Here is a 49,840-nt window from a genome sequence, read left to right on the forward strand (position 1 = left end):
GGTTCCACGCGTACCCATCCCGAACACGACCGTTAAGCCCTCCAGCGCCGATGGTACTTGGACCGAAGGGTCCTGGGAGAGTAGGACGTTGCCAAGCACATGAAGCCATTGTTGAGTCATCAACAATGGCTTTTTTGTGTACTCCTTTGCATAAATAAGATATTAGTGCTTGAAGTGTTAGTATATGGAATTTGCAGGAGGATTGTCCACCGTACACGGACTTTAGTCCAAGAATTCGCTTACCGGGGGCTAGATCGCTGAATCCCTTCATAGAGCAGTGTAATATTCTTGACAGGCCAAATGCCCTTTGCTAAGATAGCTCTAATATATTTTTGGACAAGCATCTCAAACCTTAACTGAAGACACTATTTATGTATAACTCCCAGGTCTTTACCGCTGTCTTTCGGGTATGGACTTGATGCCGGAGTTTCTTTATTCATAAGTTGGCGGGCGGGTAGAGAAAAGAATATTTTGAGGAGGAATGACCCAGGTGTGGGAAGATAAGTTTGGTAAAGAGGGATTCACTTTTGATGATGTGCTGCTGGTTCCGCGTAAATCCGAGGTACTGCCCAAGGAAGTGGATCTGACCACTGTACTTAGCAAGAATGTGAAGCTGAACATCCCTTTGATGAGTGCAGGTATGGACACAGTCACGGAAGCTGCTATGGCGATTGCGATTGCCCGTGAGGGCGGGATCGGCATTATTCATAAGAATATGCCCGTAGAGCAGCAGGCGGAAGAGGTGGACCGTGTGAAGCGCTCCGAGAGCGGGGTTATTACCAATCCATTCTCACTTACGCCAGACCACTGGGTATCCGATGCAGAAGTTCTGATGGGCAAATACCGCATTTCCGGTGTGCCGATCGTAGATGAAGGCGGTAAGCTGGTAGGGATTTTGACGAACCGCGATTTGCGTTTCATCCACAATTTCAATATCCAGATCAAAGATGTAATGACGCATGAGAATCTGGTTACTGCTGCTGTAGGAACGACTCTTCAAGAAGCGAAGGGCATTCTTCAGCGCCACAAGATTGAGAAGCTGCCGCTGGTAGACGATCATAATATCCTCAAAGGCCTCATTACCATTAAAGATATAGAGAAAGCCATCCAGTTCCCTAACGGCGCCAAGGATGCTCAAGGACGTCTGCTGGTTGGAGCGGCGATCGGTATCTCCAAGGATACTTTTGAACGTACAGAAGCGTTGGTAAAAGCCGGTGTGGACCTTATCACGGTGGACTCTGCACACGGGCACCATATCAATATTATTGATGCTGTCCGCAAGCTGCGCGAATTGTACCCGGATCTTACCATTGTGGCCGGTAATGTGGCTACTGGTGAAGCTACCCGCGAATTGATTGAAGCCGGAGCTTCCGTAATCAAGGTTGGTATTGGTCCTGGCTCGATCTGTACAACCCGTGTTATTGCCGGGATCGGCGTTCCACAGGTGACAGCCATCTACGATTGTGCGACAGTCGCACGTGAATACGGTATTCCAGTTATTGCGGACGGAGGAATTAAGTACTCCGGTGAGATTACCAAGGCTATTGCCGCTGGTGCCTCGGCAGTTATGATGGGCAGCCTGTTTGCCGGTACGGATGAGAGCCCCGGAGAGTCGGAAATCTATCAGGGCCGTAAATACAAAGTATACAGAGGCATGGGCAGCATGAGCGCGATGAAGCAGGGAAGCAAAGACCGTTACTTCCAGGATGATGACAAGAAGCTCGTTCCTGAGGGGATTGAGGGGCGTGTTGCTTTTAAAGGACTCTTGTCGGATACTGTGCATCAGCTGATCGGCGGTTTGCGTTCCGGGATGGGATACTGCGGCACGAAGACCTTAGAAGAACTGCGCAATGATACCTCATTTATCCGTATTACCGGTGCGGGACTGCGTGAGAGCCATCCGCATGATGTGCAGATCACCAAAGAAGCGCCGAACTATTCTCTGTAAGCTGGATAGAATCGTTTATTTTGCGGACAGACGGGACGAATTCGTCCTGTCTGTCTTTTTTTGCAGATACCCCTGTGTTAGAATAGAACAAGCACTGATCTGAGGATTAAAGGAGAGTCGTAATCATTGAAGTACAAGCGAAAACTAAGCGGTAAACAAATGGTGATCAAGACAGCGACAGTAGGTCTGCTTTTAAATATGTTAGCATTTCCAGCGGCTTCTGCGATGGCAGAGGCGGTAAATAAACCGGCAACCACTGAGGCCGGGACTAAAGCGCCAGCGAAGACTCCCGCCAAAACGGAAGTAGCCAAGATTCCAACCGTAGATTCACTAGGACTGAAGTTGAAATCCGCAGTATTGATAGAGCCGACTACGGGGGAAATCCTATTATCTTTGAATGCGGACGAGCCCTTGCCTCCGGCAAGTATGACGAAGATGATGACGGAATACCTTGTGTCCGATGCAGTGAAGAACGGAAAGATCTCCTGGGATCAGAAGGTTGTTATTCAGGAGAATGCGTCGAAGCAGATCGGATCGCGGATCTTCCTGGCCGCAGGCGATGAACATACAGTTAAAGAACTCTACATAGCCATGGCCGTTGGCTCAGCCAATGACGCTACAGTAGCTTTGGCGGAGCTGGTCGCAGGTTCTGAGCAGGAATTCGTCACCATGATGAACGAAACTGCGAAGAAAATGGGAATGAAGACTGCTCATTTCATCAACTCCACAGGTCTTGACCGTGCGGATATGCCGGAGAAATTCCGCCCGGAAGCCGAAGGCGAGACCTTAATGTCTGCTATGGATGCAGCTCTGCTCGCTAAGTTCATTGTAACCGACCACCCGGATTTCACGGAGTTCACAACGATTCAGTCTTATAAATTCCGTGAACGTGACTCGAAGCCGATGGTTAACTATAACTGGATGCTGGAAGCGAACAAGAATATCCCTAACTTCAAGGCTTACGCTTACCCGGGTCTTGACGGGTTGAAGACCGGTCATACCTCCAGCGCCGGGAACTGCTTCACGGGGACGGCGGTACGGGACGGCATGCGTCTGATCAGCGTTGTGATGGGCGCCAACTCGGAAGCACACCGCTTCACCGAGACGAAGAAGGTGCTTGATTTCGGGTTCAACAACTTCGAGATTAAGCAGGTAGTTGCACCTAAGGCAGTGATTGAGGGAACGGAAACCGTGCCTGTGCTGAAGGGCAAGAACAAAGAAGTGCCCGTGGTTACCGATGCCGGAGTAACGTTCATGGTACCGAAGGGTACAGTATCGCCGAAGATCAAAACTACAGTGGTAACGAATGATCCGGCTACTCTGGTCGCTCCGATTGCTGGAGCCAGCAAAGTAGGTAAGGTCACTTACACGTACCAGATCGAGGGAATGTCTCAGGCCCAAGAGAAGACGGTTAATCTGATTACCGCCGAGGAAGCAGAGAAGGCGGGCTGGTTCAAGCTGCTGCTGAGAGCAATCGGGAATTTTTTCGGCGACTTGTTTAAAGGAATTAAGAACTTGTTCTAACCGATTTGGAGGCCAGGACTGCTTGAGCGGCAAAATCCCAGTAAATAGGTTGTATATATTACCGCCTTGCGGTAGAATTACATGTTAGATTAGGACAGATCTTTCGGGAGGCTAAGATATGGAAACAGGAACTTCGCGAGTCAAAAGAGGTATGGCAGAAATGCAAAAAGGCGGCGTCATTATGGACGTCATGAATGCGGAGCAGGCAAAAATTGCCGAGGCCGCAGGCGCAGTAGCCGTTATGGCCCTGGAGCGTGTACCTTCCGATATCCGCGCAGCAGGCGGTGTAGCACGTATGGCTGATCCTACTATTGTAGAAGAGGTTATCAAGGTAGTGAGCATTCCTGTGATGGCTAAAGCCCGCATTGGCCACTATGTGGAAGCCAAGGTACTGGAATCCCTGGGTGTGGATTACCTCGATGAGAGCGAAGTTCTTACTCCTGCCGATGAAGTGTTCCATATCAACAAACGTGAATTCACAGTTCCTTTCGTATGCGGAGCCAAAGACCTTGGAGAAGCTCTGCGCCGGATTAACGAAGGAGCCTCCATGATCCGTACCAAGGGCGAGCCGGGAACGGGTAACATCGTCGAAGCCGTCCGCCATATGCGCCACATTAACAGCCAGATCCGCAAGGTGACAGGCCTCTCGCTGGATGAGCTATATAATGAAGCTAAGACGCTGGGTGTTCCGTATGAGCTGCTGCTGGAAGTTCATCAGCTTGGCAAATTGCCTGTCGTTAACTTCGCTGCTGGTGGTGTAGCTACGCCTGCGGATGCCGCGCTTATGATGCACCTGGGTGCTGACGGCGTGTTTGTCGGCTCGGGTATTTTTAAATCGGACAATCCTGAGAAGTTCGCCCGTGCCATCGTAGAAGCGACCACCCACTTTACCGATTATAAGCTGATCGCTGAAGTGTCCAAGAATCTGGGCGCTCCGATGAAGGGGATTGATATCGCCACGCTGACCCCGGCTGAACGTATGTCGGAACGCGGCCGTTAATAGAGAGAAGGCTTCGGATGAGAATTGGAGTGTTGGCGCTTCAGGGCGCTGTAACCGAGCATATTGTCAGTATAGAGAAGACCGGCGCGCAGGGCATGCCTATTAAGCGTATAGAGGAGCTTAACGAGGTAGAGGGCCTGATCATTCCCGGAGGCGAGAGTACCACCATCGGCAAGCTGATGCGCAAATATGGCTTCATAGAAGCTATCCGCGAGTTTGCGGGGCAAGGCAAGCCGGTTTTTGGCACCTGCGCCGGTATGATTGTTCTTGCGAAGCAGATTGCCGGAGGGGAACCCGGTCATCTGGAGCTGATGGATATTACCGTGGCCAGGAATGCCTTTGGCCGCCAGCGGGAAAGCTTTGAATGTGACCTGGAGGTTAAAGGGATCGCTGAACCGGTGCGGGCGGTATTCATCCGCGCTCCGCTCATTCAGGGAGTGGGCCCGGACGTAGAGGTCCTTACCCTCTATAACGATGAGATTGTAACGGCACGCCAGGGCAATCTGCTGGTCTGCTCGTTTCACCCGGAACTGACTGATGATTACAGGCTGCATCAATATTTTGCCGATATGGTAGAGGACAGTATGGCAGCCGATCTATAGAACTGCATATAAGGACATCTTGACTCTTTCAAAGCTGCAAACAAAACAGCATTTTGAAAGAGTTTGGGCTGTTTTCAGGAGGGAAACTTTGTGTTAGATGTTAAAGTATTGCGCAGTGATTATGCCAGAGTAGAAGAAGCGCTGAATAAAAGAGGGAAGTCGCTCGATCTGATTGCCGGCTTCCCGCAGCTTGATCTGCGCCGCCGTGAGCTGCTTCAGGAGACTGAAGGACTCAAAAACCGCCGGAATACCGTATCCGGAGAGGTAGCGAAGAAGAAGAAGAATGGAGAACCGGCTGATGATTTGATCGCAGAGATGCGTACGGTATCTGACCGGATCAAAGAATTGGATGATGAGGTACGTGAGCTTGAGGTCAAGATTGACGAGCTGACGATGAGCATCCCGAACATCCCGCACGAATCGGTGCCGGTTGGCAAGTCCGAGGACGACAATGTTGAAGTTCGCCGCTGGTCGGAGCCCAAGGAGCTTGGATTCACTCCGAAATCACATTGGGAGCTGGCGCAGCAGCTGGATATCATTGATTTTGAAGCGGCAGCGAAGGTTACAGGTTCCCGGTTTGCCTTCTATAAAGGACTGGGTGCTAGACTGGAGCGTGCCCTGATCAATTTCATGATGGACCTGCACAGTGGTGAGCATAACTATGAAGAGATGCTGCCGCCTTACATTGTCAATAAGGACAGCCTGTATGGAACCGGACAGCTGCCGAAGTTCGAAGAGGATCTGTTCAAGCTGCGGGATACAGAGTATTATCTGATTCCTACGGCGGAAGTGCCTGTTACGAACTATTACCGCGAAGAGATTCTGACGGCCGGTGATCTGCCGAAGTATCATGTAGCCTACAGCTCTTGCTTCCGTTCAGAGGCCGGATCTGCGGGACGCGACACCCGGGGTCTGATCCGTCAGCACCAGTTCAACAAGGTGGAGCTTGTGAAGCTTGCCAGCCCGGATACCTCTTATGAGGAGCTGGAGAAGATGACTGCCGACGCTGAACGCGTCCTGCAGCTTCTAGGGCTGCCGTACCGCGTCCTGCTGCTCTGTACGGCCGATATGGGCTTCACCTCTGCCAAGACCTATGACCTTGAGGTGTGGCTGCCTGAGAGCGGAATGTACCGCGAGATCTCCTCATGCTCCAATACCGAGGACTTCCAGGCGCGCCGGGCCAATATCCGTTACCGTAAGGAGCCTAAGGCCAAGCCGGAATTCGTGCATACGCTGAATGGCTCTGCGCTGGCTGTAGGACGTACAGTAGCAGCTATTCTGGAGAACTACCAGCAGGCGGACGGCAGTGTGCTGATTCCGGAATGCCTGCAGCCGTATATGCGCAATGTGAAATCTATCCATCCAAAAACTGCTCAATAATTATAGTTGCATATTATTTGTGGGGCGTGGTATAATTCCTAATGCATGTGAAATTTTGATGCATTGGAGAGGTACCGAAGCGGTCATAACGGGGCGGTCTTGAAAACCGTTAGGGTGCAAGCCCACATGGGTTCGAATCCCATCCTCTCCGCCATTCCTTAACATTCAAATTGTGCAGATAGAAGCCGTCCCCATTGGGGACGGCTTTTTTGTTATACCGGGGCCTCTTTTTAATGGAAGGCATTCCAGCGGGAATAAAAAGTCTGCTTTCTCCGCAATGTATTAGAGAAGGAGGCTGATCATAAAGATGGACCGACAATTACAAGTAGACCAGCAAAGTCTGGTGTCTGCCTGGCAGGAGCGCCTGCCGTCACTGATGGAGAGCGGCGACAGCTTCAGCGTACAAGGGGATGCCGCGAACCAGAACAGTCTGCTCATTCATTTCAATGCAGCAGGACGGCAGGGGTATTCGCTGGATTTCCGCTGCACCTATGTGGATAGCCGCGAGGTTGCCGTGGATCTGCTTGATGCCGAGCAGGCCGGGGTACATGCGGACGAGCATGTGGATGCTGTACAGCTTCTGGCACAGCAGTATACGAGACAGATTCATGAATGCGCGCAAGCCCTTCAGGGCTTGACCAATCCATAGGAGGCTAACCAATGAGCAAACCCAAGAGCATGGCTGTACCCGGTGTACAGCAGGACAACCAGGGACCCCGTAAGGAGCATCATTCTTCAGGTCCCGCGCCGTTATCCGGGTCTAAAAAGGTGAAGCAGGCGAACCATGTGGACCATAATAATCCGCAGGGTTAAACACATTTAAAATGAAAATGAAGAGAAATGTTTCTCATAATTGCCAAATGGTTTATCATTAGGGAGGGGAAAGAAACTTTTTACATGGGAGAGGAGAAAAATAATGAACAAAAAATGGGGGTTATCCGCTGCTGCACTGCTGCTTACGGCTGCAGTAATTCTGCCGGGTTGTGCAAAGAAGGAGGAGCCGAAGGAGGCTTTGACTTCAGCCGCAGCCAAAGCTACAGCCATGAAATCTTACGAAATGAAGAGTAAGGTGGTCATTAACGATCTGACGATAGACACCGGTACTAATGAGGCTGACGCTTCGACGGGTCAGATTCTAAGCATGCTTAAGAATGCAGAGCTTACGATTGATGGAGTCTATCAGGCTGAGCCGATGCAGACTGAGCTTACAACGGTTCTGAATCTGAAGGGGGATATGGCGATGTCCTTCACGGTTCCAATGGTTATGTCCGGACAGAAGCTGTACGTCAAAGTCCCTTCGATTCCGTTCCTGCCGATTCCTGAGACGATTGTCAATAAATTCGTAGAGGTGGATCTGAAGAAGCTGGCCGAAGAGCAGGGAACAGAATTCAATCCTGCGCAGATGGATGCACAGAAAGTGCAGAAGCTGTCGAATGAAGTGATGAACACACTGCTGGGCGAGTATGATGAAGCGAAATACTTCAACAATATCAAACCTAAGGATGCCGGCCTGCCTGAAGGCGTAGATGCCAAGCAGGTAGTTCAGTTCCAGGTAACCAATGATAATGTCAAAGAGGCGCTTACGATTCTCGTGAACAACGCATTGCCTAAGATCATGGATATTCTGAGTAAGGATGAATATAAAGATCTGCTGCAGGTTGACCCTGCTGATCTGGCCAAAGCCAAGGAAGAGCTGCAATCCAGCGAGGCACGTGCCGAGTTTGATAAGAGCCTGGCCGATCTGAATAAGTATCTTACCATTAACCAGTTCCACCTGAACACTGCGGTTAATAAAGATGACTATCCGGTATACCAGGATATGCTCATGGACATCAAGGTTAATGATCCTGAGAAGGGTGAGAACGTCACCTTATCCATGAATGCAAGCAACCAGTACAGCAAGATCAATGAGAAGCAGACCTTCAAGATTGGCATTCCGCAAGGCGATGATGTCATTACTCTGGAAGAGCTGCAGCAGCAATTCGGAGGCATGGGTACAAGTACTTATTAATCCAATAGTGCAGTATACACAAATCCCGTATGAGCGACATCCGCTGATACGGGATTTTTACTTTTCCTCAGCTGGTGGTGGCGGCAAGGTGGAACTAGCCGTTACTGGGACTTCTGCTCCTGTGGAAGAAAATCCTCTGCCAGAATGGCGTAGGTGCGATGGTCCTGCCATTCTCCGTTGATTTTGATAAAGCGGCGGGCCAGCCCTTCCGCCTGAAAGCCGTTCTTCTCCAGCACTCTGCGCGAGCCGGTATTATGAGGCAGGATGGCGGCCTGCACCCGGTGGAGTCCCAGCGAGCGGAAGGCATATCCAAGAATCAGCTGCACCGCTGCGCTGGTATATCCCTTACCCTGTCTCTCATGATCAATGAAATAGCCGATATCGGCAAATTGTCCGACTCCCCGTACCACATTGGAAATCGTAATCTGTCCGATCAGCTCGCCGCTTAGCAGGTAGATCCCGAACATATACGCGCTGTCCTGCTGTGCATCCAGGATACGCTGATTAATCAGCTGCCGCTGGCTCTCCAGCGTGAAGTAATCATGATCCCGGAGAGGCTCATACTGCTGATGCTCCTTCCGGTTGCGCAGACGGAGGTCAAGCAGCGCTTCGGCATCCGTAAGCTTCAGCAGAGAGAGGTAGATTCCCTGAGGGGTATTATACAGTTTAAATGACATTAGGCATCCTCCTTGGGGAAATAGTATGTTGGGTGGTTCAAAGCTTAGCTGGTCTCTGACGCAGCTTGCGGAAGAAGGAGGTCAGCAGCTCCGCGCATTCTTCCTGCAGCACGCCCTGGATGACCTCTGTGCGGTGGTTAAAGCGCGTTTCCTCCAGCAGGTTCATCAAGGTGCCTGCACAGCCGGCCTTGGGGTCGGGCGTGCCGTACACCGTAAGCGGCACTCTGGCCTGCACCATGGCCCCTGCGCACATGGGACAGGGCTCCAGGGTCACGTAGAGCCGGCAATCGAGCAGGCGCCATGAACCCAGCGCTGTACTGGCTTCGCGGATCGCCACCATCTCCGCATGGGCAGTGGAATCGAGTGTGGTTTCACGCAGATTGTACCCGCGGCCAATAATGTGATCCTTGTGGACGACCACTGCGCCAATCGGTACTTCGCCCAAGGCTTCGGCCTTACGGGCTTCTCCTATCGCTTCTGTCATCCAATATTCATGAATGGCCCGCTCCTCTGCGGACAACTCTTCAAGCCTGATATTCAAATTCATCTTCCCTTCTATTATGGCCCCTTGTACAACGAACAAATATTCGTTCTTAACAAATTGTGTACAACTCTGTGGATAACAGCCGACTTATACACAATTTTGTACACACCGTAATTTAGCAAAATGTTTATATGTGCATAACCTGTGGATGGTTTCCTACTTATTGTAGAGAAACTGTCTCTATAATTCAATATCTGCCAGTGTTTAGCTGCTGGGAAATGTCTTTTCAAATGGAAGGGCAAAAGGTATGATAATTAGGAATGCCCCGCTAGGATTTACCAGCGGATAAGAGGTGAACAATACGGTTGTCCATAAAAACGAAATTATCAGCGATTATATTTGGTTCAGTACTCTTAATCTTGATGCTTAACCTAACACTTAATCTGTATACAGCCCGGAGTAATCTGCGTAATGAGAGTGTCAGCAATATGAAGATTACTGCGAAGCAGGTTGCCGTTTCGGTTGAACAGAGCAGCTACAGCTCCAACTACGTGCAGCACAAAATTGCCCAGAATCTGCGAATGACCGCAATACTGGCGTCCTATGAGCTAGACCCGGACATCAGGAATATTAACAATGAGCAGTTGAAGGATCTGTCCATTAAGCTGGGTGTGTCTAATATCTCGCTGCTGGTGAAGACCGCCGATGATATTATCGTTGCCAGGTCTTCCGATCCCGCAGAGATTGGACTTTCAACCAAGGGTATGGGTTTTTGGTATGTGGCTTTCCTGGAGTTGTTTGCAGGCCAGCAGGTCTCTGTCGATCAGGGACAGGCCCTGCAGAATTTCTGGTCCGGTCCGTTTGAATACTCAACCTCCAATCCCGAGTACATTGATAAATGGGGTTATTATTATGATGGTACCCGCAACTATATCATAGATCCGTATGTCCGTAGTACAGCGGTAAGCGATTATGTCAAAATCATGAATCCCGATGAAATTATCCGGGAGTCCAAAGCCGTAAACCCCGGCATTCTGGAGATCACGGGGATAAATCCGAAGACTTTTGGAGCGCCCAGCATGCTGCCTGACGGCACCGATCCCAAGAATACCAAGCTGCGCAACCGCCCTATCCAATACGGTACTTATACATACGGCAATATGGCAGAGGATAAAGCGGCCATCCGGGAAGCGCTGAACAAGGGCGAGCCGATCACGCTGGATACAGAGGCACTGGGTAAAAGAGTACTCAAGAGCTTCATTCCCATTAAGCAGCCGGGATCTGCCGATTACGTGATCAGTGTGGTAATGGATTACGGGGCTATCTCTTCGGTAATCAAAGAGCAGCTGATCAACAATATCACCACCTCGGTGCTGCTGCTGATTATCTTTTTCTTAGCCAGTTATGTTATGGCTGGTGTTGTGACACGCCCGATTCAGGATATACTGGCTAAGGTAAATGATGTGGCCATGGGTAAATTTGAGCCCGCGCTTACGGTAACAAGCCGTGATGAGCTGGGACAGCTTGCCCAGCGCATCAATGCGATGACAACACATCTGCTGCAGCACACGAACCGGCTGGGGCAGACGCTGGAGGAGAACCGCGCGGTGAAGGAGCATCTGGAGTCGGTGATTAACGGGACCTCGGATGCGATTCACACGGTGGATATGGACGGGCGGATTATCAGTACGAATAGAGCCTTCGAGGAACTCTATGGATGGGGTGCAGAGGATGCTCTGGTCAAGCCGCCTTATCTCGTTCCGGCCACCGTTCAGAAGCAGGAGAGCCTGCGCTTGCAGCAGCTGAAGGACGGGGCGGCGCTGCCGCCTGTTGAGACGGTCAGACTGAAGCGCGATGGCTCGCTGGTCGAAGTCAGCGTCAGCAGCTCGGTCATCCGCGATGAGGAGGGCCAGCCGCAATCGGTTGTACACGTATCCCGTGATATGACCGAGCGCAACCGGATTGAGGAGCTGCTCAGACGCTCGGAGAAGCTCACTACAGTCGGCCAGCTCGCCGCAGGGGTTGCCCATGAGATTCGTAATCCCTTGACTACCCTGAGAGGGTTCCTGCAGCTTCAGCAGGAGAAGAAGGTTCTGGTTCCGCTGCACATTGATCTGATGCTCTCGGAGCTGGACCGGATCAATCTGATTGTAAGCGAGTTCCTGATTCTGGCCAAGCCCCAGGCTGTTCATTTCCAGCAGAGGGATTTGCGGCATATTGTCGGCGATGTAGTCTCCCTGCTTGATAGCCAGGCGCACCTGTTCGGCATCGAGTTCGCAACGCATTTCTCGGGCGTACCCGCTATGGTGCACTGTGAAGAGAATCAGCTGAAGCAGGTATTTATCAATGTGATCAAAAATGCGATTGAAGCGATGCCGGACGGTGGAACGATTACCCTGGAGCAGCATCAGCAGGATGATTCTGTAGTTATAGTGATCACGGATGAAGGCGGAGGTGTGCCTGAGGACATGCTGCCCAAGCTGGGAGAGCCGTTCTTCACGAATAAAGAGTCAGGAACGGGGCTGGGCCTGATGGTCAGCCAGCGGATCATTCAGGCCCACAAAGGCAGCCTGGAGATAAGCAGCGAGTACGGCCGGGGGGCACAGGTGATAATCAAGCTGCCTGAAGCGAAAGAATCGGACCCTCCGGCCGGCATGAATATAGAACGGAGTGAAGACAAACATGAGAATCAATAAGTTCATCAGTGAGACAGGATATTGTTCACGCCGTGAAGCAGACAAGCTGGTCGAGGGGGGGAGAGTCACCATCAACGGTGAGCTTGCTCTGCTGGGCAGCCAGGCCGAAGCGGGGGATACAGTGCTGATTGACGGACAACCCCTTGAGAAGGGCAGCAGGATCGTTTATATTGCGCTTAATAAGCCGGTGGGCATCACTTCAACCACAGAAGCGCATATTCAGGGCAATATTGTCGATTTCATTGGCCATGAGGAGCGCATATTCCCCATTGGCCGGCTCGACAAGGATTCCGAAGGATTAATTCTGCTGACGAATGACGGAGACATCGTTAATAAAATATTGCGTTCGGAAGGCAGACATGAGAAGGAGTACGTGGTGACTGTAGACAGGCCGGTCACTCCATCCTTCCTTACAGGCATGTCAACCGGGGTGAAGATTCTGGGCAGCAAGACGCTTCCCTGTGAGGTTACACGGATCAGTGAGCGGGTATTCCGGATTATTCTTACCGAAGGCAAGAACCGGCAGATCCGCCGCATGTGCAGCGCGTTCGGCTATGAAGTACGGCGTCTGCAACGTATCCGGGTGATGAATATCCGGCTGGGCGCCCTGCAGACCGGGGAATGGCGTGAGCTGTCACCGCAAGAGAAGCAGGAGCTTGGTGTCATGCTGAGCTATGAGCTGCAATAAGCTGTATCTACGATATGAATGGATACAGCAAAGAAAAGAGCTATCCCTATAAGCCGGTAACGGCCTCAGGGACAGCTCTTTTGTATCTTCGGTGTTATTTGCCAGGAGCAGAAACATCCGTAGTCTCTGCTGCAGGATCTTTATATTTGCGGAGAATGGACACTTCTACCCGGCGGTTCTTGGCCCGCCCTATAGCTGTTGCATTGGTATCAATGGGACGATATTCCCCATACCCGATCGGACTGAACTTCACCGGGTCCAGATTGGGATTCAGCAGCAGGATCTTCATGAACTGAAGGGCACGGGCTACACTGAGATCCCAGTTGGAAGAGTAGGTACTGTTAGAGATCGGAACGTTATCTGTGTGCCCCTGTACCAGCACTTCATAATCCGGAAATTGCTGAAGCATGGTGGAGATCGACTTGGCCAATTGGCGGGATTCGTCCTTCACCACTGCCTGTCCTGAAGCGAACAACGCATTGTCGCTGATGGTGATCATCAGCTGCGACTGGTTCAGCTTCGTACTAAGCAAATCGGTCATTCCGTTATTCTTGATATATTGATCGAATTGCTTCTTAAGCTTCTCCAGATCCTCCTGCTCTTTGGTGCGGAGCTTGGACAGCTCGGAGGAGCCGGTATTCTTGTCAATCACACTGTTCATTTTATCTTTTCTGCCCTGATCCAACTGGGTGTTAGTCGGCGAATCCGAACGGAACTCCAGGACGCCTCCGCCGCCGCTAAGCGCTGAATTGAATGCCTGGGCCATTTGTTCGAACTTCTGGGCATCCGTAGCACTCATGGCATACATTACGAGGAACAGGGCCACCAGCAGGGTCATCAGATCGGAATAGGGCAGCAGCCAGGATTCATCGGCATGCTCTTCGTGTTCCTCATGCCTAGTCTTTTTGCTCACTCGAAGCGCCCTCCTTCTCGCTCAGCTTGGCACGCTCGGACGGAGTCAGGAAGACAGACAGCTTCTGGTTAATGGCAATGGTGGATACCCCGGATTGAATGGACAGCAGGCCTTCCACCATCATCAGGCGGACTTCGATCTCCCGTTTGGAGATCCGCTTCAGCTTGTTAGCCATAGGATGCCACATGACATAACCGGTGAATATCCCGAGCAGCGTAGCAATGAAGGCTCCGGCAATCGCATGGGCCAGTATGTCCATGTTGCTCATATCACCCAAGGCGGCAATCAGCCCGATAACAGCTCCGAGTACCCCCAGTGTAGGGGCGTACATTCCTGCTTGGGAGAAAATCAGGGCGCCGGCTTTATGTCTGTCTTCAGTTGCATGAATATCTTCCATTAACACGTCGCGGACAAACTCCTGGTCGTTGCCGTCAATAATCATCCGCATGCCGTTTCTGAGGAAGTTATCTTCAATTTCATCGACATTGGACTCCAGGGCAAGCAGCCCTTCACGGCGGGTAATGGAGGCCCATTCCATGAACATGGTAATCAGCTCGGGCTTGCCGACCATCTTTTTCTTCACAAACAGGATCTTCAGCAGCTTAGGGAAATTCTTGACTTCCGACATGGGAAAGGCCATGAAGATAGAGGCGGCCGTACCAAGAAAAATAATTACATAGGCAGCGGGGTTGTTCAAGCTTGCAAGCGGAGCATGCTTGAGTATCATTCCCCAGACTACTGCGATCAGGCCAAACACCAGGCCTAGAATTGTTGAGATTTCCATTTATGCACCTCGTCCATGAGAATTAAGAAGTGATCGACTAACCGCGTACTTCATCCTTGAACCGCGGGAGAACACTCTGCTTATAACCAAATCACGTATATTCTTATTTATCGACAGCATTCCCTTATTTGTGAAGTGATTTTTTCGGCTATAATAGATAAGGTAGGTTATTATTCATCAGCGAAGAAAACGGAGTGATTGATGTGGGAGTTAAGCATGGTAGAGATTACAGTGAAATTCTTGTTGATTTGACAGGAGCGGTCGGACGAATCTCTGACGGGTATATTTTCTTTGAAATGGAGCCTGAAGAGTGGGTAAGCCTGCCGGAGGAGTCGAAGCAGGAGGTCTGGGAGGCGCTTGCCGAGGACCTGTTCTACGCCCTGGGCAATGAACCGGTGATTCAGGTTGGCAGCGGTGTTGTAATGTACGATAAAGAAACACACCGGATTAATATTCTGCTTGGCGATGAGGATTTGGCTTCGGTAGTTCTAGTGTAAGTTGAGAAATTGCGGGAGCAGGTTTGTCCTCAGGTATCCGCCCATGGTAAAATTGGATGTGGAGTACTAATTGCCGGAAGATACGAATACATTTAATCAAAAAAATCTTTGGCCGGGCACATCCCTTGGACTTTCAGAAGCTGAGGGATGTTTTATTTGAGGGTGAACCGGAACCGTTAACTTAGCAAGGGAGGGAACGAATTGCAATTTACAGAGGAAGAACTGCAGGAGCAGATCGGCAAGCTTGAGGGCTGGAGACTGGATAAGGATAAGCTGGTGCGCAAATATATGTTCAATGAATACATGAAGGGAATTGCTTTTGTGGACGAGGTGGCCGCCATTTCGGAAGCCTTCGATCATCACCCGCATATCACGATTGATTACAAGACCGTTGTTCTGCGGCTGACCGCAGATGTGGAGAAGCTTGATCTCCGCCAGGCCCGTGAATTTAATGAGGCGTTCGAGAAGAATCGTTAAAGGACAAGGTTACTATGGAAATGACAGGCATGCCTGATTAATAAAAATGCCCGTGCAGGGATCGCTTGAGATCCTCTGCAACGGGCATTATACATATGAATGAAGAGCTTGATGTCCTTACAATAAGCGGATTATTTCTTCTCGGCCAGCCATAAGGCTACATTGGCGATTTCTTCAGGGGCCAGCCTGTCTTTGAAGGAAGGCATCTGTCCGCGTCCCTTGGTGACTATACTGTAGATCTGCGGCGCATCATGTGATGCACCTTCCTGCTGCAGGCTCGGTCCTGCACCGCCCTGGAGCTGGTCACCGTGGCAGGAGATACAGTTGGCCTTCACTGTAGCCTCCGCACTGGCAGCGTCCAGTACAACCTCCGGCATTGTCGGTTTGTTCTCTTCAGCTACCTCGGATTTACCGGGTAAGGTGAACATTAAGATCACCGCAAAGGCGCAGGCGGCAAAAAACAAACCGCTCATGATCCATTTCTGCATCTGCAATCCGTCCCTTCATGTAAGCTGCTGTTTCCATTATAGCGGATGGTGAAGCGTTATCATAGTATTTGTGTCAAAAAAATGAACGGAATAATCACTATTCCTCATAGACCATGCAATAAAACGGCTTATTGCCGGTGGGAGTCCGGCGTTCATAGGTATCCGTTATGGTGAACCCGCATTTCTGGTAAGCGCGGATTGCCCGCTGATTCCAGGTCAGTACCTCCAGATCAATCTCACGCTCCGGGTAACGGGCCCGTGCAGCCTGCACGATCGCCGTCATGAACAGATGCCCCATCCCATGACCACAGAGATCCGGACGCATTCCCACTCCGAGCCGGACTACACCCTCCATAGGAAACAACTGGGCAAAGCCGCACAGATCACCTTGCCCGTTCACTACGGACACATATTGCTCCTGTCGCAGCTCCGGGTCACCGAACTCAACGCCGAGCGCCTGCATCTGCTCCCAGGACATCCAGCCGTATATGTTATACGGGGGGCTGTAGCTCCACTCGCAGATCTCGGCGGCATGCAGCGGCTCCATAGGTACAACGTAAAAGGTTAGCGGAGAACTAATCATAAGCGGGCGGCCTCCTTTCCGGGACAATGCTTTTTACTATATTATATATATTTTATGAAAAGGCGGAATGGGTGTTTTACAAATATAGAGCGGGGTAAGTAATTTTATAGACAAAAAAAGCCCTTTCCCAAGATTTCGGCAAAAATCTCGGAAAAGAGCGTATGTTACAACAAATTATTCGACATCATCGTTGTCTTGAGAATCCGTAGCTGCAGTCTTGTAAGCATCTGTGCTCATAATCCGCTTGGCGCCAACGTAGCGGTTGACGTAGTAGCTGTCACTCAGCGAACTGATAGTTACACCACGGGATGAAGACGCATGTGCGAACTCGCCGTCACCGACATAAATACCGACATGGGATACACCTTTGCCATTGGTATTGAAGAATACAAGATCGCCCGCTCTCATCTCGTCACGGGACACGGCAGAACCCATCTGGTATTGGGAGCCGGATTGATGCGGCAGGTTAATGCCCATCTTATCAAAAACATACATTGTAAATCCAGAGCAATCAAATCCGTTTGTGGATACACCGCCGGATACGTATTTGGTTCCAATGGCTTTGTCGATAACTTTATCCATCTTGGAATCGGCGAAAGCGCTTCCTGCTCCAATGGTGAAGATAATGGACAAACTCAGTACTGCGGCTGCTAGCTTCTTCTTCAAAAGTAAATACCCCTTCCAATGCCTACGAGGTTAGCTTAAGGGTTCGGTTGAAGGTCCCCTATGACCCCTCTTAGAATAGGAGGTCAATTCACCCAAAGTGGTTCCCCCGTTTCCCTAACTTCATTAGGGAACTCGGCACGACTGTTGATTAGGATTAGCTGTTCATTCAATACATGACAAAACCTTTGTTAAAAGCGATTCAATAATTACAAAAATGTTACTAAAAACTCACTGCGATAATTGTAACAAAGACTTCGGCACTTGGCAATCACTTATAACATATTAATGCATCTTTTTTGCTGTTTTTAGAGTTATAGCCCGTTAGAAAGACTCATATCTATGTGCAGAGTAGCTTCTATATGTTTTTTTCTTTATTTTTGGAATAAAATGCTGTTTCAAGGGCAGAAAATCTGTGTAAAAGGTAGAATAAGGAAAAGAAAAAGGAAGAACCCGGAAATGATTACGGCAATAATCATCCCGGGCCTGTATAAGTTACAATGGGTTGTTAGAGGTTGAAATGTTCGGGGTATTCTTCAAGGGTTCAATCGTAAGCGACAGCTTGGTAGGCTGTTGTGCTCATTACTCGTTTGGCGCCAACATAGCGGTTGGCCCAGTAGGACTGGCTCATTGAACTGATGGTTACACCGCGTGAACTGGAGGACTGTGCAAATTTCCCGTTTCCGACATAAATACCGACATGGGATACTCCGTTGCCCAAGGTATTGAAGAACACGAGATCGCCGGAACGCAGCTGGCTCTTAGGTACTGCTGTTCCTACTTTGTACTGTGCCTTAGAAGTGCGGGGCAGAGTAAGCCCAACATTCTTGAACACATATTTGGTGAATCCGGAACAGTCGAACCCGTTGGTGGTTGTGCCTCCGGTTTTATATGACGTTCCAATGGTTTTTGAGATCACAGTATCCATTTTGGAATCTGCGAAGGCACTGCCTGCTCCGAGTGTGAATACCATCACAAGACCCAGCGCTGCTGCGGTGCATTTTTTCTTGAAGTTCTGAATAATCAAAAGATGTACTCCTTCCAGGGCCTGCGAGGTTAGCTTAAGGATTCGGTAGAAGGTTCCCCTATGACCCCTCTAAAGCGAGATCAATTCACCCAAAATATGGTTCCCCCACTTCCCGGTGCTGGGAATTCGGCGTTATGTGCACCAGAACAGTGACTTATCGGCAATTAGTTAATTTGCAATGGTTACGGTAAATTATGCTTGAAAGATTACAACTTTGTTACTAGTAGTACAGGCATCATTGTATCAGAGGTTTTACAGTTTTGCAAATGGTTTTGTCTTCGCTTAAGCAAAAAAGAGTCCTGCTCCCTGCTTGAGGGGCTGTGACTCTTTTTAGTATGCCGTTTCGGCCGTGAATTATTGTGGAAATGATTTACTGGACCAGAGATGGTACTGGGCAGCTACTCCCCACATATTGAAGAGCGTGGAGGGCAGCGGAGCTGCCTGACGCAGCAGCAGGGCCGGGAGTCCCGGATACAGCAGCGCAGAAGCACTACAGAGGATCAGTATAATTAGACTTCCCGCCCCCAGTATGACGGATACTCCGATAGAAGGCAGCAGCACCTTCAGGCAGATCAGCAGAGACGAGAACATGCCGGTGCCGGCAGTATAGCCGAATTGCATATAGAGCAGAAGCTTGCGGATCAGGAAGAGGTACAGGAGCCAGCCCAGCACATAAGGCACAAGCTTCAGCAGAAGCGGAACCTCAAGAATGCCGCCAAGCAGCAGCCGGTACATACGCGGAAGCAGCCAATAGAGCGGCAGGAGGGTTAACGCCCATTCCACGAGGCTGAATACCAGCACGGGCAGCCCGTACTTTTTCATTCCGGGAAAAAAGAACAGTCCACGCGCTCCTGCGCGCTCCTGATGGAGCTCATGCAGCAGCCCTGCCCGGATGAAGGGGGTGAGCAGCAGCCGGAGCAAAGTCAGTGCCAGAAGCAGCCATAGCCAATGCTGGACGGCAGGTTCGGTGCGCAGGGAAGACTGGCCCTCGATATAATACAGCAGCCTGCCTATTCCGCTGCCGCCGGCATCCGCATCGGGATAGCGCAGCAGCAGGGGAACAACAGCGCTTTTAATGAATTTGTACAGGAAATAGCCCCAGAACAGCCGGTAAATAAATAGCAGAATCAATATATAGAATTGCTCTTTCATGCTGACCCAACCGCGGGTTATTGAACTTTTCACCATTCCTTCACCTCACCAGACTAGAGTTCCGAGCAGGGTTTCAAGCAGTGTCGTCACGCTTAGCGTCCAGCGGGAGAGAGTACGCGGCTCCAGCTCGGCCATTCTGAAATTGTTAAGATGCCTGCTCTCCAGCAGAATGGTATGCCCCGGATCGATCTCTGCGGAGACCAGAGGCGCTTTATAGGCTAACTCGAAGGAGGTTGATTGTCCCTCGCCATTCCAATATTGCTGAACAGTGTACCCGTCCGAGAAGGTGAATTTCACGGGAACATCCGGGTAGAGGGTGCCTTTATTGCTCACCTCAACAACTGCGCTATATTGCACTCCGTCACCGTCACCGTCGCTGCCGCTGCGTTTTGTGGAGAGCTTAATATCGTCTACTGCGAAATCAGGCGCCCCCCCGCCGTAGACATACCGGTCAAAATAAGTCTGCCAGGATTGCTTGGTCACCTTCTCCACAATCTTCTGGAAATCGGCGGTAGACGGGTGCTTGAAGCGGTATTTGCGGACATAGGCAGCGAGAATAGTATCCATATTCTTGGCCCCCGCTATGCGCTCGATATCCTTAAGCACCAGCTTGCCCCGGATATACACATTGCGGGTATAGGCATCGTCGCCGCTGTATTTCCAGGTCTCCAGCTTAAGCGGCTGTGAGGAGGAGACCAGGCTGGACTGAAGCGGAAGGCTTGAGGCTACACCGTATTCCTGTTCCATCAGGCGGTCTTCTGCGTAGGAGGTGAAGCTCTCATCGAGCCAGGCTTCTTCAAATTCATTACTGCCGACCATGCCATAGAAATACTGGTGGCCGATCTCGTGGATAATGGTGCGCTCCAGCGAAGTGCCCGGCGGTGCCGCGGTGGCACCGAAGGCGGTAATCAGTGTCGGATATTCCATTCCCCCCGCCCCGTTGCCGGACTCAGGCGGAACTACAATGGATAAGGTGGAGTAAGGATACGGGCCGTACCACTTGCTGAAAGCGGTCAGGGCCGCCTCAGCCGCCTGGAAATAGCGCTCCTGGAGATTCTTATGCAGCGGGTCCAGATAGAGCTTAATTCTCACCCCGGGCACCTGCGGTGCGGAGAAGGCCTTCTCGGCAACGACGAAATCCGGTGAGGCGGCCCAGGCAAAGTCATGGACATCATCTGCATAGAATTGGTACACCTTACGGCCCTGCACTACCTTGGCATTCCTCACCGGAAATCCGGTTGCGGCCACCTTGTACTCAGGCGGGACGGAAATGGTTACATTGTAAATACCGAAATCACTGTAGAATTCGGAGGTTCCGTGATATTGATGGAGGTTCCATCCTTCCTCCTTGAGTCCTCTTCTGCCGGCAGGCTCGTAGACGCTTATTTTCGGAAACCACTGGCCGGCCATGACGAAGTTACCGGCGGTCCCCATCCGGGCGAATATTTTCGGCAGCTTGACCTCGAACTTAAGCCTCACCGTAATACTCTCACCGCCGTGTACCGGCTGGGGCAGATGAACCTTGAGCAGTGTTTTATCGTTGATATTGCCGTCGTCAGGCTGCACATACTGGGTGCGCTGCATAAGCGAGATGCCTTCGGAGGTCCGCAGATCCGTTAGGGTGATGCTGCCGTACCCGCCAGCAGGCATGGAATCTCCGCGTAGTGTGCCCCCCGATTCCTTCATGAAGGTTGTATTACCGGAAGCGAATGCATTGGGATACAGGTGAAAATACAGCTCTTGGACCGGTTTTGAGCCCGGATGGGTCCAAGTCAGCGTCTCGGAAGCTGTTAAGGTCCCCGTATCTGCCTGAAGCTGCACATCCATGTGGTATTCGACCACACGCTGGCTTAGAGCTTCTGATTCTGGGGGGGAGAACATCTCCGGAAGCGTGGACTGCACGGGCTGCTGCGGGATGACGGCGGGGGACTTGGCCTCTTTTGGCACAGAAGCAGTCCATGCGGCAGGGTTATGCCCTGAAAGAAACCATATTCCGCCTCCAAGCAAGGTGAGAACAGCCAGGACTGCGAAGATGAGGGTATACCTTAATGAATGTGGCTTCATACTGTGATTCCTCCCGTGACAAGCATCTACGGGATGTATATGTTTGCAATCGCCGCAATATTAGCTAAAATTAAATAATTAGTGAATGGAAAGGATGTGCACATGTGGATAACGTACAACCGGAAGGCAAAAAACAGATTGCCTTGAATATTGTGAATGCCAGAGCCAAGCATAAAGGCTTCGGCGCAGGCTCTATTGATCTGAACAATGTATCTCCTGTCATTATTGATCAGGGAGAGGCAGTTATTGATATCGGCGCTATGCATGCCAAGAGTAAAGTGGAGAAAGGGATTAAATTCTCTGTGAACCGTGAGGATGTCCCGAACGGCAGACAGGTATGGGTCGTATGGGTGGCTGTAGACCGTACGCCGGAGGGACAGTTCTACGGAGGAATTACTGCCTGTGAGATGTGGATTGACACCGAAGCCCGCCGCGGCTGGAAGATTCTCGCCGATCATGTCAATAAGCTGGATGCTGCCCTGAAGCGGAAGCTTATGCTGGAGGGACTGGGAATCAGCGAACGGGCAGCGCTGAAATCACTGCTGATGACCCATAATGAAGAGTGGTGGGCTGCCTCGCCAGAAGAGCTGAAAGCGGCATTGTCGGAATAGGGGAAGCGCCGGATGGTTAAGCATAGAACGAACAACAAATAAGGCTTGGCCCTCGAGAGACCGAGGGCCAAGCCTTATTCGGGTTCTGGTGCAGACTCCCTCTCCGTAACCTTTACTGCGGGGCCGCCCTGCCGGAAATGTTCAGCTTACGCTTCAACTGGCTTACCCTGGCCTGGCTGATTCCGAGCACCTCGGCAAGCTCCTTCTGATTGGCATAGGGATGATCCTCCATTGCTTTTTGCAGACGCAGGCTCATTTCTTCAGTCTTGGTTCTCCGCCCTCCGCGGGCAGGCTCGGGGTTCTCTGCTGCTGGACTTGGGGGAGCGATGACGGGTTCTGACCCGCGTTCGGGGTCACTTAGCTCCTTCAGACAGGTGTTGCAAATAAACTGATCCTTATAGTAGGTCACATGGTCTAGACTTCTGCAAAAGGTGCATTCTGTGGAGGTGTACTTTCTGAGAACGATAATATTCTCATCCAGAATAAAAAATTCAATCGGGTCCCCAATGTCAATATTACGTGTCATGCGGATTTCTACGGGAACCACAATTCTTCCAAGACTGTCTAAGCTCCGGATCATGCCTGTATCCTTCATCCCATGTCCCTCATTTACCTCTTTATAGTTTGTGTAATATCTATGATTATAACAGTTATTGTAAGTTTAGAGAACGGGGAAAGCGCCTTCAAATAGGGTTGTTTATTGTCATTTTATAGGAAGTATTATCATTTTTTGGCGTATGAGGGGCAGATAGAGCAAAATAACGAAGAACAGCCCCTCCATGTGGGAATTCCCAAGGGAGAGGCTGATTAGGGTTCACTTCTTTTTACCCAAATTATCGCACCCGAAACAGCCGGGCGAGATTCAGTGCAGACGGAACGGCTGCGCGAGCGGATCGCTGACTGATACATAAGGATTCCCCTGAATATAAAACCGCCAGGGGCGCTCTGCGTATTCCTCCGCATAGGGAATATTAATGCGCGGAGCCTGAACAATGTCGATAGATTCAGGGGGTTCGCCCTGTTCAATCCATAGAGCGCCTCCCCGTATATCGAACCTGGTGCGGTTAAGGCTCCGGTCTATTCTCAGCGCCCGGCACAGCTTACCCGGTCCGCCGGACAGATCCGAGGGCTTCCTGACGGCAATTCCCCTGTAGGCTGCCATAAGTTCGGCATCCCTGTCCGTGAGCGGCTCTACCGCCCGGATCAGGACGGCATGCGGCTCATCTTCAGCGGCGGTTACTACATTCAGGCAGTGATACATGCCATAAATCAGGTACACATACACTGCGCCGCCGGCGCTGAACATCACCTCCGTACGGGCGGTGCGGCGGCCGCCATAGGCATGGCTGCCTTTGTCCTCGGCGCCGCCGTAGCTCTCTGTCTCAACAATACGGCAGCGGATCTCCCCGTCTTCCGTAAGGCGGACCAAATGCTGACCTAAGAGGCGCGGAGCGGCTTCGAGAGCCGTAAGCGTGTAGAGTTCAGGCTGCAGCAGCTTGGCGGCCGCCGTCTTCCGGCCGCCGGAACGATTCGGCTTCATGAACGGATGACACCTTCCTGCGGCAGAGTTAGGCGAAAGACGCGCCTATGCCGGGTTGATCCCATCGTAACGCAAGCAGCCCGGAGGCGGCAATACCCGGTTAGTTCATCCACCAGCGCTTGATGTTATTCCACAGCGAATGGTCTTCCTTGGCGGGATCGGCAGCATCCGGAGAATTGTCCCCGGCAGGAGAACCCGTGCCGCCGGTGCTGTGCTGATCACAATATTCGGTCGGCTCCGTCCCGCTGATGAAGGTTTCCAGCTTTTTCTCGGGACAGTCTGCTGTAGCCAGCTTACCGGACTGCGGATTCACATATACGCTGACCACGCCCTCCGGAATCGGAAAAATCTTCGGCGGAACATTCTCCAGCGCCTTTTCCGTAAACTGGGCGAAGATAGGCGCTGCCCGTCTTCCGTCGGCAGTCGCAATATCGCGGCCTTTGTCGTATCCCACCCAGACGGCTGTGGAGAGCTCGGGAGTGAAGCCCACCATCCACCCGTCGGTATCCGTGGTGCCGGTTTTACCGGCTACGGGACGTTTGATCATCGAGGCTACCCGGTTCCCCGTTCCTCCGCTCTCGAAGACCCCTTCCATCAGCCGGGTCAGCACATAAGCCGCTGCCGGCTCCACCACGGACTGTCCCTGGGGCTGAGGGGCTTCATATAGAAGATGTCCGCTGGCATCCGTAATCTTCAGAACTGCGGTAACCGGCTGCTTCACTCCGCCGCCTGCAATCACCCCGAAGGCGGAGGCCATCTCCAGCGGGCTGACGGGCGAGGTTCCGAGTGCCAGAGAAGGCACGTTTTGCAGCGGGCTGTTAATCCCCATGGCGGCAGCCATAGCAGCCACCTTATCGGCCCCAATCTTCATAATGGTATTCACGGCATAGATATTGTCGGAAGCGGCAATGGCCTGCTGCATGTTGATCTCTCCGAGATACTTGTCGCCGAAGTTCCGGGGCTGATACGTCTTCCGGTTATTGTCATAGTGGAACAGCGTCGGCTGGCTGTTGAAGACCGACAAGCCGGTCATTTCCTTGGAAGCCAGCGCCGTTAAATACATAATCGGCTTGAAGGAAGAGCCGGGCTGGCGTGTCTTGGCCAGAGCATGGTTGAACGGGCTGGACCGGTAGTTGGTTCCCCCGACCATAGCCTTCACATACCCGGTCCGGGGATCAACGGACACCAGGGCCGTTTCCAGCTCGCTGCTGTGGTCCATCCCCTGATCCACCGCTGCTTCCGCAGCCTGCTGCATATCCGGGTCAAGCGTTGTGTAGACATTCAGTCCGCCCCGGTCCAGCTCGTCACTGGTGATATTCAGGGTATCTATCACCAGGCCGCGCACATAATCGCGGAAATAGGGCGCAGCCACCGTGATATCCTTTTGACCCTGCGGGCGTAGCTTCAGCTTCTCCTTGGCAGCTTCCTCTGCCTGCGCCTGCGTAATATCCCCCACATCGACCATGGCGGCGAGTATGATGCCTTGACGCTTCAAGGCACTGTCCAGGTGATTATAAGGCGAATAGTAGGTGGGGCCTTTGGGGACTCCGGCCAGCATGGCACTCTCCGCCAAGTTGAGGTCAGCGGCAGCTTTGCCGAAATACATCCGGGCCGCCGCTTCAATTCCATAGGCGCCGTGCCCGTAGTAGATTTCATTTAGATACATGTTCAGTATTTCGTCCTTGGTATATTTCATCTCAAGCTGGAGGGTGTAGAGTGCTTCCTTGCCCTTGCGGGTCCAGGTCTTCTCATGGGTCAGGTACAGATTGCGTGCCAGCTGCTGGGTTAGGGTACTGGCTCCTTGCGTACGCCTGCCCGCCTCAAGGTTGGCGAGTACGGCTCTCCCCATCCCCTTCAGATCAAAACCGATATGATTATAGAATTTCCGGTCCTCTACAGCCAGCGTGGCCTTAATGAGCAGAGGTGAAATCTGTTTAAGCTCAACAGGCTCCCGGCTGCGTCCATCCGTAGTGAAGGTGGTCATCACATTGCCCCTGGAGTCAAGCAGCCTGGAGCGGACATCATCCCCCAGCGGGGGCAGCGGTTTCTGATACAGGTACCCAAGCAGAGCTCCGGCTGCCAGCACGGACAGGAGGGCAGAGACCATCAGCAGCCGGAAGAGCAGGCGGAGGCGGCGTTTCGGGAACTTGGTTGTGGCAGAATCGCGCGTCATGGCATCAGGCTCCTTCTCATTCAAGCAGCAATACAGCGCAGCGCATCCGGGCTGCCGTTGCTTGTATTCCTCATTATGGGAAAGGAAGGGGGGAGATATTCATAACCTGAAGAGAAAGCGGGGCCCGGGGCATCAAGCGAGGACGGAGAAGCGGCAGCTGTCCCGTGGATGTGTGATTTTGTGAGCCGTTATGGTAAAATTTTTAGATACTTTATGAATGTATGCTATCTCAAACCCGGGAGGATTGCCGCCATGGCTTTTCGCGTATCCGCTGTACAATATCATCTGCACACTATCTCCTCCTTCGAGGAGTTTGCCGCCCAGTGTGAGCACTATATTAGAACCGCCGGAGAGTACGGCGCTGAATTTATCCTGTTCCCCGAATTTCTCACGACACAGCTGATGTCTATAGGGAATGAACACGGAGAAACTCTGGGAATAGAGGATCTGCCGCAGTTCACAGACCGTTACCGGGAGATGTTCTCCGGGTATGCCAGGAAATATGCAGTACATATAATCGGAGGCACCCATGTGCTGCGCCGCAGCGGGAAGCTTTATAATGTAGCCCATCTCTTTTACCCGGACGGCAGAATTGCCGAGCAGCCCAAGCTGCATATTATACCGGCTGAGGTAGAGGGGTGGAATATGGGAGCCGGTGAAGAGCTGCAGGTCTTCCAGACCGAACAGGGAACCATCGCCATGCTGACCTGCTACGATATTGAATTCCCGGAGATTGTGCGCATGGCCCGGGCCAAGGGTGCGGATGTGATCTTCTGCCCTTCCTGTACGGATGACCGCCACGGCTTCCACCGCGTGAGATATACCAGCCATGCCCGCGCCATTGAGAATCAGATATATGTTGTGCTTACGGGGACCGTAGGCTCGTTGCCTACGGTGGATCTGATGCGGGCCAACTTCGGGCAGGCTGCGGTAATTACGCCGAATGATATTCCGTTTCCTCCGCAGGGGCTGCTGGCAGAAGGAGAAATTAACGGCGATATGATCGTCACGGCCGATCTCGATCTGGAGCTGCTGTACCGCGTCCGGGAGCACGGATCAGTCACTACGTGGCGTGACCGCCGGACGGATCTGTATACAGACTGGAAGTAGGGGGCAGGGCAGAGGATGTATTACAAGAGGTTTTATGCTTTTGACGGCGCAACACCGGTGCCTGCAGTAATCCGCAGCTACAAGGAGTCTGACTTCACGGAACTGATCAGGGTCCAGTAGGAAGCCTTTCCGCCGCCTTATCCAGCAGAGCTGTGGTGGAACCGGGAGCAGCTGCTGAATCATGTAACGCTTTTTCCCGAGGGGGCCCTGGCTGTGGAAGTGGACGGGGAACTGGCCGGTTCGGTTACCGGGCTCATCATCCGCTCGGGCCCGGAGGCGCTGCATCACACCTGGTCGGAGGTTACCGCAGACGGCTATCTGACCACGCATGAGCCGGACGGGAATACGCTGTATATTGCCGATTTGTGTGTCCGCCCGAAATACCGCAAGCTGGGTCTGGGCAAGGAGCTGGTCCAGTCGTTGTATCACGTTGTAGTGGAGCAGAAGCTCGAACGGCTGCTGGGAGCAGGCCGGATGCCGGGGTATCATCTGATGGCGGACCGGATGACCGCAGAGGAATATCTGGCCGGGGTAGTAGCCGGAAGGTGGACTGATCCGGTCATTACCTTTCTGCTGCGGTGCGGCCGGGTTCCGGTAACGGTGGTAGCGGATTATCTCGAGGATGAGGAATCAGGGAATTATGCTGCGCTTATGGAATGGAAGAATCCTTTTTATAAGTGAATATAACCGATCATTGAAGGAGTTCGTTGACTATGGAATATAGAAGAATTACAGCGCTTGCCGATCCGTTGTTCAGACAGGTGCACCAGTTATTGTCCGAAGTCTTTCCTCCCGAGGAAGTGCTGGAATACAGCTTGTGGAAGGAGCCGCTGGAAGACCCGGGCATTCGTGTGTTCGCTGCCGTGCATGAGGGGACTGTTGTAGGCACTACGGAGTACCGCTATTATGCGGACTGGAATGTGGCGATGACCGACTTCACCATCATTGGCCGGGAGGGCCTGGGCATCGGGCGTTTTTTGGCTCATAACCGCTTGAAGGACCTGCATAAGCTGGCCGGGGATAATAACTGTGAGCTGCTGGGCATGTTCGCCGAGATCTATGATCCTTACCGGGTCGCGTATGATTTTGGCGGAATTAAGCCGATGGACCCGTTCGTCCGCCGCGAGGTCCTGTCGCATCTGGGCTATAGAAGGATTGATATTCCGTATGTTCATCCTTCCTGGCAGGGGGACGGTGAGGCGGTGTCCGGTCTTGACCTCTGCTTCATGCCCGTTAGTGAAGAGCTGGAGAGAATTGCAGCGCCGCTCGTGGCCGATTTCCTGACCCGTTATTACGCTGTGCTATCGGATAAGCCGGAAGCCTGGACGTCCATGATCAGCCAGCTCCGGAGCATGGATAGCGTGGCATTACTGCCGCTGTGATGGTTGGTGATAGATGAAATATCCATTGAATTGCTCTCCCGATCTGGATATAGTGTACAATGGGAAAGCGAATATGACCTCTATGAATAACAAGTACGAATAAGCGAGGAACGTGTGATGACTGAAGGGCAGCAAGGCAAATACGGTGTTTCTGTAACACTGGTAAGTGTGCAGGGCACAGAGCGGAATGTGGTACAGGCTGCAGGTGAAGTCATACCTAAGGGGCAGTCACTGTATATCCGTTATGAAGAGCGGCAGCCCGGCCCGGAGGGCGCAGAGGCTACTATACAGAACACGCTGAAGATTTCAGAGGGCAGAATCAAGCTGATCCGCCATGGCGCTGTCCAGTCGGAGCAGTCTTTTGAGACGGGGCAACCGCTGCCTGGATTCTACCGCTCGCCTTATACACAATTCAATCTCACCACCGACACTAAGAAATTAGACATCAAGCGCGAAGGAAGATCGCTTGCGGTTTCATGGGAATATGATCTCTACGTATACGGGGAATGTTCAGGACAGTTCGCTATAAGTTTGAATATACAGGAGGAACCACAATCATGACACACAATTTAAATCCGCTTCAGCTTGCCCACGAACGGGTGAAGGAGGCCATTGCCGATGCAGTTGTAGCTGCCGGTCTGGTGTCCCGCGAAGAGCTGCCTGCCATTGTGCTGGAAGTGCCGAAGGACAAGGCTCACGGAGATATGGCCACGAATGCAGCGATGCAGCTGACCAAGCTCGCGAAGCGCAACCCGCGGCAGATCGCCGAGGCGATTATCGAGCACCTGGACACCGGCCGCGCTTCTATAGAGAAGGCCGAAATTGCCGGACCGGGCTTCATCAACTTCACTTTGTCCAAAAGCTATCTGTATCCCGTTATTGCACTTGTGGCCGAGCAGGCTGACGATTATGGCCGTGTGGATATAGGCCAGGGTAAGCATGTTGAGATGGAATTTGTCAGCGCGAACCCTACAGGCAGCCTTCATCTGGGACATGCCCGCGGAGCTGCCGTCGGTGATGCACTATGCAACGTGCTGGATTATGCCGGATACAAGGTGACCCGGGAGTACTACATTAACGATGCCGGGAACCAGGTCGCCAATCTGTGCAAATCCATCGAGACCCGTTACCTGCAGGAGCTGGGCCAACCGGCTGAGATGCCGGAGGACGGTTATCATGGAGAAGATATCAAAGGCTTCGCCAGGGAGCTGGTAGCGGAGAAGGGCGATTCCCTGCTCGCCATGACACCGGGGGACCGGGCGGCATTCTTCCGCACCTACGGCCTTGAGAAGGAATTGGACAAAATCAAACGCGACCTCAGCCGGTTCCGCGTGAACTTCGATATCTGGTTCAGCGAAACCTCTCTCTATGAGAACGGGGAAGTGCTGCGTTCGCTGGATGAGCTTCGTGAACGCGGTGAAGTCTATGACAAAGAAGGCGCCACCTGGCTGCAAACCACCAAATACGGTGACGATAAGGACCGCGTGCTGATTAAGAATGATGGCACCTATACGTACCTCACACCGGATATTGCCTACCATAGCGACAAATACGGCCGCGGCTACGATACAATGATCAACATCTGGGGAGCGGACCACCACGGCTACATTCCACGGATGAAGGCAGCCATGGCGGCCCTCGGTAATGACCCCGAGAAGCTGGTGGTGCTGATAGCCCAGATGGTCAGCCTGTTCCAGGACGGCGAGAAGGTCAAGATGTCCAAGCGTACCGGCAAAGCCGTTACCATGGAAGACCTGATGGAAGAAGTCGGAGTGGACGCCATCCGTTACTTCTTCACCATGCGCAGTATGGATTCGCATTTGGACTTTGACATGGATCTGGCCATTTCGACATCCAATGAGAACCCTGTATTCTATGTGCAGTACGCACATGCACGTATTTGCAGCATTTTCCGCCAGGCGGAGGAGCAGGGGATTGTGCTGCCGGAGGCAGACAAGATCGACTACAGCAAGCTGACCGCTGTTCATGAATATGACCTGCTCCGCAAAATCGGTGAGCTGCCTGCGGAAATTACGATTGCCGCCGAAGGCTACGCGCCGCACCGTCTGGTCCGCTATGTATACGACCTGGCTTCTCTGTTCCACAGCTACTACAAGGCAGAGCGCGTAATCACCGAGGATGCTGCTCAGACCGTTGCCCGTCTTGCTCTGCTGGGCGCTGCGCGGACGACGATTGCCAACGTTCTGCGTCTGGTTGGCGTTACCGCACCAGACCGGATGTAACTTGCTGGAGCTATACAGGCTAAGCGCCACCCCTTTTCGGGGGTGGCGCTTTTGGTCTCGTCATGCGGCCGGTTCTGCCGAAAGTGTACGGCGGAACCGGTCAGATGACAGGTTGACGGGAGACAGGTGGATTTTGTCCACTTGCTGATGAACGGATGAACCTTGCGGCAACGGCAGTTGGAAAAATAGCACTTATGTCAGCACATTTAACCCACATTAGCGAATTCAAACAAAATTAGATGTCATTTATCCACTTGCTTACGTCTATTTCTCGAAAATTGGCGAATTAAGATACATTATTCCATTTGTTTGTTGAAGGAGCCGGTACCCCGCCGTACCGTACGCTTATGCCTCCGAGCTTACGGCCGGATTGTATAGTGACGGGAAATAGAATTGGTGAGGATCTCGTTGGAACAACGGAACTGTCAGGGGAATCTTGCCGGATTAAGCAGCTGCGCTTAAGTTTGCTGGACCTATGAAGAGTTTCAAAAAAGAAGCTTATATGAGAATATTATGCAACTTTTGAAAGAGCAGTTCAGTCTATTATAGTGAGGTGACAGATCAACAAGGAGGATATTTACATGAACTATAAAGGGAAAGCCCTGATTACCGGCCTGCTGTTTGGTGCTTTATTAGCAGGATGCAGTCAGAATGAAAATTCTACTTTAGATAATTCAACCTCTCCTGAAACTGCACAAAATCAGAATGTAAATTCGACCAATAATGCAGGTGAAGGAATGACAGAAGCAGAGCCACTATCTTATACAGCAGAACAAAAAAATGAAATTAGTGAAGCTGCTAAGAAAGCCAGATTAGATAAAGTTTACATCCCTACAGTAGGCTTAGGTGTTGATGATTACCTGGATCGTGTAGAAGTTAAAGACAATCAAGTCCGTATTGTATTTATTCGAGGTTCAATCACTCAATCCAAAGAAGAACTTAAACCAACTAACGAGATTGCTTCGACTAAAGAAGTTGAACTTTCAAAAAATGTATCTGGGAAATGGATTACTGAAGAGAATGGAGCAACGTCTTTATACTTTGAGAAAGACGGACTGTATTTCAGTATGAATTCAGCTAGAACCTTTTTTCAGGCTGATTATGAGAGAGCGGCCGCTTCGCTTGAACCATTAAAGTAAGTTTCTTCGCTATCTCCCTAATGGGCAGAACGGATTGAAATCACTACATATAGGATGCAAAACAACCGCCTGGATTCAGGCGGTTGTTTTAATGTGGACCAACGCGCCGCCAGAGGAATGAAAGGAAAAGAAACAACAGGAAGGTTAGTACAAGGGGAGGGACTGGGGGGCGGTTGGGACAGATTAACGCCGGGTTGGCCAGAAGCGTAACCGGCGCAAAACAGCTGTATTAGAAATTTGTAAACACTTCGCGCAAGATTCGGTATGCCCTTTGTTGCTGTTCATGATCTTGTTCCTTTAAAAGCAGAACGATCTTCCAAATCCATTCGTCAGCTTTGAAGCGTTCGTATTGCTCATGATCAAATGTAATAGCAATCTGCGTATGTAGCGCTTCAGCAATCTTTTCCAGCGTTTGAAGCTGTATGTTTTGCTCACCGCGTTCCACGCGGCCAATGTAAGTCCCTTGAGACTCTATCGCTTCAGCTAGCTGTTCTTGCGTCATTCCTGCCAAGGTCCGGTAGTGCCGAATTTGCTCTCCAATTGCTTTTGCCAAGTCGCTCACGTTGGTTATCACCCCTTCCTACTAGAAGTGTAGACCAGTGATTGGACAACCTTGGAGAGTTCTGAAAGTTCAAAAAAAATATCATTGAACTTTAAGGTTCTTTTAGGGTATAATTTCCACATATTGTATGCATAACATGTGGAAAGATGGAGGCGCGCGCCATGTTCCTTCCGATGATTGAGTTCTTCGCGTGTTCACGTAAATAAATACGAAAATGCGTTGTTGACCACCGTTTTGGAACTTTTCTGAAAGGAGGTTGTATCTATCTTGGAAGTTAAAAATTCTATACGTGAGATTTTGTTGAAGTATATGCGGGCCAATGATATGAGCTACGCAAAATTTACTGAGATTTCTGGAATCAATTCGGGATCACTTAGCCGGATACTTCAGGGAAGTAGGCCAATCTCAGTAAAGCAATTAGAATTAATCACGGGGGCGCTGGGGTTAGCGGAAGATGCTCTGTTCGGTTCATATGTAGAAGAGTGTTTTGCTTTTTTTGCTTCGATGCGCCGAATACGTCCGTTTATTATCAAGTGCGCGGTGCTGGATCGTCTGGATTGCATTGAGCGGATTGTTCTGCGGCTATTGGATAATTTGTCTTATGTTCCAGCGTTATTTGATGTTGCTGAAGAACTATTTGCCAGCAAGCATCATCAAGCAGCGGCATTGCTCTATGATAATGTGAGTAAAGCTGAAAAATTTCAGCATTCTGAGCGTTTGGCATTTTGCCGTTATCGTTTATTTTTAGTCGAGCTAGGGACTGACTTGGAATCAAACTATAGAGCAGCCATGGTATTTGAAGATTATGTGAATCGTTTACATGAAGCCGACCAGTTGGAAGCACTTAAGCGCCTTATTGATGTGTTGGTTACAGTACATAAGTGGAAAAGAGTAGATGAACTGGCTGCTGAGATGCTTCGAATTTCTCAAATTCAGTATGATTTACAAGCCGTTGGAGGAAGTGAGAAGCAGCCTGAACGACCAATCTACTTTTACATCCTTTATGCTTGGCTGGTGCGCTCGGCTGTATGCGAAGAATATAAGGATTACCCTGGTGCTTTGAAATATGTGTCTCTTTATGCTGAAGCGGAGTGGATACGGGAAAAAGATCAGTCAGCAGCTAGGTATAAAAAACAGTTTTCTGAATGGGCCATAGCTAATGGTTACCTATACCGGGTGATGTCTGGTGATGCTCAAGCCATAGATGAGTATGCCGACTTTGTGGCTGACCACCCGGAAGAGATTTTTATCGCGTTGAGTCAAATCGTCCAAGCAGCCAATCAATTTGGTTATGACATTGATCGTATCTTGGAACGTTTCTCTGATTACTTCCCATTTAAGGAGATGGCGGGTGAACAAGGTCAGTACAATGTCTCCGTCATTTCGGAGAAGAGCGCTCAGTTTTTAAGTGACTTGGGAGTATATACATTCAAGAAAAATCAGGGCAATGCAATAAATCTTATATTAGAAGGATTGGATTTTTCTGTTAATATAAACAGTGTACGGAATGTGATTACCTGTATGACTCTTTTTGAGCAATATCGTGATTATGCAGATCAAGAAGCGAAAAAGAAATTTAAAAAACTCGCGAGTGAGGTGCATCGGATCAATGCGAAAAAGAACGTGGTTCCTCTTAGTTTCGTTTAGTTGTCTTGTTGCGACTGTGGCTCCTATTATGACTACACTAATCACAATGGGGCATGGTGTCGGTTGGGGCTAAGGTGTTGACAACTTCATTGTAATGCACAAAAAAGCTTTCCTTCAAGGGAAAGCTTTTTTGTGCATTAAGACGGCATTTTAAATTTGTTGTAACCAGTATTAGCAAAGAAATGGTGAGTTGCCATCTGAGTATCGAGTAATCATTTGACATAAAAACCTAAAATATTACACAAAGGAGATGTTGCTCAACGATGAAAAAAAGCATGCTCATGCAACTTCGGATTGAACGTGCCCGGAATCGCCTTTACACCCTGACAAACCAGTATGGGAATTTTCAGCATCCTGCTGTAATCAAGCAATCGATGGTACTGGATGAATTGATTAATCAGTACAATGTGATCGGAGAGCAATTAAAAAAGCCGATTGGGTGAACAATCGACTTTGGGCGAGAAACTTTGTCGGGTTCGCTCGCCCCTTTAGTTTAACAGATGATGCTAAAACACGGAAAAATAGCTGTAGAATTTATGAAGGAGCTGTACTTGCCCCGTGGATCAATGTCTCCAAGTGGCTCTTTTTTGTTTGCTGTCTGTCTGAGTCAAAACTACCTAGATGTACTTTATCCACTTGTTCCCGCCTTACCTTTGAAAATTGCCGAATTAAGATACGTTATTCCACTTGCTTATGGCAACAGCCGATATCGCGGACCTCCGCCGCGCACCTACGCTTTCGCGGCCGCGGCCTTGGCAACGCCGCTTCCGTCGCTACTGCCGCCGCTGCCAGCGCCACCGCTGCTGCGCCGGGCCCGGATGCCTACGCGCAGCAGGCGCAGCGCATCGGCCGCACCGCCGCCCAGGGAGGCGCGGCGCTGGCCCTTGCGCAGCCGCACCGGCGAGGCGGTGCGGCGCAGGAGCAGCTTCAGCTCGCGGGGCGACAGCCCCGGCCGCAGCGCGAGCAGCAGGGCCGCGGCACCGGTGACATGGGAGGTCGCCATGGAGGTGCCGCTCATTTCCTTATACCCCTCCCGCAGCCAGCAGGAGGGGATACCTTCGCCCGGACCGTAGACGTCAATGTATGGTCCGCGGTTGCTGAAGGCCGCGATGCGCTGCCTTCTGTCAAGGGCGCCTACGGCAATAGTCTCCGGATACCGCGCGGGGTAATCCCCGCCGCGCTTGCCGTCGTTGCCGGAGGAGGCGATGATGGCGATCCCGGCCCGGTAGGCCTTGATCACTACATCATGCAGAGCCTTGCTCCGGTTCCTCATGCCGAAGCTCATATTGATGATATCGACTTTGTTCTGTACGCACCAATCGATGCCAAGGACAATGTCCGACACATAGGCGGAGCCGTTGTGGTCGAAGGCCTTGACCGGATAGAGCAGCGCCCGGGGGGCTACGCCCATCATGCTGCGCGTGCCCCCGGCTGCGGCCAGCGTTCCGGCAATATGTGTGCCGTGTCCGTTGTCATCCAGCGGCATCATGCCGCGGTTCAGCAGATTTACCCCGGAAGCCAGCGTATGCTTCAGATCGGGATGGCGGAAGTCAACGCCCGTATCAATGACGCCGATCTTCACGTGTACACCGGTGGATCTCGACCAGGCCTGCGGCGCGCGGATAGCCTTGACGCCCCAGGGCATCATGGAAGGACCGCTGGGGTCCGCCAAGGCCGAGTGAACCTGAATCCGGTGGTCTTCTTCTATACATAGGGAATCCGCATAACGGTCCATCAGCTTCCCTGCTCCCGCAGCGGGCACGAAGAAAGCCTGGATCAGTGCAGATACCTGAACCTGCCGCAGACCAGGCTTCTTTGTCTTCAGGGACTTCCACTGTGAGAGTGCTCCGGCATACATACGGGGGTCGTTGAAGGTCACAATATGCCGCTGTGCACTTTTGGGGGCAGCCTTCATTTCTTCAAGCAGCATCTGCCAAAATCCGTAATAATCCATAAGTTACGCCGTCCCCTCCTCGGTGCCGTGCTGCCATATAGTATGAAGGAGGGAGGGTCTCCGAATGGGAACTTGCCCTTTTTTAACGAAATAGGCTGCCCATCGTGTCAAAAAGCGATAGTTCACATAAAATAAACAGAGGGAACCGCAAGGCTCCCTGCAACATCCCGTAAGGAGCCGATCCTTGGCGTGGATACAGTCATGTGCGGAGGGATTTCCCTCCGCCTTTTTAAAAACTTAAGAAATTAAGGTTTCACATATAACTTATCCTTCTATTTCCCGCGGAACGCCGCGTTTATCGCCCATTGCGAGCGGACAAGCCTTCCCCGGCTGAAGTACCGCACATTCTCTTTCCGGATCTTGCTGCAATAGACTTGCAATTTACCCGCAAATAGGTTTTACTTAGGTTTGTTAATGGATATCATGAATGAAGCATGAGTTAATGTGAACAATGCGTGAGAGGAAGTGTCCTTTAGTGAGTACGCCACTCAATTTAAAGCTGGACCCTGAGAAAGTTAAAGAAATGCCGATGGTAGACCTGGCTTTCCTGGTGCTTAAGGGTGCCAATACGCCTTACTACTACCGTGATCTGATGGTTGAGGTTGCCAAGCTGCGCGGTATGACCGAACAAGAGAGCCAAGATACGATTGCCCAGTTATATACCGAGATTAATATTGACGGGCGTTTTGCCTGTGTCGGAACCAACCTGTGGGGCCTGAAGCGCTGGTATCCGCTGGAACGCTCCGATGACCCTGTCGGCAACACCAAGCGCGTGCGGATCATCAACGATGAGGACGACGATTTGGAAGATGACGACTTTGCTGAAGAAGATGAGAATTACGCTGCCGAGGAAGAGGATTTCGATGCGATTGATGAAGATCGCGACGACCTCTATTCAGACGACGACAGCGAAGAGGAAGTTGACGAAGATGTGGTCATTGATGAAGACGACATTGACGAAGACGATGCGGACGAGGAAGATTCCGAAGACGGCGAAGAAGATGAAGCCGATGAGGAAGAAGAAGATTAATTTTAGAATAGTCTCTCCGGCGGGATAATTCGTCCCTTGACAGGGGCAGGACCGTCAGAGTAAACTATTGCATGGGCTTATAATGAAAGTTAATATGTTTTCTTAAAATAAAAAGTGCCCCGGGTCTACGGGTGTCACTTTTTTGTTTTTTTTAAAGATAATAAGGGCTGTGCTTCGCGCAATAATGTTTCTTATCCTTGTTGCGGTTTTCTGCGGTTTCAGGGCCGTTCGGTCCTGAATGTCGGCGGGTGGAAGCAACTTTCCGGTTCCCCGGTTGGATGATGGAAAAAAGGGTTACGATAAGCAGCAAGCGTCCCCTGAATTTCTGGACTTTATTTAGGAGGGTTTTAGAGTGACAAAGTATATTTTCGTAACGGGTGGCGTCGTGTCCTCGCTTGGCAAAGGCATTACCGCTGCTTCGCTGGGCAGACTGCTCAAGAACAGAGGTCTGAAGGTAACGATCCAGAAATTTGATCCTTACATTAACGTGGACCCGGGAACAATGAGTCCTTATCAGCACGGGGAAGTGTTCGTAACCGATGACGGTGCGGAGACGGACCTGGATCTTGGGCATTATGAACGGTTTATTGACATTAACCTGTCGAAGAACAGCAATGTAACGACAGGCAAAATCTATTCCTCGGTCATCAGCAAAGAACGCCGAGGGGAATATCTGGGCGGAACTGTACAGGTTATCCCGCATATTACGAACGAAATCAAGGAACGCGTATTCCGCGCCGGCCGTGAGACAGGCTCGGATGTAGTGATTACAGAAATCGGCGGCACCGTGGGCGATATCGAGAGTCTGCCGTTCATGGAAGCCATCCGTCAGATCAAGAGCGATATCGGCCGGGAGAATGTCATGTACATTCATGTTACCCTGATTCCTTATATCAAGGCAGCCGGTGAGGTCAAAACAAAGCCGACACAGCATAGCGTCAAGGAGCTGCGCAGCATTGGAATTCAGCCTAATGTGATCGTATGCCGTACGGAGTATCCGTTGACCGATGATATGAAGGCCAAGCTTGCTTTGTTCTGCGATATTGATAAGAATGCCGTTGTGGAATGCCGCGACGCTTCAACCCTGTATGAAGTTCCGCTTAACCTGCGTGACGAAGGATTGGATGAGATTGTCGTCAATCACCTGAAGCTGACCACACCTGCACCGGATATGCGTGAATGGGAGAGCATGCTGGAGCGGATTCAGAAGCTGGAGCGTACCGTTGAGATTGCTATCGTTGGTAAATATGTAGCGCTTCATGATGCTTATCTAAGTGTTGTTGAGTCTCTGTCCCATGCCGGATTTGCGTCCAATGCGGATGTGAAGCTCCGGTGGGTGGATGCAGAGCTGGTAACGGATGAGAATGTCCATGAGCTGCTGGGCGGCATCGGCGGGATTCTCGTTCCGGGTGGTTTCGGCGACCGGGGAATCGAAGGCAAAATCTCCGCTATCCGCTATGCGCGCGAGAAGTCCATTCCGTTCTTCGGAATCTGCCTGGGGATGCAGGTTTCCGTAATCGAATACGGCCGTTCCGTTCTGGGACTGGCTGGGGCGAACAGCTCCGAGATCGATCCTGCTACTCCGTACCCGCTGATTGACCTCCTGCCAGAGCAGAAGGATGTTGAGGATATGGGCGGCACCATGCGCCTCGGACTGTATCCTTGTAAGCTTTTGCCGGATTCACTGGCTATGTCCTGCTACGATGATGAGCTGGTCTATGAACGCCACCGTCACCGGTATGAGTTCAATAATGCCTTCCGTGATGAGATGGAAAAAGCAGGACTGGTCATTTCCGGGACCTCCCCTGACGGACGTCTGGTGGAAATTGTCGAGCTGCCGGGTCATCCGTGGTTCCTGTCCGTGCAGTTCCATCCGGAATTCATCTCCCGTCCGAACCGTCCGCAGCCGTTGTTCCGTGAATTTGTCAAAGCTTCACTTGCACATTCCGAGCAAATCTAACAATTTGATGAACAGGCCTGCCGGAGCCCCCATTAGGGGGCTTCTTTTTTGAAAATATAATCTATAAGTTGCTAATCCTTCTATTTTTTGCTTTGAATATAACACGCGATGTCAATTATCCTTCAATTTCTCGCTAGAACGTTGTTTGCTTGGCACAATAGCTCACGGAGTTCAAGGGGACTGTACTCCCGTTTTTCAACTGGAAATACACCTGTATATGGCATAGATTTACGCATTTTAGCCAATTAGCAGGATTTTGGCTGCAAAGCACGAATAATAGGTTTCGTATAGACTAAGTTGAAGCGGGGCCGTTAGCTGTGAGAGGGCGCGGTATGGACAATCTGCCTTAAACTCTGGGAGGGTATCGTATGGAAAAAAAGAAAGTGTTAATCGTCGACGATCAGAATGGAATCCGGATTCTCCTCATGGAAGTATTCAATAGTGAAGGTTATGCCACCTTTCAGGCAGCTAACGGGAAATTGGCGCTGGAGATCGTGAAGAACGAATCGCCGGATATGGTTCTGCTCGATATGAAAATTCCGGGGATGGACGGACTGGAGATTCTCAAGCATTTGAAGGAGCTTAATCCGGCGATCAAAGTCATTATGATGACGGCCTACGGAGAGCTGGACATGATTAAGGAAGCGACCAAGCTGGGGGCCCTGATGCATTTTACCAAGCCGTTTGATATTGATGAGATGCGCGTTGCCGTCAATATGCATCTGCACAACAAGTCGGTTGACCAATGCAGCTAGCTTAGAGGTTTATAGTTTGGGGACGTCCTGTTATGGATACGCTAAATGAGGAAATAGTCCGCTGGTAAAGGGTTGGCTGAATATCGTCCCACCGGGACATTTTTTTGTGTATCCTATTTAGTATTTAACACAGGATGTGCTATAATAGGCCTGTATGTGATGTCGGCTTATATAAGCAACCCAATATTTTAGGAGGATTGAAACCATGCCATTAGTATCTATGACAGACATGTTGACCAAAGCACTTGAAGGAAAATATGCAGTTGGCCAGTTCAACATCAACAACCTGGAGTGGACTCAAGCGATTCTTGGTGCAGCAGAAGAAGAGAAGTCACCAGTAATCCTTGGTGTATCCGAAGGCGCAGCCCGTCACATGGGCGGCTTCTATACAGTAGTTAAGATGGTTGAAGGTCTTATTCATGACATGAAAATCACCGTTCCTGTAGCCATCCACTTGGACCACGGTTCAAGCTTTGACAAATGTAAAGATGCCATTGATGCCGGATTCACTTCCGTAATGATCGACGGCTCCCACCACCCAATCGACGAGAATATTGAAATGACCAAGAAGGTCGTTGAATATGCTCACGCTAAAGGTGTTTCTGTAGAAGCTGAAGTTGGTACTGTAGGCGGACAGGAAGATGACGTTATCGGCGGCATCCAATACGCTGACCTTAACGAATGCGTACGCATCGTCAAAGAAACCGGCATCGACACTCTGGCTCCTGCACTGGGTTCCGTACACGGTCCTTACCTGGGCGAACCAAACCTTGGATTCAAGGAAATGGAAGAGATCCGCGATGCGGTTAACCTTCCGCTTGTACTTCACGGCGGTACTGGTATTCCTGTACACGACATTCAGAAGTCCATCTCCCTGGGTACTTCCAAGATCAACGTTAACACTGAGAACCAAATCGCGTTCGCTAAGGTTGTCCGCGAAGTTCTTGCTGCTAAACCGGATGCTTACGACCCGCGTACATTCATCGCACCAGGCCGCGAAGCTATCAAGCAGACTGTTATCGGCAAAATCCGTGAATTCGGATCCAGCAACAAAGCCTAAGTATTACACTGCCGCATAACTTTGTTTTTCCGCACAAGCCATTTCGTTTTCCTCAGAAACGGGTGCCGTCCTTCGGATAAGGGCGGCACAGCCGTTTCTTCTTCTAATCACCAATCACAAGCAAGCCTATGTCACCTTAAGCCACAACTGGTATTGCCACAACAAGCTGCAATACACGTAGGGGGAACCAAATAAATTTATGGAAAAATTAATGATTGGCGGCGGACGTCCGCTAGAGGGCGTTGTAACCATCAGCGGAGCAAAGAATAGTGCAATTGCGCTGATTCCTGCGGCAATTTTGGCGGAATCTGAGGTTGTGCTGGATAATTTGCCTGCGCTCAGTGATGTTGCCGTTTACTCCGAAATTCTGGAGGAGCTTGGTGCAAGCGTGTCGTGGACAGGCAGCCAAATGAGAATTAATCCCTCCCGTATTGTATCCATTCCCATGCCTAACGGACCGGTTAAGAAACTCCGGGCTTCTTATTATATGATGGGTGCACTTCTGGGACGTTTCAAGGAAGCAACTATTGGACTACCCGGCGGCTGCAATTTCGAGCCCCGCCCGATTGACCAGCACATCAAAGGCTTTGAGGCACTTGGGGCGACAGTGACCAATGACCATGGCTCTATTCACCTGTATGCCAAAGAACTGCGCGGTGCCAAGATCTACCTGGATGTCTCCAGTGTCGGCGCCACCATTAATATTATGCTCGCGGCCTCCCGTGCCAAAGGCTCTACAATTATTGAAAATGCGGCTAAAGAGCCTGAGATTATAGATGTAGCTACCCTATTGAACTCTATGGGCGCTGTTATTAAAGGCGCCGGTACAGAAACGATCCGGATTGAAGGCGTAACTGAAATGCACGGTTGCCGCCATTCCATTATTCCCGACCGTATTCAAGCTGGAACATACATGATTGCAGCTGCGGCTACGCGCGGCAATGTCTTAATTGATAACGTAATTCCCAAGCATCTGGAGGCGCTCACTGCCAAGCTGCTGGAAATGGGAGTAGACATAGAAGAGCTGGATGAGAGTATCAGGGTCATCGGCAAGGCCAAGTACCAGCATGCCGATGTCAAAGCGTTGATCTACCCCGGGTTCGCCACTGATTTGCAATCTCCGATGACCAGTATGCTTACTCAGGCTGAGGGAGTCAGCGTCCTGAGCGATTTCGTATACAGCAACCGCTTCAAGCATGTCCCTGAATTAGTCCGTATGGGCGCTAAGATTCGTGTAGAAGGACGTTCCGCAATTATTGAAGGCGGCAAGCTCAATGCTGCCAAGGTGAAGGCTGCTGATCTCCGGGCAGGCGCAGCCCTGGTTATAGCCGGGCTTACCGTAGAGGAAGGCATCACTGAAGTGACGGGCGTGGAGTATATTGACCGCGGTTATGATAACCTCGTAAGCAACCTTCGTAATTTGGGAGCCGATGTTTGGCGCGAGAACGAATAGTCAGGATTCCCGGATTGGACAGGGAGAATTTGCGGGCGGACTGCATATCTCTTTCCAATTCGGGTAATCCTATCCTAATAAGCATTTTCATAGACTCATATATTCCATAAAAATTGAATAGGTGGTTATTGCACATGGATCTTCAAATTTCCGATCTGGAAGAAATGAAGCTTACCGATCTGTATAAGCTGGCCAAGAAATACCAGATCCCTTATTACGGAACGCTTAAGAAGCGGGAGTTAATCTTCGCCATTCTTCGGGCACAGGCTGAGCAGAGCGGTCTTATGTTTATGGAAGGCGTGCTTGAGATTCTGCCGGAAGGCTATGGCTTCCTCAGGCCGATCAACTACTTGCCGAGTGCAGAGGATATTTATATCTCCGCCTCGCAGATCCGCAAGTTTGACCTAAGAAGCGGAGACCTGGTATCCGGGAAATGCCGGACCCCCAAAGAGAACGAACGTTATTTTGGATTGCTGCAGGTCAATGCCGTCAATGGCGAGAACCCTGCTACTGCGGCTGAACGGCTGCATTTCCCGGCGCTTACGCCGCTGTATCCGCAAGACAAGCTGCCGCTCGAAACATCCCCAACCCATCTGTCTACCCGTATTATGGATTTGCTTGCTCCTGTAGGTCTGGGACAGCGTGGTTTGATTGTAGCACCTCCCAAAGCAGGTAAGACGCTCCTTCTGAAAGAAATTGCCAACAGCATCTCCACTAATAATCCTGAGATTTCGCTGTTTGTACTGCTAATTGACGAACGCCCCGAGGAAGTAACGGATATGCAGCGTTCGGTTAAAGGTGAGGTAGTGGCTTCGACATTCGATGAGCTGCCGGAGAATCATATCAAAGTGGCTGAGCTTGTGCTGCAGCGTGCGCTGCGGCTGGTAGAGCACAAGAAGGATGTCGTAATTCTGCTGGACAGCATTACCCGTCTTGCCCGTGCCTACAATCTCGTGGTTCCGCCATCCGGCCGGACCCTGAGCGGAGGGATTGATCCCGCCGCCTTCCATCGTCCCAAGCGCTTCTTCGGTTCCGCGCGTAACGTGGAAGAAGGCGGAAGCTTGACCATTCTGGCAACCGCGCTGATTGATACCGGATCGCGTATGGACGATATTATCTACGAAGAATTCAAGGGTACAGGGAACATGGAGCTTCATCTGGACCGTAAGCTGGCAGAACGCCGTATCTTCCCGGCTATTGATATCCGCCGTTCGGGTACACGCCGCGAAGAAGTGCTGCTCAGCAAGGAAGAGCTCGATACCATCTGGTCCATCCGTAAAAATATGAACGAATCCTACGACTTCGTAGAAGGTTTCCTGAAGAAGCTGCGTGACACCAAGACGAATGCTGAATTCCTGGCCTCTTTTGATGTAGCCGGCAATAAGGATTCCTCGTCCGCAAGCGGTACCGCCAGCAAGGGCGGAACCTCGAACAGCGGATCGTCCGCCCGCCGCACCCCGCGGCCCAAGGCCCCTTCGGTGCCTACAACCTGAGAAATGATAACAAGAGGAGAATAACATGTATTTGGTATATGCCGACGGGCAAGGAAACGTATATGATCATCCCGAGCTGTATGCCCTGGCCCGCAGCGGGGATATGATTGTTGAGATACTGGAGGAAGAGTTGATCCCGTTGCCTGAAGGCGCCACCCTGGTAGGGCTGCCTAATACTCGCGCAATAGGAATGAATCCCGAGACAGGCGAAATGCTGCCGTTGCCGGCAGGCTCGCAGGCCGTTGGAGCGCTATTGCCGCAGGGCTATACCCGTCTATGTCTTCCCGGCTATGTCAAGACAGACAAGACGTATAAGCTTCCGCTCTTTGGTTATTCCGCAGTGGTGTGGAAGGATGGCGGATTCTATGTGGCCGCTGATCTGACCGATGATCCGGAGCAGTGGAATCCTATGAATTGTGACCGGGGCGATGTGAAGGCTGGTGTGGGTGACCTGACTGCCAAGTATCCGGAGAACCGCCTGTATAATCATCTGTCCAATTGTGCATTGGAATATGAATGCCTGACTTCCTCCAATACCTTCTTGGGCCGCTGGGAAGGCGCTGTTCCCGTCTCTTATTCCTGCAATGCCGGCTGCTTCGGCTGTATCTCTGAACAGCCGGATGACAGCGGATTTGTATCGCCGCAGACACGGATGAACTTCCGCCCTACAGCCAGTGAGGTCTCACAAGTGATGCTGGAGCATCTGAAGACACCGGAATCCATTGTAAGCTTTGGACAGGGCTGTGAAGGGGAACCTTCCACTCAGGCCAAGCTGATTATCGAGTCTATCCGTGAAGTGCGCTCCATTACGGATATGGGCTATATCAATATCAATACCAACGCCGGGTTAAGCGATCATATCCGCGGTATTGTGGATGCAGGACTTGATCTGATGCGGGTCAGTACGATCAGTGCATTGGATGACCATTATAATGCCTATTACAAGCCCCGCGGGTATACGCTGGCTAATGTAGAGAAGTCGCTGAAGTATGCTGCTTCACAAGGCGTATACACTTCCATCAACTATTTGATTTTTCCAGGTGTTACAGACCGTGAGGAAGAGATTGAAGCTATGGTGGAATTCGTCAGACGTACAGATCTGAAGCTGATTCAGATGCGTAATCTGAATATTGACCCGGAGAGTTATCTGGAACTGATTCCTCCGGCACAAGGCGAGATTCTCGGTATGAAGACGATGCTTGAGATCTTCCGTGAGGAGCTCCCGGGCGTTGTGATTGGCTCCTTCACCCATGTTCCGCCTGCTGAACTGGTCCGTGCCAAGCAGCGTGTAGTGAAGCTGTAGGGTACGGAAATTGGAAGCGGCCGGGGCTATTGCAGAGCCTGGGCTTCCATGCTAGAATGTAGCTTGCGTAATCATATAACTCTAGGCCCGCATGAGGCTTAGGGCGTGAGAGGTGAGATTTCATATGCAAACAGCAATTCAACCCAAGTACAATTTAACGAAGGTAACCTGCGCTTGTGGCCATACCTTTGAAGCAGGCTCGACGGTACAGGAGCTCCGCGTCGAGATTTGCTCCAACTGTCATCCGTTCTTCACCGGCAAGCAGAAGTTCCTGGATGCCGGCGGCCGTGTTGACAAATTCAAGAAGAAATATGGTATCTAATGGATCTGCCGCCTAAGCGGCATAAGATTTGGAACCCCTCCGGCTGTAACGGCTGCAGGGGTTTTCTTTTTGGAAAATATGCAGAGTTGATTTTTGTCCAGCTGTAAGCTATACTTATCTTCGCCGTGCTAGACGGGGAGGTAGCGGTGCCCTGTAACTCGCAATCCGCTGTAGCGAGGTTGAATTCCTGTTAGAGGTGCTGTCGATGTGAGGCCTTGGTTCCTATGGGCTGTGTTGACGGTTGGGTCCTCCGCAATGAGTGCTTGTGAACCTGGTCAGGTCCGGAAGGAAGCAGCCATAAGCGAGTTTGCTCTTGTGCCGGAGGGTGGCCTAGCCCGAGCAGTTTTGTAGGGTTACCGCTTGGATCGCAGCCATCAATAACAGGTGCACGGTTTACATACTAGGATGATAGCGTCTTTGCTACAAGCGAAGATGCTTTTTGTTTTTTTGCGGAATATAGTATAATAAATTAGCGACAAATGCCGGAAAGCGGCAGGCTGAGAGAGGGTAATGCATAGTGGAACATATCGCGCTGTACCGTGCTTGGCGGCCGCAGTCGTTTCAAGATATGGTAGGACAGCAGCATATTATCCAGACGCTGCAGAATGCGATCCGTGAACAGCGGGTTTCGCATGCCTACCTGTTCAGCGGACCGCGGGGAACCGGTAAGACGAGTGCTGCCAAGGTATTGGCCAAGGCAGTCAATTGCGAACAGGGCCCGGGTCCTGAGCCATGTAATGAATGTCCGTCTTGTCTGCGGATTACAGCAGGCAACATCATGGATGTTCAGGAGATTGACGCGGCGTCTAACCGGGGCGTTGAAGAGATTCGCGATCTGCGGGATAAGGTGAAATATGCGCCTACCGAAGTACGCCGCAAAGTGTATATTATTGATGAAGTGCATATGCTGACAACAGAGGCCTTCAATGCCCTGCTGAAGACGCTTGAAGAGCCGCCGCCGCATGTGATGTTCATTCTCGCGACCACCGAGCCGCATAAACTGCCGGCCACGATCATCTCACGTTGTCAGCGGTTTGACTTCCGCCGGGTCTCGCTGGAGGAACAGACGGGCCGTCTGACTGAGATTTGCCGGAAAGAAGGCATTACAGCGGATGCAGATGCCCTCCAGTACATTGCCCGCTTGTCTGACGGCGGGATGCGGGATGCGCTTAGCATTCTGGACCAGATCTCTTCTTTTACAGATGGGAACGTGACCTATCAGCAGGTGCTGGGAATGACCGGAGGGATTCCCTCCGAGCAGTTCGCCCGTCTGGCAACCGCCATTCTTGGAAGTGACATGGGACAACTGCTGGAACTTGTCGAGCAGATGATGCATGAGGGCAAGAGTGCAGATAAATGCCTGGAGAATCTTCTGTATTACTTCCGTGATTTACTGATGATCAAGATGGTGCCGGGAGCGGATCAATTAACGGACCGGGTGCTGAATCCGGCCGATTTCCGCGACATGGCAGCAGCCTTTACCCGCGACCGGTTATTTCTGATTGTGGAGACACTGAGCCGCTATCTTGGGGAAATGAAATATGCAACACATCCGCAGACTATATTTGAGGTAGCACTGATGAAGCTGTGCAGCGGTCCGCAGGATGCGGCTCCTTCGGCAGGCATTCCGGCTGTGAATGCTGACCTGCCTGCTGCCGGGCACAGCTCTCCGCCGGTTCAGTCCGGTGAGCTGGATCAGCTCAAACGGCAAATCGCCGCGCTGGAGAAGAAGCTGGAGCAGGCTATTCAATCCGGCGGCGTGGCCGGCGGGGGACGCGAGCAGGCAGTCCAGAGAACAGCCGCTCCTCCAAGTGCTCCGCGCGTATCTTCGGCGTCTAAGCTTCCGCCGCAGCTTGATAAGTTTATTGCGGGCAAGGATAGTCCCGATTTTAACGCAGTATATAAGCAGTGGAGCCATGTTCTTCAGGGTGTGAAGGAAGAGAAGGTTACTGTACACGCGTGGTTTGTAGACGGGGAACCCGTGGCGGTTATGGAAGATGCCGTGCTCGTCGCCTTCAAGAATACCATTCACCGCGATACCACCGAGAAGCCGGCCAACCGGCAGGTCATCGAGAACGTTATGAACGCTAAGCTGGGTAAGCCGTACCGGCTGGTAACCATGATGATGCGCGACTGGAGTGAAGCGGCAACCAAGTCTGCTTCAGCGGCCAGCACAGAAGAGCTGCGCCTGGAGCATGAGCATGAGACAGGCGAAGCGAAGTCCGAACCATGGATTGACGAGGCGATCCAGCTCTTTGGAGAAGACCTTGTTGTCATAAAAGAATAAGGATTCAGCCTATCAGCGCAGAGATGCGCATCCCAAAGGAGAGATGATGTATGAATAATATGAACCAAATGATGAAGCAGGTAAAAAAAATGCAGGAGCAGATGCTCAAAGCCCAGGAGGAACTGGGAAGCAAGACTATCGAGGGCTCCTCTGGCGGTGGCGTGGTTACCGTTCAGGTGAACGGCCACAAGAAGTTGCTGTCCATTCAGATTAAACCGGAGGTAGTGGACCCCGAAGATATCGAGATGCTGCAGGATCTGGTGATCACTGCTGTTAATGATGCTCTTACCCAGGCTGAAGATTTGGCTAATAACGATATGGGTAAATTCACCGGCGGAATGAAGATCCCTGGTTTATTCTAGGCTTACTCCACTCCCGACCAAAGGAGAACCATTACTTTGTATTATCCAGAACCGTTAGCCAAGCTGATAGAAGCTTTTACACGTTTGCCCGGTATTGGTCCGAAGACTGCCGCCCGGCTGGCCTTTCATGTGCTGAATATGAAGGAGGACGAGGTGATTGACTTCGCCAAGGCTCTGGTCAGTGTCAAACGTAATCTTCATTACTGCTCGGTCTGCTGCAACATCACGGATACCGACCCGTGCCGGATCTGTCAGGACAAAACCCGCGATGCTTCGGTAATCTGTGTGGTTCAGGACTCGAAGGATCTGGTGGCTATAGAACGAACCAAGGAATTTGACGGTTATTATCATGTGCTTCAGGGTGCTATTTCTCCTATGGAGGGGATAGGCCCAGATGATATCCGGCTCAAGGAGCTGTTGACCAGGCTCAGCGATGAGCGGGTGAAGGAGCTGATTATGGCAACCAATCCTAACATAGAGGGTGAGGCAACCGCCATGTATATCTCCCGTCTTGTCCGTCCATTCGAGATCAAGATCACCAGGATAGCCCATGGCTTGCCCGTAGGCGGCGATCTGGAGTATGCGGATGAGGTTACCCTGTCGAAGGCGCTGGAAGGCCGTCGAGAGCTGTTCTAAGTGTTATGCTGATGCATTATAAGTTTAGGGAGCCCCCAGGGCTCCCTTTTTTAATATAAATGAACGGTCAATATTTTGATAAAAGGTCTGCTGACTCTCTGACTCTTGGTTCTAAGTTTGTCCCTATTCCGATATGTATGAGATTAACGGGTGTGAATCGCCGGTTGGTTCTGCAGTTATTCATATAGGAGGGATTGCAATGGGATGGTGGAGTGCCAAGTGGCTGAGCGGGAGTGTGGAGAGGGAGAAGGAAGCGAAGGCGGAAGAGGAGTGGGGAGAAGTGTATCAGGAGGTGCGGAAAGCACAGTCTGATTGGGAGAGAGCCTATCTGATGTTTGACGAGGCACTCGGCCAGGATCAGATTGACTACGCTATCTATATTCTGGAGGCGGCTGAACGGAAATATCAGATCCATCTCAAAGATGCCAAGAGACTGGGTCTTGACCGGAGAGAGCTGCAATTATGAACATACTGAGCTGTGGAGGAGGATTGCGATGCTGAGAACGGTTGCTATGGGTGTACTGATTGTATCGGGGGTCTTACTGATACTGACGGTATTCAGAAAAAAATTGGGCTGGGCGTGGCTGAGCGTATTTGGAACTCATCTTATATTGGCTGCACTCGGTATTTACATCGTTAACTTCTCAGGTGTTCTAACGGATCTGCACATCCCGCTTAACCCGACAACAATAGGAGCTGTAACCCTGCTGGGCTTGCCGGGAGTGCTGATGTTATTGGGTTTGAAATTAACTTTATTTTAGAGGTTGACGAAGGTTGCCGATTCATGATACATTAAGTCTCGGCCCTTTGGACAAGAGATCTCCGGATCACTTGCCAGAAGCTAAAGCGAAAAAAGAAATTAAAAAAACGCTTGACTGAAACAAGGGTGCTGTGATATATTATAAAGGTCGCTGCTGAGACAAACATCGGCGATAAAAGATGAGACATTGATCTTTGAAAACTGAACAACGAGTGAGTGGGAAATCACGAAAGTGACTTCCAAAAATGATGAATTTCAAGGCGTCTTGACGCTTTAGAGATCTCATCGTAGAGAATGTAAATTCTCGTCAGATGTTTCAAAATGAGCAATCGCTCTTTCTAAATACCAATTTGGAGAGTTTGATCCTGGCTCAGGACGAACGCTGGCGGCATGCCTAATA

Annotated in this window: 48 protein-coding genes, 1 tRNA gene, 1 rRNA gene, 1 other RNA gene, 1 pseudogene and 2 riboswitches; of the genes and pseudogenes, 37 read left to right on the top strand and 15 right to left on the bottom strand. The window is 51.1% G+C overall.

The window, feature by feature from the left end:
- The 10 genes from rrf to HQN87_RS31045 form a co-directional block, all read left to right on the top strand.
- A 5S ribosomal RNA gene (gene rrf, locus HQN87_RS31000) occupies window positions 1-97 on the top strand; the annotation flags it as partial.
- Window positions 98-490: 393 nt separating this feature from the next.
- Entirely contained in the window at window positions 491-1,948 is a 1,458-nt protein-coding gene (gene guaB / locus HQN87_RS31005; RefSeq protein ID WP_173141048.1) for an IMP dehydrogenase, read from the top strand.
- 159 nt (window positions 1,949-2,107) lie between these two features.
- Window positions 2,108-3,472 (top strand): D-alanyl-D-alanine carboxypeptidase family protein, encoded by a 1,365-nt coding sequence (locus HQN87_RS31010; protein WP_173141129.1) that lies wholly within the window; start codon window positions 2,108-2,110, stop codon window positions 3,470-3,472.
- A 118-nt stretch (window positions 3,473-3,590) separates the two neighbouring features.
- On the top strand, window positions 3,591-4,472 hold the full coding sequence (gene pdxS, locus HQN87_RS31015) for a pyridoxal 5'-phosphate synthase lyase subunit PdxS (protein ID WP_173141050.1): 882 nt from the start codon (window positions 3,591-3,593) through the stop codon (window positions 4,470-4,472).
- Window positions 4,473-4,489: 17 nt separating this feature from the next.
- The gene (pdxT, locus tag HQN87_RS31020; protein ID WP_173141052.1) at window positions 4,490-5,074 is read left to right on the top strand and encodes a pyridoxal 5'-phosphate synthase glutaminase subunit PdxT; all 585 of its coding nucleotides are present in this window, start codon (window positions 4,490-4,492) and stop codon (window positions 5,072-5,074) included.
- 90 nt (window positions 5,075-5,164) lie between these two features.
- Entirely contained in the window at window positions 5,165-6,454 is a 1,290-nt protein-coding gene (gene serS, locus HQN87_RS31025) for a serine--tRNA ligase (protein WP_173141054.1), read from the top strand.
- A gap of 65 nt (window positions 6,455-6,519) precedes the next feature.
- Window positions 6,520-6,608: transfer RNA gene (locus tag HQN87_RS31030), tRNA-Ser, on the top strand.
- Window positions 6,609-6,761: 153 nt separating this feature from the next.
- A complete protein-coding gene (locus tag HQN87_RS31035; protein ID WP_173141056.1) occupies window positions 6,762-7,103 on the top strand; it encodes a hypothetical protein in 342 nt (113 codons plus the stop codon).
- Between the two features lie 11 nt (window positions 7,104-7,114).
- Entirely contained in the window at window positions 7,115-7,267 is a 153-nt protein-coding gene (locus HQN87_RS31040; protein WP_173141058.1) for a small acid-soluble spore protein P, read from the top strand.
- 103 nt (window positions 7,268-7,370) lie between these two features.
- Window positions 7,371-8,465 carry a DUF6612 family protein gene (locus HQN87_RS31045; RefSeq protein ID WP_173141060.1) on the top strand — a complete coding sequence of 365 codons (1,095 nt, stop codon included), beginning with the start codon at window positions 7,371-7,373 and terminating at the stop codon, window positions 8,463-8,465.
- A 101-nt stretch (window positions 8,466-8,566) separates the two neighbouring features.
- On the opposite strand, the gene HQN87_RS31050 is transcribed toward HQN87_RS31045, so the two are convergent.
- Entirely contained in the window at window positions 8,567-9,142 is a 576-nt protein-coding gene (locus HQN87_RS31050) for a GNAT family N-acetyltransferase (protein ID WP_173141062.1), read from the bottom strand.
- Between the two features lie 37 nt (window positions 9,143-9,179).
- On the bottom strand, window positions 9,180-9,689 hold the full coding sequence (gene tadA, locus HQN87_RS31055; RefSeq protein ID WP_173141064.1) for a tRNA adenosine(34) deaminase TadA: 510 nt from the start codon (window positions 9,687-9,689) through the stop codon (window positions 9,180-9,182).
- Window positions 9,690-10,048: 359 nt separating this feature from the next.
- Here tadA and HQN87_RS31060 point away from each other — a divergent pair, with 359 nt between their 5' ends.
- Together HQN87_RS31060 and HQN87_RS31065 are read left to right on the top strand one after the other, a co-directional pair.
- Complete coding sequence (locus HQN87_RS31060) at window positions 10,049-12,322, top strand: HAMP domain-containing sensor histidine kinase (RefSeq protein ID WP_246553199.1); 2,274 nt, start codon at window positions 10,049-10,051, stop codon at window positions 12,320-12,322.
- Window positions 12,309-13,010, top strand: coding sequence for a pseudouridine synthase (locus tag HQN87_RS31065; RefSeq protein ID WP_173141068.1), 702 nt, complete (start codon window positions 12,309-12,311; stop codon window positions 13,008-13,010). The genes HQN87_RS31060 and HQN87_RS31065 overlap by 14 nt, the downstream gene beginning before the upstream one ends.
- A 94-nt stretch (window positions 13,011-13,104) precedes the next feature.
- On the opposite strand, the gene motB is transcribed toward HQN87_RS31065, so the two are convergent.
- Window positions 13,105-13,923, bottom strand: coding sequence for a flagellar motor protein MotB (gene motB / locus HQN87_RS31070; RefSeq protein ID WP_173141070.1), 819 nt, complete (start codon window positions 13,921-13,923; stop codon window positions 13,105-13,107).
- Window positions 13,907-14,707: a flagellar motor stator protein MotA gene (motA, locus tag HQN87_RS31075; protein ID WP_173141072.1), complete on the bottom strand. Its 801-nt coding sequence runs from the start codon at window positions 14,705-14,707 to the stop codon at window positions 13,907-13,909. The genes motB and motA overlap by 17 nt, the downstream gene beginning before the upstream one ends.
- Before the next feature lie 203 nt (window positions 14,708-14,910).
- Here motA and HQN87_RS31080 point away from each other — a divergent pair, with 203 nt between their 5' ends.
- Window positions 14,911-15,204 (top strand): hypothetical protein, encoded by a 294-nt coding sequence (locus tag HQN87_RS31080; protein WP_173141131.1) that lies wholly within the window; start codon window positions 14,911-14,913, stop codon window positions 15,202-15,204.
- 201 nt (window positions 15,205-15,405) lie between these two features.
- Window positions 15,406-15,681: a 4a-hydroxytetrahydrobiopterin dehydratase gene (locus tag HQN87_RS31085; protein ID WP_173141074.1), complete on the top strand. Its 276-nt coding sequence runs from the start codon at window positions 15,406-15,408 to the stop codon at window positions 15,679-15,681.
- A gap of 131 nt (window positions 15,682-15,812) precedes the next feature.
- On the opposite strand, the gene HQN87_RS31090 is transcribed toward HQN87_RS31085, so the two are convergent.
- The 6 genes from HQN87_RS31090 to HQN87_RS31115 all read right to left on the bottom strand — a co-directional run bounded on the left by HQN87_RS31090 (window position 15,813) and on the right by HQN87_RS31115 (window position 21,658).
- Complete coding sequence (locus HQN87_RS31090) at window positions 15,813-16,169, bottom strand: c-type cytochrome (RefSeq protein WP_173141076.1); 357 nt, start codon at window positions 16,167-16,169, stop codon at window positions 15,813-15,815.
- 97 nt (window positions 16,170-16,266) lie between these two features.
- The gene (locus HQN87_RS31095) at window positions 16,267-16,752 is read right to left on the bottom strand and encodes a GNAT family N-acetyltransferase (RefSeq protein ID WP_173141078.1); all 486 of its coding nucleotides are present in this window, start codon (window positions 16,750-16,752) and stop codon (window positions 16,267-16,269) included.
- A gap of 174 nt (window positions 16,753-16,926) precedes the next feature.
- Window positions 16,927-17,418, bottom strand: coding sequence for a C40 family peptidase (locus HQN87_RS31100; RefSeq protein WP_173141080.1), 492 nt, complete (start codon window positions 17,416-17,418; stop codon window positions 16,927-16,929).
- Between the two features lie 4 nt (window positions 17,419-17,422).
- Window positions 17,423-17,566: riboswitch (cyclic di-AMP (ydaO/yuaA leader) on the bottom strand.
- A gap of 393 nt (window positions 17,567-17,959) precedes the next feature.
- Window positions 17,960-18,388 (bottom strand): C40 family peptidase, encoded by a 429-nt coding sequence (locus HQN87_RS31105; protein ID WP_173141133.1) that lies wholly within the window; start codon window positions 18,386-18,388, stop codon window positions 17,960-17,962.
- 57 nt (window positions 18,389-18,445) lie between these two features.
- Window positions 18,446-18,584, bottom strand: a riboswitch (cyclic di-AMP (ydaO/yuaA leader).
- A gap of 212 nt (window positions 18,585-18,796) precedes the next feature.
- Window positions 18,797-19,594, bottom strand: coding sequence for a hypothetical protein (locus tag HQN87_RS31110; protein ID WP_173141082.1), 798 nt, complete (start codon window positions 19,592-19,594; stop codon window positions 18,797-18,799).
- Window positions 19,595-19,639: 45 nt separating this feature from the next.
- Window positions 19,640-21,658: a M1 family metallopeptidase gene (locus HQN87_RS31115; protein ID WP_173141084.1), complete on the bottom strand. Its 2,019-nt coding sequence runs from the start codon at window positions 21,656-21,658 to the stop codon at window positions 19,640-19,642.
- 104 nt (window positions 21,659-21,762) lie between these two features.
- Between HQN87_RS31115 and HQN87_RS31120 the strand changes: the two genes are divergently transcribed.
- Window positions 21,763-22,269, top strand: coding sequence for a YwhD family protein (locus HQN87_RS31120; RefSeq protein ID WP_173141086.1), 507 nt, complete (start codon window positions 21,763-21,765; stop codon window positions 22,267-22,269).
- 112 nt (window positions 22,270-22,381) lie between these two features.
- Here the strand turns inward: HQN87_RS31120 and HQN87_RS31125 are convergent, their stop codons facing one another.
- The 3 genes from HQN87_RS31125 to HQN87_RS31135 all read right to left on the bottom strand — a co-directional run bounded on the left by HQN87_RS31125 (window position 22,382) and on the right by HQN87_RS31135 (window position 25,982).
- Window positions 22,382-22,864, bottom strand: a complete 483-nt coding sequence (locus HQN87_RS31125) for an AbrB/MazE/SpoVT family DNA-binding domain-containing protein (RefSeq protein WP_173141088.1) — start codon at window positions 22,862-22,864, stop codon at window positions 22,382-22,384.
- 267 nt (window positions 22,865-23,131) lie between these two features.
- A complete protein-coding gene (locus HQN87_RS31130; RefSeq protein ID WP_173141090.1) occupies window positions 23,132-23,809 on the bottom strand; it encodes a DNA-3-methyladenine glycosylase in 678 nt (225 codons plus the stop codon).
- 100 nt (window positions 23,810-23,909) lie between these two features.
- Window positions 23,910-25,982 (bottom strand): transglycosylase domain-containing protein, encoded by a 2,073-nt coding sequence (locus HQN87_RS31135; RefSeq protein ID WP_173141092.1) that lies wholly within the window; start codon window positions 25,980-25,982, stop codon window positions 23,910-23,912.
- Window positions 25,983-26,234: 252 nt separating this feature from the next.
- Between HQN87_RS31135 and HQN87_RS31140 the strand changes: the two genes are divergently transcribed.
- The 6 genes and pseudogenes from HQN87_RS31140 to HQN87_RS31165 all read left to right on the top strand — a co-directional run bounded on the left by HQN87_RS31140 (window position 26,235) and on the right by HQN87_RS31165 (window position 31,856).
- Window positions 26,235-27,092: a carbon-nitrogen hydrolase family protein gene (locus HQN87_RS31140; protein WP_173141094.1), complete on the top strand. Its 858-nt coding sequence runs from the start codon at window positions 26,235-26,237 to the stop codon at window positions 27,090-27,092.
- 15 nt (window positions 27,093-27,107) lie between these two features.
- Window positions 27,108-27,773: pseudogene (locus HQN87_RS31145) on the top strand (GNAT family N-acetyltransferase).
- Between the two features lie 32 nt (window positions 27,774-27,805).
- On the top strand, window positions 27,806-28,474 hold the full coding sequence (locus HQN87_RS31150) for a GNAT family N-acetyltransferase (protein WP_173141097.1): 669 nt from the start codon (window positions 27,806-27,808) through the stop codon (window positions 28,472-28,474).
- 117 nt (window positions 28,475-28,591) lie between these two features.
- A complete protein-coding gene (locus HQN87_RS31155; RefSeq protein ID WP_173141099.1) occupies window positions 28,592-29,035 on the top strand; it encodes a YwiB family protein in 444 nt (147 codons plus the stop codon).
- Window positions 29,032-30,717 carry an arginine--tRNA ligase gene (gene argS / locus HQN87_RS31160; protein ID WP_173141101.1) on the top strand — a complete coding sequence of 562 codons (1,686 nt, stop codon included), beginning with the start codon at window positions 29,032-29,034 and terminating at the stop codon, window positions 30,715-30,717. The genes HQN87_RS31155 and argS overlap by 4 nt, the downstream gene beginning before the upstream one ends.
- Window positions 30,718-31,298: 581 nt before the next feature.
- Entirely contained in the window at window positions 31,299-31,856 is a 558-nt protein-coding gene (locus HQN87_RS31165; protein ID WP_173141103.1) for a hypothetical protein, read from the top strand.
- 229 nt (window positions 31,857-32,085) lie between these two features.
- On the opposite strand, the gene HQN87_RS31170 is transcribed toward HQN87_RS31165, so the two are convergent.
- The gene (locus HQN87_RS31170) at window positions 32,086-32,418 is read right to left on the bottom strand and encodes a helix-turn-helix domain-containing protein (protein WP_246553201.1); all 333 of its coding nucleotides are present in this window, start codon (window positions 32,416-32,418) and stop codon (window positions 32,086-32,088) included.
- A gap of 267 nt (window positions 32,419-32,685) precedes the next feature.
- Here HQN87_RS31170 and HQN87_RS31175 point away from each other — a divergent pair, with 267 nt between their 5' ends.
- Both HQN87_RS31175 and HQN87_RS31180 read left to right on the top strand, forming a co-directional pair.
- Window positions 32,686-34,065, top strand: coding sequence for a helix-turn-helix domain-containing protein (locus HQN87_RS31175; RefSeq protein ID WP_254075744.1), 1,380 nt, complete (start codon window positions 32,686-32,688; stop codon window positions 34,063-34,065).
- Between the two features lie 263 nt (window positions 34,066-34,328).
- Window positions 34,329-34,508 carry an aspartyl-phosphate phosphatase Spo0E family protein gene (locus tag HQN87_RS31180; RefSeq protein WP_173141105.1) on the top strand — a complete coding sequence of 60 codons (180 nt, stop codon included), beginning with the start codon at window positions 34,329-34,331 and terminating at the stop codon, window positions 34,506-34,508.
- Window positions 34,509-34,795: 287 nt separating this feature from the next.
- Here the strand turns inward: HQN87_RS31180 and HQN87_RS31185 are convergent, their stop codons facing one another.
- Window positions 34,796-36,019 (bottom strand): S8 family peptidase, encoded by a 1,224-nt coding sequence (locus HQN87_RS31185; RefSeq protein WP_173141107.1) that lies wholly within the window; start codon window positions 36,017-36,019, stop codon window positions 34,796-34,798.
- A 475-nt stretch (window positions 36,020-36,494) separates the two neighbouring features.
- On the opposite strand from HQN87_RS31185, the gene rpoE reads away from it, so the two are divergent.
- The 14 genes from rpoE to HQN87_RS31255 all read left to right on the top strand — a co-directional run bounded on the left by rpoE (window position 36,495) and on the right by HQN87_RS31255 (window position 49,441).
- Window positions 36,495-37,049 (top strand): DNA-directed RNA polymerase subunit delta, encoded by a 555-nt coding sequence (rpoE, locus tag HQN87_RS31190; protein WP_173141109.1) that lies wholly within the window; start codon window positions 36,495-36,497, stop codon window positions 37,047-37,049.
- Between the two features lie 352 nt (window positions 37,050-37,401).
- Window positions 37,402-39,009 (top strand): CTP synthase, encoded by a 1,608-nt coding sequence (gene pyrG / locus HQN87_RS31195; protein WP_173141111.1) that lies wholly within the window; start codon window positions 37,402-37,404, stop codon window positions 39,007-39,009.
- Between the two features lie 368 nt (window positions 39,010-39,377).
- The gene (locus HQN87_RS31200) at window positions 39,378-39,764 is read left to right on the top strand and encodes a response regulator (protein ID WP_042132729.1); all 387 of its coding nucleotides are present in this window, start codon (window positions 39,378-39,380) and stop codon (window positions 39,762-39,764) included.
- A 205-nt stretch (window positions 39,765-39,969) separates the two neighbouring features.
- The gene (gene fba, locus HQN87_RS31205; protein WP_039309634.1) at window positions 39,970-40,824 is read left to right on the top strand and encodes a class II fructose-1,6-bisphosphate aldolase; all 855 of its coding nucleotides are present in this window, start codon (window positions 39,970-39,972) and stop codon (window positions 40,822-40,824) included.
- A gap of 199 nt (window positions 40,825-41,023) precedes the next feature.
- On the top strand, window positions 41,024-42,277 hold the full coding sequence (gene murA, locus HQN87_RS31210; RefSeq protein WP_173141113.1) for a UDP-N-acetylglucosamine 1-carboxyvinyltransferase: 1,254 nt from the start codon (window positions 41,024-41,026) through the stop codon (window positions 42,275-42,277).
- Window positions 42,278-42,411: 134 nt separating this feature from the next.
- Window positions 42,412-43,770 (top strand): transcription termination factor Rho, encoded by a 1,359-nt coding sequence (gene rho / locus HQN87_RS31215; protein ID WP_173141115.1) that lies wholly within the window; start codon window positions 42,412-42,414, stop codon window positions 43,768-43,770.
- A gap of 25 nt (window positions 43,771-43,795) precedes the next feature.
- A complete protein-coding gene (locus HQN87_RS31220; RefSeq protein WP_173141117.1) occupies window positions 43,796-45,073 on the top strand; it encodes a radical SAM family protein in 1,278 nt (425 codons plus the stop codon).
- Window positions 45,074-45,197: 124 nt separating this feature from the next.
- Window positions 45,198-45,395 (top strand): 50S ribosomal protein L31, encoded by a 198-nt coding sequence (rpmE, locus tag HQN87_RS31225; RefSeq protein WP_173141119.1) that lies wholly within the window; start codon window positions 45,198-45,200, stop codon window positions 45,393-45,395.
- 123 nt (window positions 45,396-45,518) lie between these two features.
- Window positions 45,519-45,787, top strand: an RNA gene (gene ffs, locus HQN87_RS31230) — signal recognition particle sRNA large type.
- 125 nt (window positions 45,788-45,912) lie between these two features.
- Window positions 45,913-47,682 carry a DNA polymerase III subunit gamma/tau gene (gene dnaX / locus HQN87_RS31235; RefSeq protein ID WP_173141121.1) on the top strand — a complete coding sequence of 590 codons (1,770 nt, stop codon included), beginning with the start codon at window positions 45,913-45,915 and terminating at the stop codon, window positions 47,680-47,682.
- A gap of 50 nt (window positions 47,683-47,732) precedes the next feature.
- On the top strand, window positions 47,733-48,044 hold the full coding sequence (locus HQN87_RS31240; RefSeq protein WP_173141123.1) for a YbaB/EbfC family nucleoid-associated protein: 312 nt from the start codon (window positions 47,733-47,735) through the stop codon (window positions 48,042-48,044).
- A 36-nt stretch (window positions 48,045-48,080) separates the two neighbouring features.
- Window positions 48,081-48,680 carry a recombination mediator RecR gene (gene recR, locus HQN87_RS31245; protein ID WP_036698882.1) on the top strand — a complete coding sequence of 200 codons (600 nt, stop codon included), beginning with the start codon at window positions 48,081-48,083 and terminating at the stop codon, window positions 48,678-48,680.
- Window positions 48,681-48,879: 199 nt separating this feature from the next.
- Window positions 48,880-49,146, top strand: coding sequence for a DUF2508 family protein (locus tag HQN87_RS31250; RefSeq protein WP_173141125.1), 267 nt, complete (start codon window positions 48,880-48,882; stop codon window positions 49,144-49,146).
- A gap of 28 nt (window positions 49,147-49,174) precedes the next feature.
- On the top strand, window positions 49,175-49,441 hold the full coding sequence (locus HQN87_RS31255) for a pro-sigmaK processing inhibitor BofA family protein (protein ID WP_173141127.1): 267 nt from the start codon (window positions 49,175-49,177) through the stop codon (window positions 49,439-49,441).
- The last annotated feature ends 399 nt before the right edge of the window (window positions 49,442-49,840 follow it).

It is taken from the genome of Paenibacillus tritici, assembly GCF_013204885.1.
GTDB lineage: Bacteria > Bacillota > Bacilli > Paenibacillales > Paenibacillaceae > Paenibacillus_AQ > Paenibacillus_AQ tritici.

Bases quoted from the DNA above. Each gene is read 5' to 3' on its own strand.
- HQN87_RS31010 (WP_173141129.1), top strand. From the start codon at position 2,108: ATGGTGATCAAGACAGCGACAGTAGGTCTGCTTTTAAATATGTTAGCA.
- pdxS (WP_173141050.1), top strand. From the start codon at position 3,591: ATGGAAACAGGAACTTCGCGAGTCAAAAGAGGTATGGCAGAAATGCAA.
- pdxT (WP_173141052.1), top strand. From the start codon at position 4,490: ATGAGAATTGGAGTGTTGGCGCTTCAGGGCGCTGTAACCGAGCATATT.
- HQN87_RS31035 (WP_173141056.1), top strand. From the start codon at position 6,762: ATGGACCGACAATTACAAGTAGACCAGCAAAGTCTGGTGTCTGCCTGG.
- HQN87_RS31040 (WP_173141058.1), top strand. From the start codon at position 7,115: ATGAGCAAACCCAAGAGCATGGCTGTACCCGGTGTACAGCAGGACAAC.
- HQN87_RS31045 (WP_173141060.1), top strand. From the start codon at position 7,371: ATGAACAAAAAATGGGGGTTATCCGCTGCTGCACTGCTGCTTACGGCT.
- HQN87_RS31050 (WP_173141062.1), bottom strand. From the start codon at position 9,142: ATGTCATTTAAACTGTATAATACCCCTCAGGGAATCTACCTCTCTCTG.
- tadA (WP_173141064.1), bottom strand. From the start codon at position 9,689: ATGAATTTGAATATCAGGCTTGAAGAGTTGTCCGCAGAGGAGCGGGCC.
- HQN87_RS31060 (WP_246553199.1), top strand. From the start codon at position 10,049: ATGCTTAACCTAACACTTAATCTGTATACAGCCCGGAGTAATCTGCGT.
- HQN87_RS31065 (WP_173141068.1), top strand. From the start codon at position 12,309: ATGAGAATCAATAAGTTCATCAGTGAGACAGGATATTGTTCACGCCGT.
- motA (WP_173141072.1), bottom strand. From the start codon at position 14,707: ATGGAAATCTCAACAATTCTAGGCCTGGTGTTTGGCCTGATCGCAGTA.
- HQN87_RS31090 (WP_173141076.1), bottom strand. From the start codon at position 16,169: ATGCAGAAATGGATCATGAGCGGTTTGTTTTTTGCCGCCTGCGCCTTT.
- HQN87_RS31095 (WP_173141078.1), bottom strand. From the start codon at position 16,752: ATGATTAGTTCTCCGCTAACCTTTTACGTTGTACCTATGGAGCCGCTG.
- HQN87_RS31105 (WP_173141133.1), bottom strand. From the start codon at position 18,388: ATGGTATTCACACTCGGAGCAGGCAGTGCCTTCGCAGATTCCAAAATG.
- HQN87_RS31110 (WP_173141082.1), bottom strand. From the start codon at position 19,594: ATGAAAGAGCAATTCTATATATTGATTCTGCTATTTATTTACCGGCTG.
- HQN87_RS31115 (WP_173141084.1), bottom strand. From the start codon at position 21,658: ATGAAGCCACATTCATTAAGGTATACCCTCATCTTCGCAGTCCTGGCT.
- HQN87_RS31125 (WP_173141088.1), bottom strand. From the start codon at position 22,864: ATGAAGGATACAGGCATGATCCGGAGCTTAGACAGTCTTGGAAGAATT.
- HQN87_RS31130 (WP_173141090.1), bottom strand. From the start codon at position 23,809: ATGAAGCCGAATCGTTCCGGCGGCCGGAAGACGGCGGCCGCCAAGCTG.
- HQN87_RS31135 (WP_173141092.1), bottom strand. From the start codon at position 25,982: ATGACGCGCGATTCTGCCACAACCAAGTTCCCGAAACGCCGCCTCCGC.
- HQN87_RS31140 (WP_173141094.1), top strand. From the start codon at position 26,235: ATGGCTTTTCGCGTATCCGCTGTACAATATCATCTGCACACTATCTCC.
- HQN87_RS31150 (WP_173141097.1), top strand. From the start codon at position 27,806: ATGGAATATAGAAGAATTACAGCGCTTGCCGATCCGTTGTTCAGACAG.
- HQN87_RS31155 (WP_173141099.1), top strand. From the start codon at position 28,592: ATGACTGAAGGGCAGCAAGGCAAATACGGTGTTTCTGTAACACTGGTA.
- argS (WP_173141101.1), top strand. From the start codon at position 29,032: ATGACACACAATTTAAATCCGCTTCAGCTTGCCCACGAACGGGTGAAG.
- HQN87_RS31165 (WP_173141103.1), top strand. From the start codon at position 31,299: ATGAACTATAAAGGGAAAGCCCTGATTACCGGCCTGCTGTTTGGTGCT.
- HQN87_RS31180 (WP_173141105.1), top strand. From the start codon at position 34,329: ATGAAAAAAAGCATGCTCATGCAACTTCGGATTGAACGTGCCCGGAAT.
- HQN87_RS31185 (WP_173141107.1), bottom strand. From the start codon at position 36,019: ATGGATTATTACGGATTTTGGCAGATGCTGCTTGAAGAAATGAAGGCT.
- HQN87_RS31200 (WP_042132729.1), top strand. From the start codon at position 39,378: ATGGAAAAAAAGAAAGTGTTAATCGTCGACGATCAGAATGGAATCCGG.
- fba (WP_039309634.1), top strand. From the start codon at position 39,970: ATGCCATTAGTATCTATGACAGACATGTTGACCAAAGCACTTGAAGGA.
- murA (WP_173141113.1), top strand. From the start codon at position 41,024: ATGGAAAAATTAATGATTGGCGGCGGACGTCCGCTAGAGGGCGTTGTA.
- rho (WP_173141115.1), top strand. From the start codon at position 42,412: ATGGATCTTCAAATTTCCGATCTGGAAGAAATGAAGCTTACCGATCTG.
- HQN87_RS31220 (WP_173141117.1), top strand. From the start codon at position 43,796: ATGTATTTGGTATATGCCGACGGGCAAGGAAACGTATATGATCATCCC.
- rpmE (WP_173141119.1), top strand. From the start codon at position 45,198: ATGCAAACAGCAATTCAACCCAAGTACAATTTAACGAAGGTAACCTGC.
- HQN87_RS31240 (WP_173141123.1), top strand. From the start codon at position 47,733: ATGAATAATATGAACCAAATGATGAAGCAGGTAAAAAAAATGCAGGAG.
- HQN87_RS31250 (WP_173141125.1), top strand. From the start codon at position 48,880: ATGGGATGGTGGAGTGCCAAGTGGCTGAGCGGGAGTGTGGAGAGGGAG.
- HQN87_RS31255 (WP_173141127.1), top strand. From the start codon at position 49,175: ATGCTGAGAACGGTTGCTATGGGTGTACTGATTGTATCGGGGGTCTTA.